The following is a 57,671-nucleotide window of genomic DNA, read 5'->3' on the forward strand; positions in this document are numbered from 1 at the left end:
GCAAAATCATTACCCACTTGTTTTCTGATTTCTTTAACCACTTCAATAGCAAAACGATTACGTTCCGGAAGTGTTTTCCCACCATAAATATCAGTACGTAAATTAGTTTCAGCTCTAAAAAACTGATCAATTAAATATCCGTGAGCACCGTGAATTTCGATAGTATCAAAACCTAATCTTTTAGCATCGGCAGCAGCCTTTCCAAAAGCAATAATGGTATCTTCAATATCTTTTTCAGACATTGTATTTCCGTTACTAAAATCAGGTCGGTTTAATCCGGACGGACCTTCAAAAGGTACTGGCGGAACCCATCCTGAATGATGATTGTCCATGATTCCCATATGCCAGATTTGTGGTCCCATTGAACCTCCTGCAGCATGAACTTCATCTATTACTTTTTTCCATCCGTTCAAAGCTGCTTCACCGTGAAAATGCGGCACATTAGCATCGTTTGATGATGAAAGTCTGTCAATAACAGTTCCTTCAGATAATATTAAACCAACTTCTCCTTCAGCTCTTTTTTGGTAGTAAGAAGCTACTTCATCAGTTGGAACTCCGTTTGGAGAAAATGAGCGCGTCATTGGCGCCATTACGATTCTATTTTTAAGATTTAACGTTTTTAAGTTAAATGGCGAAAACAGGTTGTTTGTACTCATAGTAATTTACAAATTAGATTGAATTAAGTTACTGAGTGCTTCAAAGGCACCTTCGTTACGTTTATAGTAAGTCCATTGTCCCACGCGTTTTGATTCTATAAATCCTGCACGTTGTAAAATAGACAAGTATTCAGAGACAGTTGATTGTGTCAAGCCGGCTTTGGCTTGTATTTGTCCAACACAAACCCCGTGTTCAAATCCTGCATGCTGGAGCTGATCCGGAAAATTTATTTCAGGTTCTTTTAACCATTCCAGCATTTGTAATCTGGATTTGTTGGAGAGTGCCTTAAAGATTTCTATTGGTTCCATGCCGCAAATATATCGACTTTTCCCGATATACCAATCTAAAGAAAAATATTTAGGAAAATTTTAAGATGGAGAAGTACAATTGGAAGATTTTAATAAAGAAAATTTATATTTGCTTTGAAAAATTAATCGCGCAAAGTCGCAGAGTCGCAAAGTTTAATTTTAAGTTTTAATTTTTAAAAACTTTGCGTCTTTGCGACTTTGCGCGATTTGAAAATAAACTTAATCAATTATGAAAAAAACTTTACTTATTTTAGGATTTTTATGTTGTGTAATAACAAACTCAAAAGCTCAGGTTGTAGGAACTGATATTGGAGATATTGCTCCCGAAATCGATCTTCCGGATCCAAAAGGAAATAACGTTGTACTTTCTTCCTTAAGAGGAGAATTAGTATTAATCGATTTTTGGGCTTCATGGTGCGGACCAAGTATTAAGGAACAACCACAATTGATAAAACTATACAATACTTATCCTGATAAATTTACTATTTACAGCGTTTCAATGGATACTAAAAAACCGCTTTGGCTTGCTGCAATTGCAAAGCAAAAATTACCGTGGACACAAGTAAGTGATTTAAAATATTGGCAATCTCCTGTTATTGGGGATTATATGCTGCAATCCGTTCCATTGAATTTTCTAATCGATAAAAACGGAATTATCTTGGCTAAAAACATTCACGGAAACGCCTTGAACGAAATGGTAAAAAGTTTATTGACAGCACAGTAAAATTGAACTAATAAAAACTTTGAGTATATTGCTGTTTCAAACAGACAAACAATAATAAAATTTCAAAGTAAATTATGATCAAAACTTCTGTACTATTATTTTTTATGGTATTTGCATTCAATTGTAATGCACAAAACATAGAAACAGTTAATAAAGTAAAATCTTCCTATCAAAAATGCTTAAATAGCGGAAGCGGTATGAAAAATTGTTCGATTGAATATTATAATCAATCGGATAGTTTATTGAATGTTGCTTACAAGAATTTAAAACTGAAACTGAGTTCAAAAGAACAATCTAAATTGAAAAAAGAACAATTAGACTGGCTGAAAAAGCGTGATTTATATTTTGAAAAAATATATGCTGATACTAAAAAAGAAGGTCATTTTATAGAAGGAAGCAGTGATTTTGACATGGTTATTTTTGATGAAAAAGCAAATTATGTTTTTTCAAGAGTTAAAGAAATTATTAAAAGAATTTAAAATTTCTTTAAAACAAATTGATAAATGCAATCAAAACTCAATATAACTGAATTCAGAGAAAAATTAGGGAATAGTACAGAATTTGGTTCACTAAAAGTAAATTGGAGTCCTTTTCGATTATTTCCTTCGTTTGGCGGAAAAAAGCCTTTTTACGGATTTTTTGATGATGAAAGTTTTCATTTAACCATAAATTCAGTAAAATCACCAACATATTTTATAATAAAAGGAAAATATAAAAGCGTTAACAATATACTTAAAATCGATTGTATTGTTGAAGCAAATAGTAAAATCCAGTTGTTTTGGGTAAAATTTTCTCCAGTAATTTGTTTAGTTGCAATTAATTTGTTTTTTCTTTTTTTTGCTAAAGGATTAAGAAAAGGATCTACAATTGTTAATTTATTTTTACTTGTTATAATTTTCTATTCAAGATGGAAAGAGGATCGAAAAAGGAGAAAATTAGAACAGAAGTTTATTGAAATTTTTGAGATTAAACTGGCTTCAAAAAAATAAAAAGTAATTCTAAATTAAAACCATTTCATTAATTATAGATTGTAAGAAGGTGCCGCAATCTAAGATTGACCTATTGAAATTAATACAATAGTAAATATTGGAAAATTAATTCAACCTGTCAGCATGATTTCTAACACCGCCAAAACTCGTCTTCAACATTTCCCTAATTTGAAATTGAGTTTTATTTCGGGTAATATTTTTCCATTCACTAAAATCAAAAATGTGGATTTCCTGCGCATTAGAGTTTGTAACGAAAGAAAGTCTTGCAATCGAATATTTGTAATACTTTAATTCGTGAGAGATATGACGATCCGGAACCACAATAAGAATGGTCTCCCATTCCAGAAAGTTTTTAGGAACATCTTCTCTTTCAGTTAAACCAAGAGCTTCAAAAAAGGCAATAATCTTTTGATCATTAAGTTTGTCAATTTTTTGATCGACGCGTTTAATGGTACTCATAAGTTTACTTTCGTCTTTAATAACACTCATAATAATAGTTGATTTTTGTTTTTTAAGTTAATTTCAATATAAAATTACATCAAAACATAACAATTTGATAAAAGAGAGGCAATAGAATGATTCTAAATTTTACTATTGGACTTTAAGTGCTTGTATCGCTAATATTAAATAAAGCAAAACAGAGAGAAAAACTTTCGATAAAACACTTGAAACAGTACTGTTCATGATTGCAATTTGATAAAATACTATTGATTTATTCCGTTTTAAAATCATATTTTTATCGCTCTTTGTTAACCAACCTATTTATGAAACCTATTTCTCACAAAGAAATTTTACTTTATTTTATATTTTTAATTTCCATTACTTCATTTTCTCAAAATAAATCAGATCGGGAATTGATATTAATCGACAAAGACTGGCGTTTTTCGTTAGGTCATTTGTACGATACACAAAAAGATTTCGGTCATGCCGAAGGTTATTTTTCTTATTTGGCAAAAACCGGTTTTGGAGATGGTCCCGCAGCGCCGGGATTTGATGATCGTGCCTGGAGAAAATTAGATCTTCCCCATGATTGGGTTGTTGAACAATCTTTTAGTGAAAAAGCAAGTTATAGCCACGGTTTTAAAGTTGCCGGAAAAGGCTTTCCTGAAAAAAGCGTTGGTTGGTACCGAAAAAAAATCACCATTCCGCAAAGCGATCAGGGAAAAATTATTTCGCTGAAATTCGACGGCGTATTTAGAAATTCAAAAGTCTTTTTCAACGGTCATTTCCTGGGAACAGAAGAAAGCGGATACAACGGTTTTCATTATGATGTAACGGCTTATATCAATTATGGCGGAGAAAATACAATTGTAGTTCGTGCAGATGCGTCGATGGAAGAAGGTTGGTTTTATGAAGGCGCGGGAATTTATAGACATGTTTATCTACAAAAGACAAATCCGTTACATGTGATCCAAAACGGAACTTACATAACATCAGAAATTCAGAATAATAATGCTGAAGTTACTGCCGAAGTTACAATTGAAAATAAAGGAAACTATAAAGGTCAAATCGAAATTTCCCAGATTATTATTGATGCTTTGGGAAAAGAAGTTGCTACTATTTCTGAAAATGCTTCGGCACCGGAATTTTATAAAACTGCAAAATTTACTTCAAAAATAAAAGTCACTAATGCGTTATTATGGGATATTGATGCGCCGAATTTGTATCGATTGCTAACGCAGATTAAAAAAGAAGGCAAAATTGTAGATAATTACGAAACAAATTTCGGGATAAGAACTATTCATTTTGATGCCGAAAAAGGTTTTTTCCTTAACGGAAAACCGGTAAAATTAAAAGGAACAAACAACCATCAGGATCATGCAGGAATTGGAACTGCTTTGCCTGACGAATTGCAATATTACCGAATCAAAAAGCTGAAAGAAATGGGTTCGAACGCTTATCGCTGTTCGCATAATCCGCCAACTCCGGAATTGCTTGATGCCTGCGATAAACTGGGAATGTTGGTGATTGACGAAACCCGTTTAATGGGAATTAATGAATATCATTTGAACGATTTAAAACGAATGATTGAACGCGACCGTAATCATCCAAGTATAATTTGCTGGTCTGTAGGTAATGAAGAGTGGAATATTGAAGGCGGAATTACAGGCGAACGCATTACAAATGTGATGCAGGGATTTAGTAAAAGTATCGATCCTACAAGACCTGTAACGGTGGGAATTAGCAGTGGTTTTAAAAGCGGAATATCATCCGTAGTCGAAATTATGGGCTACAATTATATGGGAAATGGCGATATCGATGCACATAGAGATGAATTCAAAAACCAACCCGGAATGGGAACGGAGGAAGGTTCGACTTTTGCAACGCGAGGGATTTATTTTACAGATGATGCGAAACATTATCAAAGTGCTTACGACAAAAAACCTCGCCCAACTTTTTATAGTATCGAAGAAGGCTGGAAATTTTATGCCACACGTCAATATCTGGCAGGAATGTTTATCTGGACCGGTTTTGATTATCGCGGAGAACCAACGCCTTATGGATGGCCGTCTGTGACATCGTATTTTGGAATGATGGATGTTTGCGGTTTCCCGAAAGACAATGTATTTTATCTCAAATCATGGTGGGGAAATGCACCAGTTTTACACATCATGCCACATTGGAACTGGAACGGAATGGAAGGCAAAGAAATAGATGTTTGGGTACATTCTAATTGTGATGAAGTCGAACTTTTTCTCAACAAAAAGAGCCTCGGAAAAAAGACAATGGAACAATATGGACATTTAGAATGGAAAGTGAAATATGCGCCCGGAACTCTGGAAGCCATTGGATATAAAAATGGAAAAAAAATCCTTACCGAAATTCAAAAAACAACTGAAAATCCTGAAAGCGTAAAACTTTCTGTAGATAAGGAAAATCCTTCTAATGGAAATGTTTCGGTTATCACGGTAGAAGTTACGGATAAAAAGGGTTTACATGTTCCAACGGCAAATAACGAAATTACATTCTCTATTAAAGGCGGGAAAATCTTGGGCGTAGGAAACGGCGATCCAACATCGTTAGAAAAAGATCAGTTTATTGACGCTATAAATCTTATTCCCATTACAAATTTTGAAGAAAAGCATTTTTCAGGTGATGTTGTAAGTCAATCTGCTTTAAATGATAATAATGAATGGAAAGAAGCTTTTAAAGACAGAGATTATAAAAATCAGGCTTCGGCATATATTTATCGAGGAAAATTTGAATTGAAAAATAATTTACAATCGAATATTGTAGATTTCTTTTATAAAAAAATTGGCGTAAATGAGTCGGTTTTTGTCAACGGAACTTTAGTGAATGCAAGTGCAGATGATCCACAAAAATATCATCTGGATAAAGCTGTTTTGAAAGAAGGAACCAACTTTATAATTATAAGAGCATCGCCTTTGCAAAAAGTAAAAGATTGGGACGTGATGAATACAGATCCCGGAATTATCAAAATAGTAACGCCATCAGAACCTTGGAAACGAAAATTGTTTAGTGGTTACGCACAAATTATTATTCAGAAAGATGAAAATGCAAATGAGGTAATTTTGTCGGCTTCTGCCAAAGGATTAAAATCTGCAGTTTTGAATATTAATTTAAAGAAATAGGTTTTACAATTTATGTCGCTCCGCTGGAGCTTTGCTGTGAATTGCATATATGTTTCTACAAATATAACGCTCCTCTGGAGCTTTTAATAATCCACTAGAACCCGAATCCCAGCATATAGTGCTATATAATCTATAACAGCAAGCGCAGATAAGGGTTGTGACTAAATTTTAACACAGAGAACACAAAGTTTTTTCGCAAAGATTCGCAAAGTTTTAGAAAGATAATTTTATAAAAGTTCACAAAGCTTTCTGATGAAGCTTTGTGAACTTTGTGTTTATAAGCGCAAACCATTATAAAAAAAGTTTGCGTTCTCTGTGTTAAAATTCCCCCCACTATAAAGCTTTGTGAACTTTGTGTTTATAAGCGCAAACCATTATAAAAAAAAACTTTGTGTTCTCTGTGTTAAAATTCCCCCCACTATAAAGCTTTGTGAACTCTGTGTTTATAAGCGCAAACCATTAAAAAAAAACTTTGTGTGCTTTGCGGTAAAACTCCACCTATTTCCACCTTCAACAAAAAAACTTCAAACCTGAAACTATTTTTTATTTGATTTTCATAACTTTGCCTCATGAAAGATCAATTAGAATTTCAGAATTCAGAAAATGGTTTAAACGATTTAAAACTTAAAGGTTTTAAAGTATACGAGGTAAATGGAGACGTGAGTAAAATTCCGACGTATAATCGTAGGGATTTTTACAAGATTTGTATCAATACAAGCAAAAGTTTGATTCATTATGCAGATCGTGGAATTGAAACGGATGGAACAATATTATTCTTCGGAAATCCTCATATTCCATATTCATGGGAAATGATTTCACCTGATTATGAAGGTTATGCCTGTGTTTTTACCGAAGAGTTTTTAAAAGCAAACGATCGTTCCGGAAGTCTTCCTGAATCGCCTTTGTTTAAAATTGGCGGAACTCCTATTTTTACCTTATCGCCTGAACAAAAAGTGTTTATAGATTCATTGTTTCAAAAAATGATCGAAGAACAGGAAACCGATTATGTTTTTAAAGATGATTTAATGCGCAATTATATCAATCTGATTTTGCATGAATCGATGAAAATGCAGCCTACAGAAAACTTCTTTAAACATAAAAACGCATCTTCGAGAATTACCTCTTTATTTTTAGAATTATTAGAAAGACAATTTCCAATAGAAACAAAAAATGAACCATTGGCATTAAAAACGCCTCAGGATTATGCTAAAAGCCTTGCGGTACATGTTAATCACCTAAATCGTTCTGTAAAAGAAATTACAGGAAAATCAACAACATCCCATATTACCGAAAGAATTATTAGCGAAGCAAAAGCATTATTGCAACACACAGACTGGAGTATTTCAGACATTGGCTATTCTCTTGGATTTGAATATCCTAGTTATTTTAATAATTACTTTAAAAGACTTACCGGAACAATTCCCAAATCGTTGCGCGTATAAATTGTTTGAAATTCATACTTTTTTGTTTGAATATTGTTATTTCTGCTTGTTGTTGCTAAAGTACTTTTGCAGGGAAATAATTAGTATTAACCCCTTATCGGTTTTCTCGCTGACTTAATACAACTTCTGTAAAGCGCATTCCAGCTTTCATATTTAGTTTCCAGCACTGATATTAAAAAACAAATAATTATGAAAACATCAGAAAATCAAAAAGAAACCATTTTTCCTAAAGGAGATCTTGCATCTCCAGATTACTTCACAGGAAAAGCTTGGGTAAAAATGCTGGTTCCTAATGATCCAATTTTAAATACTGCCGTGGGTAATGTAGTTTTTGAAGCCGGAGCAAGAAACAATTGGCACACACATCCAGGCGGACAAATCCTGATTGTTACACAAGGAACGGGGTATTATCAGGAAGAAGGAAAAGCTATTCAGTTACTTCAGGAAGGTGATGTAGTTAATATTCAGCCCGAAGTGAAACATTGGCACGGAGCTTCTCCGAAAAGTGATTTCACGCATATTGCCATCAGCACGAATACTGAAAAAGGTATCGTAGACTGGCTTGAACCAGTTACCGATGAACAATACAATAACTTTAAATAATTAAGGTAAAAGTGTTGTTGTCAATCTAACAATCTAAAAGTGAATGTTTTGTTAGATCATTTTAAATAAAAAATCAATCTCAAAAAATAAATTTTTATGTCAACACTTTATACTTCTGTTATTGAAGAGGGAAAAATCCCCAATACATATATGACTGGCGATGTTTCGTATAAAAAACAAACCAGCAGCATTCATCCGGAAAATACTGTAATTAAAGAAGTAGCTTTTGAGCCCGGTTCAAGAAGTGTCTGGCACATTAATTTTAGCCTGCAATTGCTTATTGCAACAGACGGAATAGGATATTTTCAGGAAAAAGGCAGCGCAATTCGATTACTTCATAAAGATGAGGTTGTTACTATTTTACCTGGAATTGAACATTGGTACGGCGCAACACCTTTTAGTAAATTTTCGCATATTTCGATCATTACAGAAATTGATAAAGGAGCAGGGATGTGGCTGGAAAGTGTTACGGATGATGAGTATTTTAGCTTTGGAAAGTAGATTTTTTTAGTTTCTGAGTTGCTAAGGGGCTAAGTTACTAAGTAAAAAAACTCAAAAACTTAAAAGCGTATTACAAAAAGAAAACTTTGCGATTCTGCGACTTTGTGCGAAATATTTTTTTTCATGCAGATTTAAAAAAATTTGAGCTGATCTTATTTTAAACCAATTCAATCTGGGTGAAATTACCTCAAAGAAAGTAAAAAAACTTCGTGTCTTCGTGGCATTTTCAAACCTGGAACAAAGAAAACATGAAACTTAAAACAAAAAATAAATGGAAACAAAAAACATAAAAGCCTTTGGTACAGAAGCTGCCGAAGCACCATTACAAACATTAGACATACAACGCAGGGCAGTATTAGCGCATGATGTAGAAATCGAGATTTTATATTGCGGAATCTGCCATTCAGATTTGCATTCTGCCAGAAACGAATGGCACGGAACAATTTACCCAATAGTTCCGGGACACGAAATTGTGGGAAGAGTAACAAAAGTTGGCGATCATGTAAAGCATTTCAAAGTAGGTGATTTGGCTGGAGTAGGTTGTATGGTCGATTCTTGCAGAGAATGCGAGCATTGCAAAGACGGTTTAGAGCAATTTTGCGATCCTGGAAATACCTTAACTTTCAATTCTCCTGATGTTCATTTGGGCGGACAAACTTTTGGAGGTTATTCTCAAAGTATAGTAGTCGATGAAAATTATGTATTACACGTTTCAGATAAATTGGATCTTGCCGGAGTTGCACCTTTACTTTGTGCCGGAATTACAACTTATTCACCGCTAAAACACTGGAAAGTAGGACCTGGACAAAAAGTAGGAATCGTTGGTATTGGCGGTTTAGGCCATATGGGAATCAAATTAGCAAAAGCTATGGGCGCTCATGTAGTGGTTTTTACAACTTCATTGTCTAAGACTGAAGATGCAAAACGTTTGGGTGCTGATGAAGTAGTTTTATCTACAGATCCTGAACAAATGGCTAAATACACTAAAACTTTAAACTTTATTTTAGACTGTGTATCTGCTCAACATAATATTGATGCTTATTTGAATTTACTTAAAGTAGATGGAACGCTGACTTTGGTTGGCGCACCTATGGAGCCACTTCCGGTAACATCATTTAGTCTTTTATTAGGAAGAAGAAGTTTTGCAGGATCAAACATTGGCGGAATTGCCGAAACACAGGAAATGCTGGACTTTTGTGCAGAACATAATATTACGGCTGATATTGAATTAATTGGCGTAAATGAAGTAAATGACGCTTACGAAAGATTACTAAAAGGTGATATTAAATACCGTTTTGTAATTGATATGGCTTCTTTGAAGTAACAGAGGTGCAAAGAGGCAAAGGTTCGGAGTTTAAACTTTGCGCCTTCGCGTCTTTGCGCGAGGTTAAAAAAATAGTACAGAAATAAAATACTTAAAAGGTCTGACTTTATTGTCAGACCTTTTTTGGGTTAAAGAAAAAATTGTGTGATTTAAGCTTTATAACATTAAATTCTATAATTTTGAAAGTGTACAATCAACGAACTTTCTTTTGAATACAAATGCTATTCCTGTTTTAACTGTTGGCAATATACTTGGAGAAGAAACTTTGGGTATTACTTTATTTCGCCATAGCGTAAAAGGACGAAACGAATTTGAACAACCACACAAACACGATTTTTATCTGGTGTTTTTTGTAGAAAAAGGATCAGGAATTCATAATGTCGATTTTACACAATATAAGGTAAAAGATAATCAGGTTTATTTTATTCGTCCGGGTCAGGTTCATAATTGGTCGCTGGATGTTGATACAACCGGATTTCAGTTGATGCTTTCGCCAGATGTAATTAGTATATTTTCTAATTTATCATCATTTCCATTTTTTGAGCAAAATGTTCCGTCTTGTCTTTCTTTAACTGAAAAAGAATTTCAGCATTTTCAAAATCATTTGCATGAAATAGAATTAATACTTGCTGATAATGATTTACTTACCAAAGAAATAGTTTTGCTGCGTTTGCACTTATTATTAAAATTATTACAGGAGGGTTATTTAAAGCAATTTCCGGAACACGATTCTTCGACCAAACCGGAGAAAATAATCAAAAAATTTATGGCTTTACTAGATGATAATTTCAATCAGGAATCATCAGTAAATTTTTATGCCGATAAATTAAATATTACTCCCAATTACCTCAATATTCTTTCTCAGAAATATTTAAAAATGCCCGCTGGAGATGTTATAAAACAAAGAACAATTCTGGAAGCCAAACGTTTACTCACCAGCACAGATTTATCCATAAAAGAAATTGCGTACCAACTCGGTTTCAATGACAACGGTTATTTTAGTAAAGTATTTAAAAAATATGTCAGAAAAACTCCTGGCGATTTTAAAGAAAGTTATAATTTTTACCATCCTTCTCCGTAATATTCCTACTATCGGTTTTAGTTTATAAACGATTTTTGCAAAGTAATATATTCTAATTTTTATTAGAATGTTATTACTAAATCATATAACAAACTGAATTTTAGTAAAATATAATTTATGGAAGAGCATAAAATAAGCCGTAAAAAATTTCTGGGATTAGGCGCAGCAGCAACAGGAGCAGCATTATTTTCAGGAATAGGAGCGAACGCAGTCGCACAAGTTTTACCGGAAATCAAAGGCGGAGAATTAAAGGAATATCTTTTAATAAATGTAAGATTAGAAGATGGTTTTGAATACAATGAAAAAAACGAAGTTGTTGCAACTAAAACAGCTTTATACAATATTCATATTGCCAATGGTAAAATCAAAAGCATCACCACAGGAAAGTCGGTTTTGAAACTGAAAACTGTTGATGCCAAAGGACTTTTAATGCTTCCCGGGTTACGTGATATGCACATTCACATTGATAAAACATATTATGGCGCAACGTGGAATGCAGCGCCCAGAAAAGGATATACGGTAAAAGATATGATTGCGCTGGAGCAAAAGTTAATTCCGCAATTATTGCCGGATTCACAACGTAAAGCCGAAGAAGCCATTAAATTAATGCAAAGTCAGGGCAGTTATTTTGCACGTTGCCAATGTAATATCGATCCCGTGAGCGGATTAAAAAGTCTGGAACATTTACTTGCCGCATTAGATAAAAATAAAGATAGTTTTGGTTGGGAAATTGTAGCTTTTCCGCAACACGGGATTTTATATTCAAAATCAGAACCTTTGTTGAGAGAAGTGGCGACTATGGGAATTGATTTTATTGGCGGACTTGACCCAACAAATGTCGACGGAAATATGGAGAAATCACTGGATGCCATGTTTCAAATTGCGATTGATACTAATAAAGGAATCGATATCCATTTGCACGAATCGCCTCCATCAGGAAAATCGGCAATTGAATATATTATTAAAAAAACCGAAGAAAATAAACAACTACAAGGAAAGACATATATAAGTCACGGTTTTGCTCTTGCAAAAATGGATCAAAAAGATCTGGAAAAAATAGCTGAACAAATGGCAAATTTAGGAATAGGAGTAGTGTCTACAATACCAATTGGGAAAACGATAATGCCAATTCCTACCTTGAAAAAATATGGCGTAAAACTCATGACCGGAACAGATAGTATTGTCGATCACTGGCAGCCTTTCGGAACTTGTGATATGCTCGAAAAAGCTAAATTATGTGCCCAACTTTACGGCTGGACAGACGAATATAATTTAAGCCGAGCCTTACATATTGCAACAAAAGACGAAATAGTACCACTAAATGATGCAGGAACAAGAGTTTGGCCCGCAGTAGACAACGATGCTGATTTTATTTTGGTAAAAGCCACATGTTCCGCTGAAGCCGTAGCACGTTTGCCTAAAAGAGAAGGCGTTTTTTATAAAGGGAAAATGATTGCGGGAGAATTAGGTTCTTAAAGACGAGGTTCAAAGGTACAAAGGTACAAAGGTACAAAGGTACAAAGGATCAAAGCGACAAAGGTTTATGGTAGAGACGCACAGCAGTGCTTCTTTGTTGTTAAATCATAGATTGGTGTAATAATTTCTCTGTAATTTCATGTTCCGGATGAACAATATATATTATAGGATGGATTTTAATCCATTCAAGATAATAATGCATTATTTATCCAGTGAAACGTATAGGTTTGCGTTCTACGGTTAAGAGGAAACATGTTCCTTACCAGAAGATGCACTGCTGTGCGCCTCTACAGGAAAACCTTTGTCCCTTTGCAACTCTGAACCTTTGAACCTGTGAGCGTAAAAAGAAAAAACCCCTTAAGCAATTCAACTCTTAAGGGGTTTAGTAAATAAAATAATAACCAATTAAATTATTTTTTATCTAATTCTTGTTTCAACATTTTTGCATGCTCTAAATGAGCAGTTAATCCTGCAATGTTGTTTGATGCCCAAAGCTTAACATCTTGATCAGTTGCTTTGTCAGCAGCTTTTTTCAATTTGTCAATTGCTTTTTCGTGTCCGTCGATCATCATATCAGCGAACTTTTTATCAAAGTCAAGACCAGATTTTTCGTTTAGTTTGTTGTATTCCTCTTTTCCATCTTCGGTAATCGAAGTAGGTAAAGTGAAGTTTTTAGCTTTTGCTAAAGCACTTACTTCAGAAGCCGATTTTGTATGCTCATCAACAAGCATTTTTCCAAATTTCTTAACCTCAGGATTGGTACTTTTTGTTTGAGCCAGTTTTCCAATTTCAATTTCAGCAAGGTTTATTTCTGCCTGATCTACTAAAAATTCCGAATCATCTTCTTTATTATTAATAGTGTCAAATTTTTCTTCGTTTGCATCTTCTGCTACTTCTTTTGGATCTTCTTGTTTTGTTTCGTTTTTACAAGAATTAAGAGAAAGCATAATTAATCCAGCTGCTAAAAATGTTTTTCCAACTAAAAGTATTTTTTTCATGATTTAAAGTTTTAATGTTATAATGTAAAATTACCCATACTGTGTGAAGAATGCCTTACAGGATTTTTAGAGATTGTTATATGATTTGGATATTGGAGTTTCATTGTGTGTTATTTTTAATGGAATTAAGTTTTATATTCGCTACAGAAAAAAGAAATGGTATGAGTAACAATTATTTTAAACAACTGCTAGCGCGAGCTGAATGTTATTAAGTTAAGCTTTTTTTGATAATTATGAGTAATGCAAAACAAAAGTTGAAGTGTGCCGTTAGGCACTAAATATTGTTAGTTAATATAGATTAGAAATACGTTGGCGTGCCGTAGGTACGCAATAGTTATCATTTTGTTGCGTACCTACGGCACGCTATATTATTTATCCCAATTCATATTAACTACCAATATTTAGTGCCTAACGGCACAAATAGTAAGCTTTCAAATTTTGATTGTCATGAAATAATATGATTTTCGATTTTATGCTGTTTCACACATCTAAAATCAAAAATATTATTTATCTGTTTTTTTTTCTTAACTTAATGACATTGCGCTCGTTCGCGCATGATAATATAAAAAATCAAAAGACTTGAAAATAATTTAAAATCATAAAATGAAACAAGTAGTATATTTAATTGTATTTGCACTTTTAATAATGTCTTGTACGTCTAAATCAAAATTGAAAACAATAGATTTTGAAAGTTTTGAAATTACAGTTCCTGAAAATTGGAGTAAATTTGAAATCAAAGGAACCGATAGTTATGTGGGAGGAATAATTACAGATCAAAAAGACACTTTGATTTTTGATATTGGACGATATTCAGGAGACGCAACTAAACACGATGTTCCGCTGGTTTTTGATAAAAAAATGTATGCAGAATTAAGTCAGAGGCAAAAAGAACTTTTAAAGAAAGCGAAACATTTAATTGTAGATACAATTTCAGGTAGCATTGATTTCAAAAAATATCTAACACAAAAATTCATCATACAAAAAATTGACTGTTTCTCGGCTAAATTAATTATACCTATAAATAAAGAATTCGGTACAACGGGAATTTATATAGATAGTTTAGAAGGAAAAGATTTCAATAAAACTAAAATGTCTTTTTACGGTGAAAATCTCAAAGCTAAAACAGAGAAAGATTTTATAACTGCGTTAAAAACTATAAAACTAATAGAATATTGTCATTACTAAATATGCACTATCGCGAGAGTCCCTCTCGTGAACATAATAAAATGGATTAATGTTAGAAAAATAGTCATTTATAAATATAAAAAACAATAATGAAAAGGTATAAAATATTTTATTTCTTGATATTAGTAGCGATGCTTTTCTTTTATCTAAACTATTTTTCATCTTATGTTATGCCTTGGCAAAAAGAAGAAGCAATTAGGGCGGCTTTACTTTGGGGCGGTTTAAAAGAAATTCCGAAAAATGCTAAAATTATTAATCTTGAAAAGCACGGAAGTTCTTTTACAAAACAATATATAATTGAATTTGTAAGTTCAAAGCATGAAATAGAAAAATGGATACGTGAAAGTAAACGTCTGAAAAATAATATTCCAGAGGTTCGTTTAAAAATCAAAACTTATTACATTAATCCCGGAGAAATGCATTCTTACGGAGGAAGGGTTAAAATAAAACAAGATACGGTTTCAATTAATATGAGTTGGAGTTAAAAGCCTTTTCTAACTCTGCCGAATTTCACTATTTTAGACTTAATCCTAAAAATAGATTTACGTTTTACATTCTTACCAAACTTTGCGTTCACAAGCGGGACGCTTGCTCCCAATGTCATTAAGTTAAGCTTTTTAAGAGAATTATGATAATTTTCAGGCAAAGAGTCAGCAAGTTTTTAAGCATTTATTAATTGACTAGCCTCCAGCTGTAGCTGGAGGTATTTAATGCGGACAATAAGATGGCTTTAGCCAAATTATGTATTTTTTGGCTAAAGCCACTCAGATTGAATTTATATAAACTCCAGCTAAAGCTGGAGGCAATTCAAAACTACTTTGAGAGAGAAACTATAGTTCGTAAAAGCTTAACTTAATGATATTGCGCTCGCGCCAGCATGAGAATTTTTAAGATTAATATTATTCCAAAACAAGCTATCAAATTATTTAATAATAATTAAAGTAAGAAAAAGTGTATATTTGATCCCAACAAAAAACAAATAAAATAGTATAGTGCAAAATCAATCTTGTTTTTTACCGATCAGTATTTTTTAAAATAATTTTAAATATCTTTGAATTATGAGCACAGCAACAAAACCAAAACATATTGGCAGAAATATAAGCCGAATCAGAGAGCTTCGCGGAATGAAACAAGAAGCACTTGCAGAAGCTATTGGATTAAGCCAGCAAACGGTTTCCAGTATTGAAACCAGCGAAACTGTCGATTTCGAAAAACTTGTACAAATTGCAAAAGTACTTGGGGTTACTATAGAAGCTATTGAAAATTTTACAGAAGAATCTGTTTTTAATTTCTTTAATAACTTTTACGATAATAGCGCTAATAATGGTCAAGGAAACGGGAATACCAATCATAATGTCTGTACTTTCAATCCTCTGGATAAAGTTGTAGAACTTTATGAACGTTTGGTTCAGTCTGAAAAAGAAAAGGTTGAATATTTAGAAAATATCATCAAAGGGAAATAATATTCTTGATAAGAGGATTTATTATATATAAAATGCGCAATGAGAATTGCGCATTTTTTTGTTTCTATTACGAAATAATTTTCTGATGAAACCTAATGTCCTAGCCCTGATGGGAGGGAAAATCCTTTTTCTTGCTTCTTTAGCAAGGAAAAGATTGGAAGGAACAGCAGGAATAGCTCCTAAAAACCCTAATAATAATTTAAACTCGGAAGATCTAACCAAGAGTTAATTATGAAAATTTATGCAGGAATTATATAACGTATAATTCTTGCTTTTTGAGGAATTTTGGTATAAACATTATTCTATTATTAACCCCAAAATTTTTCAATCATGCCAGATCCTAGAATTAATAATGAAACACAATATCAAGCACTTTTAGAAATAGGATATAGTAAGGAAAAAGCTGCTAGAATTGCTAATTCGCCTGATGCGGGCGAAAAAGGAGGAAATGCAAAACCATATAACGAATGGACAAAAGAGGAATTGTACCAGGAGGCAAGAAGAGTAGGGATTCAGGGACGTTCGTATATGAGTAAAAAAAATCTTATTGAGTCATTGCGTAAAAACTAAAATTTAATTTAAAAAAATAGTTGAGCCACACAGGGAAAGAGGAATAGAATATATCGGAAAAAAATCAAATTCTTCAATCTCTAATCCCGATAACAATCGGGAGTGGCACAATAAATAAATCAAAAACATCATGAATGCAGCAGCAAAAGCCGAAAAACTAATGAATCAATTGATCAAAACTCCGCATTTGGTCATTGAAAAACTGGATTTAGTTTACATAAGCAATCAAACGCTGCCTATTGAAAGATGCAAATGCGATGAGGGTTTTATTTATAAAAAAAACGGTCGCTGTATTAAACAAAAAAGTGAATTAAAACGCATAAATAGTTTGGTTCTTCCGCCGGCTTGGCAAAATGTTCAGATTTCGGATTTACCAAACGGACATTTACAAGCGGTTGGTTTAGATGATAAAAACAGAAAACAATATAGATATCATCCAAGATGGAATTTAATACGCAACCAGACTAAGTTTTATAAAATAGCCGAATTTGGAAGTAAATTGCCTTTAATCAGAAAAAAAGTCGACGAGGATCTGGAAGCAAAAGAATGGTCGAAGGAAAAAGTCGTGGCTCTTGTTATTCGATTAATGGAGGAAACGCATATCAGGATTGGAAATGAAAAATATGCGAAAGACAATAAATCATACGGACTTTCGACTTTGAGAAAACGCCATATAGACATTAATAACAATTCGCTTAAGTTTGAATTTACCGGAAAAAAAGGCGTAAAACACACCATTACAACCCGAAACAAAAAACTGGTAAAATTAGTAAGCAGATGTGAAGAAATTCCGGGTTGGGAAGTTTTTAAATATTATGATAAGAACGGCGAAAGAAAAGTCTTGGACAGTCATATGGTGAACCAGTATTTACATGAAATTTCAGGAGAATATTTTAGCGCCAAAGATTTTAGAACCTGGGCGGCTTCGATTATATTTTTTGAAACTTTAATGGAAATTGGAACCACACCGGACGAAAAAGAAATTAAAAAGAACATTTTAACCGCCTTTGATGCAACTGCCGAAGCGCTGGGAAATACCAGAAATGTTTGCAGGAATTATTATGTTCATCCACTATTGGTTTCAACTTATGAAGATGGTTCAATTGAGCAGTATTTTGATCGTGCAAAAAAATGCCGAAGTAACAGAGAACATTTTTCGCATAGCGAAATTGCATTTTCTGAATTAATACAGAACTATCAGATCAATTTATTATAACTAGCGTTTTATCGCGCTAACAATATATCGCTTAGAGTTAATACATCTCTTTTAAAAGTATGAAATTTGAGTAACAAACAAAATCATTATTAACTAAAATCACAAGCTTATGTTACGTTATACAGTCATTTTTATTATTCTTGCTATCATTGCCGGAATATTTGGTTTTGGTGGAATTGCCGCTGGAGCCGCAAGTATCGCTAAAGTTTTATTCTTTATATTTTTAGTCTTATTTATTATTTCATTAATAAGCGGAAGAAAAAGCATTTAAAGCTCAGTAAATAAAAAATAAAAAACTCAAAACGACACATCTATTCAGGTATTTGTGTCGTTTGTCATTTCAAAAAAAAATCAAAAAATCAAAAAAAAATAATTATGGGAACTAAGAGCGGCGCTTACCAGGATGTTTATGTCAAAAGAGATGATGTGATGGTAAGTTTAAAAAACGATGTGACGGATTTTTGTGAAAAGTATATAAAACCTGTTCATCCTGAAAATTGGGATTGGTCGACGCGTGATTTCGAAAATCCTGATAATGATCCAACCGTTGCCGAAGCAAGAGCAATAGGAAACGTGGTTTTTAACGATTTAAGCGAAAATAAAGAAACTGATGTCGATTTGTCTACAATGAACAATGTTGAATCGATTAAGGCTTACTTAAATCCTGAAAGTAAATACGAAGCTTTTAATATGGAAGAATTTGCTTTTGCATTAAAAGTAGAACTCGAACACGGGAAAATTAAAGACGTAAACGTAACTAATAATCATCCGTTTCTAACAGCAATGATTGCATTAGCGCACATGACCGAAAGCCTAACTTATTACAAACGCTTAAAAATCATGGAAGCCGAGGGCGAGATTTATGAAATAAAGCGTAAAATGGAAAAAGTTCCATCAGAAAAAGAAGAACTTCTCGAAGAACTTACAAAAGCCGAAGACGAATTAAAAGAAGCAAAAGCAGGATTAGCTGAACGTCTGGAGAAAATGGATGATATTCCGGTTTTGGAAATTATTGGGGATTAGGTTTATTTTGAGGTTCAAAGGTTTTTTTGAGGAAAGGTTCAAAGGGACAAAGGCTTTTTGAGGAAGGTTCAAAGGAAGAGGTTCAAAGGGACAAAGGTTCAAAGGGACAAAGGCTTTTTAGTTGCTTTGTCATCCTGACGGAGGAAGGATCACACTAGAAATTCTAAAAAGTAATTCCCTATTCTTTGGCGAGTTATTTATGATCTTTCTTCATCCATATGACAAAGATTGAAAACATAAAAAAGCCGTTAATAAACTTAACGGCTTTTCTATAAAATAAACTTTGAACCTTTACGCTTTCTAAAGAAACCTTTGTTCCTTTGAACCTTTGCATCTTTGAACCTCTTCCTTTAAAACTTCCTCGGATCATTATCCGGATATTCTACATCTTCTTCTTCCTGAACATCATCTTCGATATAATCGCTTTCTTCTTCCTCATCGTCTATGTCTTCCAGAACATCTTCGGTTTCGTTGAAATCTTCCTCTTCTCTTTCTAAAGAAGCGTCGGACGGATTATCCAGTTCGTCGATTGCGTCGACATTATTGCCGTTGTTGTCCAGTTTTTCTTCGTATAAATCCTCGGTATTTGAGTTGAGGTCGCTTTCGCTATGAAAATCATCGGTGAGATCATCCTCGTCATCCGTAAGTTCATCCGGATTTGGCGTGTCAGGATTATGTCCGTTTCTAACCGTATAACCACGTTCTGCGATTTCGCTATTGTCGTTATCAGTTTCTTTCATGTCGTCGATATCGTATAATTCTTCGTTCATCAAATTATTTCTATCAGTTGTATTTGGATTCTGATTTCTAGGATCTTTATTTCCTTTAATCATGCTGTTATTTTGATCTGTAGTATTCATGATTTCTAGTTTTTAATATTTCTATATTACAAATCTAGGACGAAACAAATAGTTTTTATTATAGAATTGTATTGTGTAATTGTATAATTAACAGATGGTTATAAAATGAACAAAAAAAAGACTGTTACCGCAAAATAACAGTCTTTCTAATTTTTTCAAGTTAACAAGAAATCTAATTATCGTTTCTTTCTAAATCGTCATCCTCAAAATGATCTTCGTCTTCAATGTGTTCCACTTCATCTTCAAAATCTTCAGGCTGATTTAATTCGTCCTCTTCAGTCTCGGTATTTGTGATATGATCGTCTTCATTTATAACTTGCTCCTCATTTGGAATATTTTCATTTCTGGTGATATTGTCTTTTTTTAAAAGAGAATCAATTGCTCTGTCAATTAAAATTGCGGTATCAATATCTAAATGTCCTCTTTGATATTTTTGTTGAAAGTAAAGTTCAGCTTCCTGATACGTATGATCGTTATATGTTTCCATGATATATGTTTTTATGATAAAATTTTCTATTACAAATTTATCTCCCATTAAAAAAAAATGTCTTACAGAATTCTAAAATCTACTTGTATAATATACAGGTGTTTAGAATACAACTTTAATAAATAAATATATAACCTCTCTGATAATCAACATAGTAATTTTATCAAATATTAATAACAAAAATTATTACCATGAAAACTACAGATAGTAAAAAAGAGACTGCTTCGAAACCAGAAGTAAAAAAAGGAGTAACAAAACCAAAATCAAATGCAGCATCAGGATTGACGGAATTGTTTGAAGATGGACTAAAGGATATTTATTGGGCAGAGAAGGCTTTGACAAAAGCATTGCCTTTAATGGCTAAAAATGCAACATCGCCTGAATTAATCGATGCAATAAACAATCACCTTATCGAAACAGAGGAGCAAATCGTGCGTTTAGAGCAAGTGTTTGATATTATTGCTAAGAAAGCCTCAGCAAAAAAATGCGACGCCATGGAAGGCTTAATTGAAGAGGGAAAAGGAATTCTTGAAGAAACCGAAATAGGAGTGGTGCGTGATGCAGGAATTATTGCGGCAAGCCAAAAAATCGAACATTATGAAATTGCAACTTACGGAACTTTGAGACAGTTTGCAGAAACGCTTGGTTTACCAGATGCTGCTGCTTTATTAGAGCTGACTCTTGACGAAGAAAAAGGCGCAGATAAAAAACTAACAGAAGTTGCTGTAAATGCCGTAAATCTTGAAGCGGCCGAAGCTGATTAATATAAAACAAAACAGGATATAAAGTGCAGCCTGAAAAACTGCACTTTTTTAGTTTATAATCTAAAAAGTAATATTATGCCCGAAGGTCCATCCATATTAATCCTAAAAGAAGATGTGCAGCAATTTACCGGTCAGAAAATTTTAACTGTTTCCGGAAATAGCGCAATAGATATTCAACGCCTGAACAACAAAACAATACTTGCCTTTAAAACCTGGGGGAAAAACTTTTTAATTTGTTTTGACGATTTTTCCGTTAAAATTCATTTGCTCATGTTTGGGACTTATCGAGTCAATGAACGGAAAGAAACTGAGCCAAGATTAAGTTTGGGTTTTGATGACGGAGAAATTAATTTCTATACCTGTTCCGTTAAAATTTTAGAAGGCGATGTCAATCAATATTACGATTGGAGTGTTGACGTGATGAATGAAAATTGGGATCCCAAAAAAGCAAAGCGAAATCTCAATTTAATTCCAACCCAAATGATTTGCGATGCAGTTCTCGATCAGGATATTTTTTCGGGAGTAGGGAACATTATTAAAAATGAAGTTTTATATCGATGCCGAATTCATCCCGAATCTTTAGTTGGAAAAATCCCATCAGAAAAACTCGATGAGCTTATCGCCGAATGTTCAATTTATAGTTTCGAATTCCTGTATTGGAAAAAGAAATTTGAATTAAAAAAACATTGGCTCGCTCATACTAAAAAAACGTGCCTGAGATGTAATCTTCCTTTTGTGAAAAAACAGACAGGTAAAAAAAAGAGGAGAAGTTTTTTTTGTACTAACTGCCAACAATTACACATATGAAAAATGAAGTTCAAATAGGCTGTTCAAGTTTCAATAATCGGTTTTGGAAGGGGATTTTCTACCCTGACAACCTGTCATCTTCTAAGATGTTCGAGTTTTATTGCCAGCATTTTAGCACGTATGAGTTCAACGGAAGCTTTTACAAGTTTCCAACAGTCAGAGTGTTTCAGAATTGGTACAATAAAACGCCGGAAAATTTTATTTTTTCGGTAAAAGCACCCAAAGAAATTACACATTTTAACAAGTTTGAAGATTGCCAGGATCGAATTAATGAGTTCTATAATGTCTGCGAAACAGGTTTAAAAGAGAAATTAGGCTGTGTTTTGTTTCAATTTCCACCGAGTTATCATTTTAGCATCGAAAAACTGCATAGAATCATCGATAATTTGGATTTAAAGTTCAAAAATGTAATTGAATTTCGTCATATAAGTTGGTGGAATCAGGAAGTCTGGGACACCTTTCGTGAAAACAATATTACGTTCTGCAGCGTTAGTCATCCGCAATTACCAGACACGATTTTTACAGATTTCCCTCTGATTTTTATCAGACTTCACGGAAAATCTAAGATGTTTTACTCAAGTTATTCACCTGAAGAATTACTTTATATAAAAGATGCAATACATTTAAAATCAGCGTTTGTTTACTTTAATAATACCGCAAGTGAAGCAGGGATTTTGAATGCTTTACAGTTAAAACATATGTTGGAATAATGTTTTTCGCATTTTTGCAATTTAACTTTCGTTAAGACGAAAATAGGATGAGATAAAGTAGTGAGTAGTTTTGAATTATGTGCCCGCTTTGTCGTTCTGAGGAACGAAGAATCTTCGTTAGTAACTCCGTTGCAATTGTTACGAATGTAGAGTTTCTTGCTGAGATTCTTCGTTTTTCAGAATGACAATATTGGGCTATTGTGGGTTTGTGGAAGCTTGTAAATAACATTAAAAATGACAATAAAAAAACGCAAAGCTCTCTAAGAAATTAATCTTAGCTAGCTTTGCGTTTTTTACTTTTCGGTTAAAATATGCTGCCAATAAATTACAGTTTCAAATTACCTTCAATACCGTCATCCATTGTTTTTCCGGTTACAAATGCAGTCGCCATTTTTGCGATAGCAACCATTTTCCCGTTTTTATTGTTCCAGTAATAACCATCTTCAGGAACTACTTTTATGACACTTAAATTGGGATCATCTTCGCCTCCTGGCATCCAGACTTTCACAATTGGGTCGTATAATTCTTTAATCGTTTCTCTGTCATATTCAATACTTGCAGTTCCGTGAATAGTAAGAAATTTATCGTGTGGTTCAGCGAAGAATAATTCCACTTGAGGATTTAAAGTAATCTCAGCATTGTGCGTGCTGTTTCTGTCAGACAAAAACCAAAGCTGACCTAAATCATCAATTTTCTGAACAGACATTGGGCGCGATTGCAATCTATATTCGTCGTATGTACAAAACATACATGTTTTAATATTTTCTGCAAGATCTTTGATTTTATCTACTGCAAATTCGTCTGTAAGGTCTTTATGATCTCCCATAATATTTTATTTTTTAATTTTTAATTATTTAAATAAACCCTTTAAAAGTCTCATTATATGAGTTGTATAATAAGAGGTTTTACTTGAAATTTTCTATTAGTAAAATTGCTGTTTTTATATCTTTTTCGTTTACACAATTAGATTTAAAAATTATGAGATTTCAATTATTAATTTTTTTTATGATAAAGTAAAATAAATTGATTAATTTATATTTTTGGTTATCTTTGTTAAAGAAAAATACCCAATTACAAAACGCCCCATGACTGATTTTACTATATTTTATACTGATGATGATGAAGATGATTTGAGCATTTTTACAGATGCAGTAGAATCTTTACCAAAGAAAGTACAGCTTAAGACCTATTCAGGAGGTGAAAAGTTATTAAATGCAATTTACAATCCTCCGCCAACTCCACATGTTGTTTTTTTAGATCTGAACATGCCGGGAAAAAACGGTTTTGATGTTTTGACAGAACTTAGGAATTCAGACCCGAAAAGTGATATTCCGGTAATTATATTCTCAACTTCAAACGAGCCAAGTATTATCGAAAGATGTCGCAATTTAGGTGCTAATTACTTCATTACAAAGCCGGTTTTAATGAAAGATATCATAAGATCAATAGAACACGCACTAGAAATTGATTGGAAAAAATTCAATCCAACAGATAAAAACTTTGTTTATAAAACATAAGTGAATTACTGTAATTCAGGAATATATATATCAAAAGTGGCGCCTTTATCTTTTTCGCCACTTGCCGTTATAAGTCCTTTATGGTTTTCTACAATCTTTTTTACAATAGCCAGGCCAATTCCTGTTCCTGCAAATTCACTTTCAGTATTTAAACGCTGAAAAACTTCAAATATGCGTTCTTTATATTCGGCATTAAAACCAATTCCATTATCCGAAATCTGAAGATGGTAGTAGGTTTTATCAGGATAATTTATATCTTTTTTAATATCTTTTCCTTTGATGCTTTTTGCCTTAATTTCAATAAAAGGCGGAATATTTTTTTTGGAAAATTTTAGCGCATTTCCAACTAAGTTATGAAGCAATTGCCTAAACTGGAACGGAATTATAGTTGCTTCGCCTAAAGGCTGAAAATTAACAACTGCATTTTTTTCCTCAATACGATCAGAGAAATCACTTAAAATCTCCTCGGCAATGTCGTCTAAATTTGTTTTTACAAACACTCTTTCTGCTGAGTTTGTTCTCGAATATTCTAAAAGATCCTGTATTAAAGTCTGCATTCTTTTGGCTGCAAACTCAATTCGGTTTAAGTAAGTTTTGGCTTTCGCCGAAATATTTTGCTCATCTAAATCAGACAATCTACTGGCAAAAGTCTGGATTTTACGCAGTGGTTCCTGCAAATCATGACTTGAAATATAAGCGAAAGACTGAAGCTCAATATTCATGTTGATAAGGTCTTTGTTTTTGAGTTCTAATTGTGCGGTACGCTCCTGAACTTCTTTTTCCAGCTGATTTGAAAAATTCTTTTGATCTTGAATATCAGTACTTGTTCCAACCCACATTTGAATATTGCCGTTAGTATCTTTTTGAGCGATTGCACGGCTTAATTGCCATCTGTATTCCCCATCATAGCGACGAAAACGATGTTCCAGTAAAAAGTCATTTCCAGTTTTTATAGCTTCTGTCCATGCAGTAACATTTGCTTCGCGATCATCGGGATGTACAATTTGAAGCCATCCTTTTTTCACAATTTCGTCTACAGGCATTCCGGAATATGTAAAAACAGATTCATTAAAATAATTCAAATTACCAAGTGCATCACTCGTCCAGATATGCTGCGGCATAGAGTTGGCGAGAAGCCTGAACTTAGCTTCACTTTCCATCAAAACCTGCTGATTATTTTTTTCATCAGTAATATCCATGACAGTACCCAGCATTTTTACAGGATTTTTATCTTCATCATAAAATATTTTTCCGTGCGCCCTGATCCATGAAACAGAATCATCGGGTTTTATGATACGCAATTCATATTTGTATATACTTGTTTTAAGAGCCGTTTGAAACGCTTCTTTTAAAATAATTTTATCGTCAGGATGAAATTGACGGTGAATTTCAGACCGCGTTATTTTTAATGCCTTATCATGTCCAAAAATAGTGGGCAAATTCTCTGAATAGATTAATTCCTGCGTGGGCACATTTAGATCCCAAGTAGCAATTTGAGCAATTTCGGCGGCTAGTCGTGCCCTTTGTTCTGCGGTTTCAACCTTTTTACGGGCTTCTACTTTTGCTGTTACATCATTTACGTTAACCATAACACCGGATGCGTTTCCTTCTTTTTCAAGTAACGGAGTGTATTGATAATCAAAGTAAAACTTTTTAAGATCCCCTTTAATATTTACATAAGCAAGTGATTCATTTTCTGTAATAATTTTTTTGTCAAGCACTACTTGATCTAATAGTTCAGAATATTTTTGTTCTAATAATTCAGGAAATATTTCAAGAATAGGTTTTCCAATAGTTTCATCTTCATTTCTTTGCCAGATCGTTTTCATCATGGCATTATTTGCCATTTCAATAATATGATCTTTTCCTCTAAAAATTGCCATCGCAATAGGAGAATCCATTACCAGATTACGAAAAGCCTGTTCACTTTCAGTCAAAAGATAACGTGCTTTTACGGCTTCTGTAACTTCATAAGTCACAATTATCACGCCTTCGATGGTATCATTTTCATCTTTTAAAGGATGAAAAACCAAATTAAAATAACAAATTTCCTGTTTACCATGACGATTTAAAGTTACCTCTAATTCATCAGTATAATACGGAATTCCGTTTTTATATACTTTTGAAAGTAAAGGAAAAACGGCATCTTTGGCTTTAGGAACAGGTTTGAATACAGGCTTATTTAAAACTTCATCTTCCGTTTTATCTATGATTTGAAGATAAGTAGGATTTGCCATTTCAACAATTAAATCAGCACCTTTGAGAATCGCAATCCCAAGCGGAAGCTGCTTTACAGTATCTCTAAAACGCTTTTCGCTTTCTTCCACAACAGTTCTGGCAATAACTTGCATTGTTACATCATTTGCAATAGCCACAATCCCGGAAATTGTTCCGTCAGGTTCTTTTAATGCTTCATAAACAACATTAATAAATGTGTTTTCTACCTTGCCTTTGCGCGTTAGTTTTACGGGAAGTTCATAAGCTGTAAAACGTTCTCCGGTAGTGTAAACATTTAGTAAAACATCTTCTAAGCCTTGTCCGGTAACTTCTGGTAATGCTTCAAAAACGGGTCTGTTGATAACATCTTCTATTTTTCGTTCCCAGATTTCCAGCATTAATTCGTTCGCAATCTCAATAATATAATCCTTTCCTCTAAATATGCACATGGCATTTGGAGTCTGTAAAATATTGTCTTTGTAACGCGTATTACTGGTTTCTAAATTCTGAACTAACTTTACTTTTTCGGTAGTTTCGTCACAAATTACAAGAACTCCGGCTATTTTACCGTCATCATTATTTACGGGACTATAACTAAAAGTCCAGTAAACATCTTCTATTTTTCCGTTACGATATATGGGTAGTAATTGATTTTCATGCCAGGTTGCTTCGCCCTCAGTAAGAACCTGATCAATTAAAGGTTTTATAAAATCCCAGATTTCCGGCCAATATTCAGCGCCTTTTTGTCCTAATATTGCAGGATGTTTTCCGTCATTGCCAAGGCTTGGGCGATATGCGTCATTGTAGAAACAAATATGGTCAGGTCCCCAAAACAGAAACATTGGGAATTTTGAATTTAACAAAATACCTAAAGTAGTACGTAAACTTTGAGGCCATAATTCAACAGGACCAATAGATGTTTTACTCCAGTCTTTATCGCGGGTTAAAGATCCCATTTCGCCTCCTTTGGCTAGGAAATCGTGATTTACAGTATTCATTAAAAGTTATTTTTGTTTTGTTTAAAACAATAAAAGAGATTCTTTAAATATAATAATTAGTTGTATTTAATTGATTCAATGCATAAAAGCACAGATTTTTTTATTTTTAAAAGGCACTTCATTTTTTAAATATATCGCTAATTATTTGAAAGAAATATATTGGTATTATAATGTTTTTTTTGCCCTATAATCTAGGTTTTTACGTGTTTATTATGTCTATTATTTTATAGTATTTTCCATATTGAATTTGACAGTCTTTAAAATTAGTAAAATAAATAAACATCTCATTTAGTTTTTTTGAATGAGGTAATTTTAAAATCTATTGAGTTAATTATATCTGTTATGATTGATGAAATTTGAATTATCAACTGATTTGAGAAAATCATTAATTCAGGCAATCATGAAAAAAGAACAAAAACACGAAACCGACTATATAAAAAAGTACCAAAACGAAGGATATAATACAAATTATTTATTTCAAGATGGATGTTTAATTGATTCAGAATCTAAATATGCATATAAACCAGATGAAATATTTATTGTAGCACATCATAGATACGAAGGAATGAGTGATCCGGATGATATGTCAATCTTGTATATAATTGAAACAAAAGACAAAAGAAAAGGAACCCATTTAATAGGATATGGCCCTACGGCAGATCTTGAAGAAGCTGAATTTTTCAAGGATATTCCAGAAGAAAATTATTCGACAAATGCCGATATAAGTGAACTTACATAAGGAAAAATAGATTAGTATTTTTTTTATTTTGCTGGGGAGCAGTTGTTTCAGATTTATCTGGAGCAGCTGCTTTTTTTTTTTTTGAAGGTACTGAGTTGCTGAGTTACTAAGGTTCTCAGTTTTTTAGAAAAGGTTCAGAGGTTCATAGGTTTTAAGTTTAAAAGTTTAAAAGTTTAAAAGTTTTAACCCGTGAAGACCAGTTATATCCGTACAATCCGTGGGCTATCCTAATCCATAAAATCCCTGTCCTTTTAATTATGAAATATCTTACTGAAATTGTATAAAGGTTTGATTAGTAATATGTATGAAATTTGAATTATCAAAATAAGATAAAAAACCAATTTATATTTTGTACAGAAAAAGTATAAAATAAGTGTATTAAAAACCAGCCATTATGAAAAAACTATACTTAAACACAGGCGGATTCAACGCTATTTTTAACGATCTTCAAGAGAGTTTTAATGGTGAATTAACCACAATCAATAATGAATACAATTTGACAATTAAATCAAAATGGGCAAAAGGAACTATTACAGGAATTTGTCTTGATAATAATATGTCTCATATTCATTTTGATCTTATGTTGACTCAGGATGTATCTATAAGTATGGAATCTTTTCAGGCTGCTCCAATACTTTTTGCTTATTGCGAAAGCGGGAAATTAGCCCATAGTTTTGGTGCAAATGGTGAGAAAAAAATCATTAAAGAGAATCAAACAGGTGTGCTTAGTAATACATCAGTTATTAATAGTGTTCTTTATTTTGAAAGTCATAAACACATTGAATTTTCATTAATAGGAATGCCAACAATGGCATTTACTGAAGATGAAAATCCAGAAATCATTTCTCAATTGAAGAAAAGATTTATAAACGAATCCGGAAACTATATTTATGTAGGGTCTGAAAACACAAAAATTATAAGTAAATGGCAGGAACTTAAAAAGGTTCCTCAGCAAGGAATTGTTAGAAACTTGCTTAGAAAAGTGATTTTAAAAGAAATTATTGAAATGGAGATAGCGCAGCATAGTTATAATTATATCAAAACATTTGATCCAATTGTAAATATGGCAACCAGGCAAATTAATGAGATCAAAAGAATTTCACACATGAATATCTCTGAAGTAATTAGTGCTGCGGGATTAGCGAGCCGCAATTATCTGCCACGTATTTTTAAAGAAAAACACCTTTTATCATATAAGCCGTACAATCAAAAACTAGCTAGCTAATAAGCAACACATACACTTTTATCAGACGAAAAAACAGCTTTTGACGAGCTGTTTTTTTATTTTATTTATATAGATGAAGGAATTGCGGGCAGGGAATGAGAATGGCACACGGATGACACGGATTCGCTAAAGCGAAAACGCAGATTTAAAACAGATTTTTTAATCTCTTTTTGTCATCCTGAGCGAAGTGGAAGGACACGTAAGTAACTCGACAAAGATTGGCGGTTTCAACAAAAAAACTCAGAACCTTAGTAACTGAGTAAATCAGCACCTTAGCACCTCATTCCTTCTCATAATAAATAATAAAATAAACCATAATTAAATTTAGACAAAACGAGACGCAGTTGGTAATTATTATAGGTAAATCATTTTTGATAATACCGTAAATAATCCAAATCAATAATCCAAAAGTCAGAATCCCAAAGGTTTTAAGCGAGATTTGCTTCACCTTTTTTGTCTTCCAAACTTTAATAATCTGCGGAACAACCGAAATAGTCACACAAATTCCGGCAAAAAGTCCAATAATGTCCGTATAGTTCATTTTTTTATTTTTTAAAGGTTCTGAGATACTGTGTTGCTAAGGTTCTAAGTTTTTAATTTTGTAAAGTTTACTCTTTCTTCTCACATCTTTCTTCTTTCTTCTTTCTTCTTTCTTCTTGCATCTATTATCTTTCTTCTCACATCTTTCTTCTCACATCTATTATCTTTCTTCTTCAAAACATTATCCACCAACCAATTCACCACCATTAATATGAATAAATTGTCCTGTCATATAACTGCTGTCTTCACACGCCAGAAATACATAAGCTGGTCCAACTTCTGAGGGTTGACCGGCTCTTTTCATCGGATTATCTTTACCGAAATCAGATACTTTGTCAAAACTTGCCACAATTAGTGGCGTCCAGATTGGTCCTGGTGCAACGCCATTTACCCGAATTTTCTTTTTGGCCAGCATGGTTGATAGTGATCTGGTAAAACTAACAATCGCACCTTTTGTGCTCGAATAATCCGCCAGATGTTCACTTCCGCGATAAGCAGTTACAGAGCTTGTGTTGATAATAGCATCACCTTCCTGCAAAAACGGAAGTGCCGCTTTTGCAATATAAAAATAAGGATATATATTAGTCTCAAAAGTTTTATGAAGTTGCGCTGATGTAATATCTTCAAGATCAGTTTGAGGAAATTGAACCGCAGCATTATTCACCACGATATTTAGTTTTTTAAAATGAGTATGGCATTTTTTTACTGCGCTTTTGCAGAATTTTTCTTCCTTCAAATCGCCACTGATAATCAAGCATTGTCGGCCTTCTTTCTCAATAAGTTCCTGAGTTATTAATGCATCTTTATCTTCTTTTAAATATACAATCGCAATATCAGCACCTTCTCTGGCAAAATGTACGGCAACACTTCGTCCAATTCCGCTGTCACCACCAGTTATAAAAGCTACTTTTCCCAGCAGTTTGCCACTTCCGGCGTAGTTTTCTCTTATAATTTCCGGTTCAGGATTCATTTGATATTCGTTCCCCGGAAGATTCTGTTTTTGTTCAGGAAATGTTTTAGGTTTTTTCATAACACTATATTTTAATCAATTAACATAACTCTAAAAATAATTAATCTTTAAAAAACATATTAACCGTAAGAAATTTAAGATTATCTCAAAAAGTAGGGTTACACAGTACCAAGGCTAAACATGGGAATTATGTAACGAATTTTTTTTTCTGTAAAAGACGTTTGTCAATTTTTTTTATAAATTTGAAGGTTTGACTGACGTTATTTAAATATAGAATCAGCTGTTTTAAATGACATTTTTCGAACATTTTTGAAACTAAAAACATATAATAATTCATAAAACTTTACTCCCCAAACCAGTATGGTATTAATCGTTGACGATATAAAGGCAAATATTATTGCCTTGAAGAAAACATTAGAGCTGCATGATATTGATGTGGATACTGCCGAATCTGGTGAAGAAGCCCTTAAAAAAATTTTAAAAACAGACTATTGCCTGATCATTATGGATGTTCAGATGCCGGGACTCGACGGTTTTGAGGTAGTAAAAATTCTTTCGGGTAATAAGCGTACAAAAGACATTCCGGTTATATTTTTATCAGCTCTTAATATCGAGAAAAAATATATTTTTAAAGGATATGAAACTGGTGCAGTTGAATATATTACAAAACCTGTAGACAGCGATTTGTTGATTTTAAAAGTAAAAACTTTCCTTAAGATTTACGATCAGCAAAGAGAATTAAAAGGTATAAAAGAATTACTCTCAAAAGAAATTATTATACGAAAAGAAGCTCAGGATAATCTCGAAATTAAAATCGCCGAAAGAACAAAAGAACTTGTTTTGAAAAACGAGGAATTAGAGATGAAAAATCATGAACTTCAGCAATTTTCATGGGTAGTTTCACACGATTTAAATGAACCAATCCGGAAAATTCAGATCTTTATAAAAATAATTAAAGAACTTTATCTTGCTGATGATGCTAAGGCAGTTGATTATGTTGACCGTACAATTAAATCAGCAGAAAGAATGCAGACTTTAATCACTGATTTATTAGCATATTCAAGATTGTCATCGCAGGTAAAACCAGAAGTAACAGACTTAAATGAGGTTTTGCAGGAAGTACTTTCAGATTTTGATTATCTGATCGAAAGAAAAAAGGCTACCATAAAAACCAGTGAACTTCCCACAATAGATAGTATTCCAAGCCAGTTGAGACAGGTTTTCCAGAACTTAATCGGTAACGCATTAAAGTTCTCCGGAACTTCTCAAAATCCATTAATCGAAATTACATCTGAATTAATTGCTGATAAATCTTTTGAAAGCCCGGTTTCCTCCGAAGGGAAATTTTGTCGAATTACAGTAAAAGATAACGGAATTGGTTTTGATGAAATTTACCTTGACAGGATATTTATTATTTTCCAAAGTTTAAATGATAGACAATCTTATGAAGGAACAGGAATAGGATTGGCAATTGCCAAAAAAATCATCGAAAAACACAACGGATTAATCACGGCAAAAAGTAAGTTAGGCGAGGGCGCAAGCTTTATTATCATACTTCCTTTAAAATACGTATAAATCATATTTGCTCAGAGATTTAAAAATCATTTAAAATCTTTAATCTCGCGCAAAAAAATATAAAAACACCCCAAAGCAACCTATAATTAAATTCACAATTGGCAAATGAAGAATAATAATTTTAAAAGAAATTTATTAATAAGTTCGATGGTTTCGTTACTGGTTTTAATGATCAGTTCTACCGCTTCGTTTCTTAGTATTAAAAGCTTATTAAATAGTAATTTCTGGGTAAATCACACTCAGGAAGTAATTTATAACCTGAACGAAGGTTCGGCTATAATTATTGAAGCGCAAACCAGTATGCGCGGTTACCTCATTACTGGCGAAGAACAATTTGTAGACAGATATAATGATGCAGAAATAAGATCTAATGCTTATTTTGAAAAAGTGAGTGAACTTACTGTTGATAATCCTTCGCAACAGGCTCAGTTAAAAGAATTAAAAACGCAGCGCAGCAATTTTTTTAAATACCTGAACAATCAAATCGTAAAAAAGAGACTAGGTAAAAATTCAGTCACATTTGACCTTAACGAAGGTAGAAATATGATGAGTGATTTGCGTGCACAAATAAAAACAGTTGAAAGCACAGAGCAAGGTCTTTTAAAGGAGCGTAACGAAAACTCAGAGCGTTACGGGACTTACAGTATCATTTTGATTGTTGTAGCTTTTATTATTGCCTTTGTTATTTCGATTGTATTCCTGATCAGAATCCTAAAAGATTACAACGAGCGTAGTTTACTTCAAAGCGAGTTAATCAAAAAAGATAAAGAAACCGCAGAGCGAATTCTTGCCATAAGCTCAATTGCCAGTAACATTTCAAGCGGAAATTATGATATTCGGGTAGATGATAATCAGGCAGATGCGCTTGGTAGTGTAGGGGAATCATTGAATAATATGGGAGTTTCCTTAAAATCATCTTTTGATTTATTGTCTCAAAAAGAGTGGCTTCAAACAGGTATCGCCAATCTTAATAATGTAATGTTAGGCGATAAAACACTGCAAAAACTATCAAAAGATGTTATTGAATTTGTATGCCAATATACCAATAGCAGTGCAGGAGTTTTATATGTTTTAGAAGAAGGTGAACTTTTTGTTGCAGGAGGATACAGTTATATACCAAGCAAAAACCGTGAACGAATTCAAAAAGGTGACGGATTAATAGGGCAAGTTATAATTTCAGGAAAAATACTGGAATTAAAGACTTTATCTCCGGATAATATTCATATTAATTATGCTTTGGGCGAAATAAAACCTACTCATATTGTGGCAGTTCCGCTATTGGATACCAGAGTTGAAGGCGCTATAGAACTGGCAAGTATTTACGGATTTTCAGACTTGCATTTAGAGTTTTTAAAAGCTGTTGCAAACAACATTGGAATCGCAATTAAATCAACTCAAAACAGAAAAAGAGTGATGGAGCTGCTGGAGGAAACCAAATCTCAATCTGAAGAACTTCAGGTGCAACACAGTGAATTAGAAGCGATTAATGCAGAGTTAGAAGCGCAAACAGAAAAACTTCAGGCATCAGAAGAAGAACTTCGTGTACAACAGGAAGAGCTGGAACAAACCAATGAAGAATTGTCTGAAAGAAGTGTTTTACTGGAAGAAAAAAATACTGAAATCCAGAAAAAATCAGAAGCTCTAGAACTTACAACTCGTTACAAATCAGAATTCCTGGCGAATATGTCGCACGAATTAAGAACACCTTTAAATTCTATTTTACTTTTAAGCCGTTTGTTATCCGAAAATAATAACAAAAGCATGGTGGAAGAAGAAATTGAATTTGCAAAAGTAATCCAGAGTTCAGGAAATAGCCTATTAGGACTTATCGATGAAATTCTTGATTTATCTAAAATTGAAGCCGGTAAAATGGAACTTGAATTTTTAGATGTTTCTACAAAAGAAATCACGGATACCTTATGGAATCTGTTCAATCAGGTTGCAAAAGAAAAAGGAATTAAGTTTGAAATTCTTTCGAAAGATGCGCCAATTGTCATTAAAACCGACAAAATGCGTTTGGAGCAAATTTTGAAAAACCTAATCTCAAATGCCATTAAATTTACCGAAAAAGGAACAGTAAGTTTAGAAATTAAAATAAACACAGATGACGATAAAATCATTTGTTTCATTGTAAAAGACACCGGAATTGGGATTCCGTTAAACAAACAACCTTTAATTTTCGAAGCTTTTCAACAAGCCGATGGTTCAACAAAACGTAAATACGGAGGGACAGGTTTAGGATTATCAATAAGCCGTGAATTAGCAAAATTACTTCGAGGTGAAATTATCTTGCATAGTACAGAAAATGTAGGAAGTACGTTTACCTTATGTTTACCGGTTTTTGGATCTGCAACTCATAAAATTAATGTAGAAAAAATTCCTCCAACAGAGTTTACCGAGGTTCAGGAAGAAAAAATAGAACCGGTAAAAAACAGATATTTAAGTGCTACTATTCCGGATGAAATCGAAGATGACAGGGATTCGATTACGGCAAATGACAAAGTAATTTTAATTGTTGAGGATGATATTAATTTCGCAAAATCACTTTTAGCTTTTACCCGTCAAAAAGGATATAAAGGAATCGTTTCTGTTCGAGGAGATTATGCCTTAAACTTCACATTGCTTTATAAACCGGTGGGTATTTTATTAGATATTGAATTGCCAATAAAAAGCGGTTGGGAAGTATTGGAAGAATTAAAAAATCATTCACAAACCAAACATATTCCCGTTCATATTATGTCATCGCACAAATTAAAACAGGAAAGTTTATTAAAAGGAGCAGTAGATTTCTTAGATAAACCAGTTGCATTTGATAAGATTCCGGATGTGTTTTTACGAATAGAACACATCATTAATAAGGAAGCACAAAAGGTGTTAATTATTGAGGATAATCCACAACACGCAAAAGCATTGTCTTATTTCTTAGAAACTTATAATATTAATTCGGAAATAAAAAGCGAAGTTTCACAAGGATTAGAAGCTTTAAATAAATCAGAAATAGATTGTGTAATCCTGGATATGGGAATTCCTGACAAACAAGCTTATGAAATTTTAGACGGAGTTAAAAAAAGACCTGGGCTGGAAAATATTCCGGTAATTGTTTTTACAGGAAAAAGTTTGTCAATGAAAGAAGAGGTGAAAATTAAAAAATACGCCGATTCAATTATTGTAAAAACGGCACATTCATACCAAAGAATGCTTGATGAAGTTTCGCTTTTCCTTCATTTAGTTGAAGATAAAAAAGAGGGAAAAGACAAAAAAGAAAGCCATAAAAAGCTAAATTTACTAAATAATATTCTGCATGAAAAAAAGGTATTAATTGTAGATGACGACGTTCGTAATATTTATTCATTAACAAAAGCTTTAGAAGTTTTTAAAATGAATGTAATTACAGCATTTGATGGTAAGGAAGCCATCAAAATTTTAGAGGAACATCCAGATACTGACATCGTATTATTAGACATGATGATGCCAAATATGGATGGTTACGAAACCGCCGAAAAAATACGTTCAATCTCTAAATTCATTAATTTACCGTTGATTGCCGTAACAGCAAAAGCAATGACCGGCGACAGAGAAAAATGCATCAAAGCCGGAGCATCAGATTATATCACAAAACCGGTAGATATCGATCAATTGCTTTCGTTATTGCGAGTGTGGTTGTATGATAAAATGTAAGCTAGTTATTAATTGTAAATTATAAATTATAAATTGAAAAGTTAGCCACGAATTACCCGAATTTTCACGAATCAATTTTAAAAATTTGGGCTAATTTGTGAAATTTGCGGTAAAAAAAAAGTTTATACTTGGCAAAAGAAAAGAAAAAGTTAGCCACGAATTACACCAATTTTCACGAATTAATTTTTAAAAATTTGTGGCAAAAAAAATAAAAACAAACAAAACTTAATTTTAAAAAGTGGACGAAATGAATAAAAAAAGACTCTTAATTATCGATGATGATTCTAGAAATATTTTTGCTTTAGAACACACTTTACGTGCCAAATCATTTGATTGCTTGTCTTGTTTAAGTGCTGAAGAAGCTTTGAGAATATTAAGTACAGATCAAAACATCGATGCCATTTTAATTGATATGATGATGCCGGAAATGGACGGTTATGACGCGATTCCGTTAATAAAAGCACTTCCTGACAGAAGATCGACTTTTGTTATCGCCGTAACAGCGCAAGCGATGATTGGAGATAAAGAAAAATGTCTAGATGCAGGAGCAGATGATTATATCTCAAAACCTGTTGATGTAGATAAATTACTGCTTATATTAAGCAAAATTTGAACGAAGTATGATTGAGGATATCGAATTAGAAACACTCATAAATGATGTTTATGAATATTATGGTTTCGACTTTAGCTGCTATTCCAGAGCTTCCTTAAAAAGGCGTGTAAACAGACTATTTCATTTAGATGGATTTACCCATTTTCATGAATTTCTGTCTAAAGTAAGGTATGACTCTGAATATTATAAAAGAATGGTCGACGAAATCACGGTAAATGTTACCGAGATGTTTCGCGACCCGGCTTTTTATTCCGTAGTCAGAAACGAAATTTTACCGTTATTAGGAACAAAACCTTTTATCAGGTTATGGCACGCAGGCTGCTCTACAGGCGAAGAAGTATATTCGATGGCTATAATGCTAAAGGAAGCAGGTTTGCTGCATAAATCCTTAATTTATGCTACAGATATTAATGCAACCGTTCTGGAAACAGCCAAAAAAGGAATTTTCCCTTTACGAATGATGAAAGAATACTCAGAAAATTATCGTACATCTGGAGGTCAGGAAGATTTTTCGAGCTATTATATTGCCAATTACGGAATCGCCAAGTTCAATGAAGAACTTGCAGAGAAAATGGTTTTCTCCCAGCATAATTTAGTTTCAGATACTTCATTCAATGAATTTGATTTAATACTATGCCGTAACGTTTTAATTTATTTTGATAATGATCTTCAAAAAAGAGTCATTAATTTATTTGATGAAAGTTTAGCTGTTTTAGGTTTCTTAGCTTTAGGAACAAAAGAAACAATTAAATATTCTATTCCTATGAGCAAATACAAACAGTTGGATAAGGAAAAAATATGGAGGAAAATAAAATAATATCAGGCATTAAAGTCGTAATTATAGGAGGATCTGCCGGCAGCTTAAATGCCTTAATGCAAATCCTGCCTGAGTTGCCGGACTTAAATGGTTTTGCAATAGTACTTGTTGTGCACCGCAAAAGTACAGATGATCAGACTTTAGAAGATCTTATCTCTTTAAAGTCAAGTATTCCGTTTAAATTAACCGAAGACAAAGTGCCGCTTTTACCAGGATATGTGTATGTTGCGCCATCAAATTATCACTTGCTTTTTGAGAAAAACGAAACAATGTCGTTAGATATCTCAGAGAAAATTAATTATAGCCGTCCCAGTATTGATGTTTCATTTGAATCAGCAGCAGAAATCTTTGGAAGTTCGTTAGTCGGAATATTATTGTCCGGTTCGAATTCTGACGGAACTCAGGGTTTAAAAATGATCAAAGACGCAGGAGGAACAATTGCAGTTCAAAATCCGCTTTCGGCAGATATGCCTTTTATGCCCAATAATGCGATTTTGTATAACGACCCAGAATACATTTTAAACATCAACGAAATCCTTCGATTTATTATTTCGATCAACAGTTAAAAATTAATTGGTCTTTTTCGGTTCTTCATCTTCCGGAAGGATAACCTTGTTCAATTCCTTTTCTTTTTCAGCTCTTCTTTGCGCCGCTTTTCCTTTTCCAATGGGGATTCCCGCCGTAAGGTATAAAGATCTGTTATACACATCAGGTCCGTCGCCCTTCATCACAGGAACCAATCCGTAATAATATTGAAGCGTTATGTTTAAACCGTTCCCCACATTCATATGATAACCCGCGCCAAGAGCAACTCCGGCATCAATAACCCGAATTTGATCCCGGATATTCTTTTTATAAACCACATCATCTTTGTTAACTTCCTTAGTAAATTCATCAAAAGCTTTCGCCAATAATCCAAATTGAGGACCAGTTTTAAGGTATATATTATTCTTGAACTGATATTTAATTAAAATAGGAACATTAAAATACCTGATTTCGCGATTTACACTTCCGCCCGCAAAAGCATTGTCCAACGTTTCATCGTTCAAAGAATAAACCGGAATCCCGTGTGCACCCATTGGCGATTTTACGATTACTCCCGTATTAATCATCCATGACGGATTTTTTTTAGATCGAATATCAAAATAAAAACCAAGATTAAAACCCAAATTAGTTCCTGAGCTATCCAGATCAGAAATGGTAGATAAATTCACTCCGCCGTCTAAGCCAAATTCCAGAAAAGGCGAATTCAATTTATCTCCAAAAATTAAGGAAATTAAAACTTGAGAGCGTGCCGGAGCCATACAAAACAATGCGATAAGTAATAATAAACCTTTTTTCATATAGTTGGGTTTAAAGTCCAAAACGATATTGAAGACCTGCTAAAAATTGCGTACGGGTTCCTAAAAATCCCGCTTCAACCCTAAACATATAATGTTTACTGTATTGAAACTGAGATCCCACAATAAAATTCCACATGTCTTTAGGCGCTTTTTGCAATGAATATTGTACCGTTGATGATCCTGCAGTACTCAAAGCCCCATCCAGAGTTGCTAAAAAATTACCGGCAGATGTTAATGCTCTGTTGGCAGTATTGTGTTTGGCAATATTTGCCGGATTATTTTGCTGTACAGGCGTTAATCCATCCCACCAGCTATCGACTTTTGTCTGGTTTTCGGCTACTTTATTCAAACCCGTATCTACTTTTTCCTGCGCATTATCTAAATTTAATACATCAGATAAAGCGATATTTCCCTTTGTATTTCCTTCAATATGAACCCTGAAACCGCCCACCCAAACCGCAATATTCCTGTCTGGTTTAGGCAGTTTAAACGTTTTACCTAATCTTGGACCAAAAATATAGGAGAAAGCAGGTTTGTCCAGCGCATCAACATCACTCCAAGACATATTCATATCAAGTGCCAGCCATCCGCCGCCAATACCAATTGTAGGTGTTAATCCTAACCCGAAAGTAGTAGCATCAAAATTTTCTTTAGTACTAAAACTTGCAATTTGTGACCAGTTATTATCACCGTCAGGAATCCAGATTCCCGCGTTTATCTTAGTTGTGGGTTTTGATTTTCCAAAAATTCCGTAAACATTCAAAAAAGGAAGAAGCCAAATGTCAGGTCGGATAGTAATAGCACCAACCTCTACAGATGATTTATCAAAACGAACAATTTCATCCAGATTATATAAAGGACCATTATTAAAGCCAACTTGTAAATTAGTAATGTTAATTTCAGAATCCTGCCAGAAATAATTTACCGAAAGTCCTGCTGAATACGGTAATTTATATCCTTTTTGGGCTACTTTTTCTCCCCAAATAGGCAAAGCATAAGGATATTTTTCGACCTTAAGACTGTCTTTTAGTTCCTGATTTTTTGCTCCTACAATTTTTTCGGTGTAAACCTGACCAAAAATTTGTATGCTAAAAAATAATAAAAAGGCGGATATTAGTGTATTACATTTCATTGATTTTCGTGTTTATAATTGTTAAAAAATAGAACTGCGTAAAATATATATGTACTAATGTATTCTAAGGAAGAATCTGCGTATCTTTTTGTTTTATAGTCTAATAGAACTTTTGGCTTAAAATGTAGAAACAGTTTTTATATGTTAATTATTGTTAAAGTTAAATAAATTTTTTTACCAGTAATAAATTTTTTGTAGGAAATTGATATTTTCGATAAAAAATATTTTCGTTTGATTTTTAATAGAGAATCTGATCGATGTAATTCTTCGGTGAGCTTCAGAGAAGCGTAATATTTATAGCTCAATTGTTGTATTGCGGAATCAAAGCTCCAGAGGAGCAATATATCATTGATATAGTAAATTTAATATCACATTCCGCGCAAAATCTCAAAGGTTTGTCATTTCGCTTTTAGCAGAAATCACACTAGAAACTTGACAAAGATTAGCGAATTTAGGTACGCAATAGTTATCATTTTGTTGCGTACCTACGGCACGCCAATGTATTTCTAATCTACATTACCTACCAAAATTTAGTGCCTAACGGTACATTTCGACTCTTGGTTCGTATTCTTTAATTATCAAAAACAATTAACTTAATGACATTGCCCGCTGCGATTTTCAATAAATTCAATTGGTTATTCCTTATTAATATGTTTCACAAATATCATTTTCAATTATTTACATTTTATAAAAGAAATATATACTACTTTTGTAAGGTGAAATGGATAACAATTATATTATCAATTTATTTAATGGCGCTTTCCAATATGCCCTGTGCAGATATGGAGATTAATAGTGCCGTTCACAAAACTGCCCAATTTTCATCAGAAGCAAATCACACACATGACAAGGACAATGATTTATGTTCTCCGTTTTGTGCGTGTAATTGTTGTGGAGCGCAGGTTTTAAGTTATCAAAATTCTTTAAGTTTTGATTTTCCTGTGGCTTACTCAATAATTTCAATCCCATTACCCAATTATAATTCCGTTTTTGCTTCCAATTTCTACGGAAGTATCTGGCAGCCGCCACAAATAGCATAATGATACCCTTTCCTGAGTCGTTTTTTCTTTTACCGCAAAGTTCACAATGTAAAAGAAGATATCGTTGCGAGATAATTTAAAGCAATAAGTCCGCAAAGATTGTAGGGATATGGGTAGAGATTTGTGGATTTTCCACAAAAGTAATAGACAAACTTTGTCTCATTTCTCACATCATTATACCATTAAAATGTTAGATAAAATCATACAGTTCAGTATAAAGAATAAGTTCGTTATACTACTATTTACCCTTGTTTTAATAGCTTGGGGAAGCTACTCACTTAATCAATTACCGCTTGATGCCTTGCCGGATATTACCAATAATCAGGTTCAAATTATCACATCAGCGCCTACACTGGCAAGTCAGGAAGTCGAGCAATTAATTACATATCCGCTGGAACAAGCCGTAAAAACAGTTCCTGATATTATAGAACTTCGCAGTATTTCCCGTTTCGGATTATCTGTTGTTACCGTAGTTTTTGAGGACGATGTTGATATTTACTGGGCGAGAGAACAAATATTTCAACGCTTAAAAAAAGCCGAAGAAAACATTCCAGCTTATGCCGGTTCGCCAGAATTAGCGCCAATTACCACAGGTTTGGGAGAAATTTACCAATATGATGTTTATGCCAAAAAAGGCTATGAAAACAAATACGATGCGGTAAAATTAAGAACCATTCAGGATTGGATTATAATTCCGCAATTGCAAGGCGTTAAAGGCGTTGCAGATGTAAGTACCTGGGGCGGAAAACTAAAACAATACGAAATCGCCGTTAACCCAAATACATTAAATAGCCTTGGCGTTACGATTACCGAGATTTTTGAAGCCTTAGAAAAAAACAACCAGAATACAGGCGGCGCTTACATTGAAAAAGACCAATTAGCCTATTTTATTCGTGGCGTTGGAATGGCAAAAGACACCAAAGATTTGGGAAATGTCGTAGTCAAAAACCGAAACGGATCGCCAGTTTTAGTTCGTGATGTTGCCGAAGTCCGCGAAGGAGTTGCCTTGCGTTACGGCGCATCAACCAAAGACGGAAAAGGAGAAATTGTTTCCGGAATGGTTTTGATGTTAAAAGGCGAAAACTCAAGCGCAGTCGTTCACAGCGTTAAAGAAAGAATGATTCAGATCAATAAAAGTTTACCCAAAGGCGTCGTTGCCGAAGCTTTTATTGACAGAGGAAAATTAGTCGATAACGCGATTGGAACCGTTACAAAAAACTTACTCGAAGGCGCGCTGATCGTGATTTTTGTTCTGATTTTGTTTCTTGGAAATCTTCGCGCGGGTTTAATCGTCGCTTCTGTGATTCCGTTAGCGATGCTTTTTGCCATTATTTTGATGAATGCCTTTGGCGTAAGCGGAAATTTAATGAGTTTAGGCGCAATCGATTTTGGAATTATCGTCGACGGAGCCGTAATTATTGTCGAAGCCACAATGCACCATTTGCAAAAACTCAAACGCAATAAAGAACTAACACAAAGCGAAATGGATGCTGAAGTCTATAATTCGGCTTCAAAAATCAGGAATAGTGCTGCCTTTGGCGAAATCATCATTTTAATTGTCTATTTACCAATTCTTGCCTTAGTAGGAACCGAAGGAAAAATGTTCAAACCTATGGCGATGACCGTTGGTTTTGCAGTTGCCGGAGCATTTATACTTTCGCTGACTTATGTACCAATGATGAGCGCTTTGTTTTTATCTAAAAATACCGAACACAAGGAAAATTTCAGCGATAGAATGATGGCTTGGCTAGAAGCTGTTTATACGCCGTTTCTGCAGAAAACATTGCAATTTAAAAAACTCGTTTTAGCAATATCATTGGGTTTATTCGCCCTCGGAATAATAGTTTTTAATAGTATGGGAGGAGAATTTATCCCAACAATCGAAGAAGGTGATTTGTCTATAAATGCGACAATCATGACAGGAAGTTCGCTTACGCAGATGGTTGAAACCACCACAAAATACGAGCAGATTTTAAAAGCCAAATTCCCTGAAATTAAAACCATAGTAACCAAAATAGGAAGCGGTGAAATCCCAACAGATCCCATGCCAATTGAAAGCGGCGATTTGATTATTGTTTTGAAAGACAAAAAAGAATGGGGACGAAAATACCATAACTGGGAAGAATTGGCAAACGCCATGAAAGAAGAAATGGAAATAATTCCAGGTGCCAATATTGAAATTTCGCAACCAATTCAAATGCGTTTTAACGAATTAATGACCGGAAGCCGAAGCGATATTGCCATCAAAATTTTTGGTGATGATTTAGAAGTTCTCGATGCAAAAGCCACAGAATTAATTTCGAAAATAAAAAGTATCGAAGGAATTGGCGATTTAAAAGCCGATAAAGTGACAGGATTACCACAAATCACAATCAAATACGATTATAATAAAATTGCTCTATACGGTTTGAATATTTCAGATATTAATCAAATTATCCGATCTTCATTTGCCGGAGAAAGTGCCGGAAAAATCTACGACGAAAGCAAAAGATTTGATGTTGTTGTGAGAATGAATCAGGACAATCGCGGAGATATTACAGATGTAAGCAATTTGTTTATTCCGTTACCAAACGGTCAGCAAGTACCTCTTTCCCAAGTTGCAACAGTGGATTATGAGCAGGGTCCGGTACAAGTAACACGTGAAGATGGAAAACGTAGAATCACAATTGGGTTAAATGTTCGTGGTCGCGATATTAAAAGTGTAGTAGAGGAAATTCAGCAAAAATTAGATGAAAATTTAAAACTTCCCGCAGGATATTATGTGACTTATGGCGGGCAATTTGAGAATTTAATCGAAGCCACAAAACGACTTTCAATTGCATTACCGGTCGCTTTAGGATTAATATTAGTCTTGCTTTATTTCACTTTTAAAAGTTTCAAACAAGCAGCTTTGATTTTTACGGCGATTCCACTTTCAGCAATTGGAGGCGTTTTTGCGCTCTGGATGCGCGGAATGCCGTTTAGTATTTCGGCAGGAATTGGATTTATAGCTTTATTCGGAATCGCGGTTTTAAACGGAATTGTATTGATATCGTATTTCAACCAATTGAAAACCGAAGGAATATTAGATCCGCTGCAAAGAGTGTTAATAGGAACAAAAACAAGATTACGTCCCGTTTTAATGACCGCAGCCGTAGCTTCGTTGGGATTTTTGCCAATGGCATTATCAACCAGCGGAGGAGCAGAGGTTCAAAAACCTTTAGCAACCGTAGTTATTGGCGGTTTATTTTCAGCCACATTATTAACGTTGATCGTTTTGCCAATTTTATATTTGTTGTTGGAACGTGGAGTTAACCGCAGAGAATAATTAGATAATTAGAAAATGAGATAATTAGAAAATTTGTCACTATGTGTAAAATAATTTCTCTCGCAGATTCTGCAGATCTGGCAGATTAGTTCAAAAGAATCGAAAAAAAATCTGCTCAATCTGCATGATCTGCGAGAGACAAAAAAGATAAAAATGAAAAATTCAATATATAAAAATAGCAGAAAAACCTTTGCGAATCCTTTGCGCTCTTTGCGGTTAAGTGCGTTCCTATTGGCAAATAAAACTTTGTGGTTAATTGCATTTCTATTGATAAGTACAATAACATCGGCACAAGAAAAAATCACTCTTGAAAAAGCAATAGAACTTGCCAAATCAAACAACATCGATTTAAAAATCGCCGATAAAGAAATAGAAAAACAAACCGTTCTAAAAAAGACCGCATTTCAGGCAGAGCCGCTTCAGGTGCAATATCAGGGCGGACAATTTAATAGCGTGGATTTTGACCATAATGTTTCGGTGCAGCAATTTTTCCCAATCGGAAACATTACAAAAGCCAACCGACAATTGCAGGAAGAACTTGTAAAACTTGCCGAGAAACGAAAAGCTTTATCTTCTTACGAAATAGAAAAAGCGGTTACGTTGGCTTATTATCAATATTTATACGGAGTTTCGATTCAAAAACTGAACTCGGAATTAAATGATATTTATACCAAATTCCTAAAAAATGCCGAGTTGCGTTTTCAAACAGGAGAAAGCGGAAATATTGAAGTTATTAGCGCTAAAGCGAAAGTAAAAGAGATTGAAACGCAAAAAGCACAATTAGAATATGATTTGGCGATTTATCAAAAGCAGTTGCAATTTTTTATTCAAACCGATGAAAATATTGTTCCTGATGAAAACACATCGCTGCAATATTCTATTTTAAAAGAAGAAGGAAATTCAAATGCAGAAGGTTTACTAACTGATTATTATGAACAGCAAATTTCGGTTTATCAAAAAGAAGCTAATACGTATAAAGCCATGAGAACACCAAAATTAGGTTTGGGTTATTTTGCGCAAACCATTAATACCGAATCTTTGTTTCAGGGTTTTACCGCCGGATTACAGATTCCGTTGTTTGGAGGCGTGAATACTGCAAAAGCTCAGGCTTCGGCAATAAGTATTTCGCAATCTCAATTGGCTTTGGATAAAAATAAACTAACGCTCAATCTGCAAAAACAGGAATTGCAAAACAACTTTGCAAAACAGCAAAAAGCATTAGAATATTATCAGAAAGAAGGTTTGCAATACGCAGATCAGATCATCAACACAGCGCAAAAAAGTTATGCAAATGGCGATATGAGTTATTGGTTGTACATCAGTTTTTTAAATCAGGCAATTGATATTAAAAAGCAATATGCAGAAGCAACACATAACTTCAATCAAAGCGCCATCGAACTTCAATTTCCAACCATCAAAAACAATTAGAATGAAAAATATAGTTAAAAGCTTAATAACAAAGTTCTCAATCCCGATGGCTACCGGGACGCAAAGAAAGGCAGCTTATAGCTTACTGCTTATTGCATATAGCGTTATTTTAACTTCTTGTAACGAGAAAAAAACCGAAGAAACCCACGAAGAAGAAAAATCAGAAACAGAAGTTGCATTAAACGAATCCCAATATAAAACAGTAGGAATTGAAACAGGATTAGTTGAAAACAGAAACCTGAACAAAGTCATAAAAGCCAACGGATATACGACAGTTCCGCCACAAAACTCCGCCGAAGTTTCGACTTTGATAGGAGGAACGGTGAAGGATATTTTTGTTCTGGAAGGGACTTTTGTAAACAAAGGAAAAGTGCTGGCAACGATTCAGAATCTGGAAGTAATTGAAATGCAGGAAGATTATCATTCGGCTACAGCCAATATCGAATATTTGCAATTAGAGTATAACCGCCAGAAAACCTTAAGCGATGAAAATGTAAACCCAAGAAAAGTTTTTCAGGAAGTAAAAGCAAAATTAGCGGCAGAAAGAGCCAGAGCGCAAGCAGCAAAAAACAAATTAGAAGCTTTGCATGTAAGTTCAAAAGGCAGTACATCATTAGTGCCAATTGTTGCGCCAATTAGTGGCTACGTTGGGAAAATAAGCATTGCAAAAGGCGCTTATGCACAAACCGGAGTTTCACTGTTTGAGGTAGTTGACAATAGCCAGATGCATTTGGATTTAAATGTGTACGAGAAAGATTTAGGTTCGATTTCAGTTGGGCAGGTAATTGATTTTGTTTTAACAAATCAGTCGAATAAATCAATTAAAGGAAAGATCTTCGGAATCAATAAGTCATTTTCGAATGAAAGTAAAACTGTTGCCGTTCACGCCAAAATCGAATCGGCAGATGCAAAAGGACTGATTCCCGGAATGTACGTTTCGGCAAATATTAACATCACAAATGCGACTGTTCCTGCATTACCAAAAGATGCCGTTGTTCGAAATGCTGATAAATACTTTGTTTTTATTGAAGAAGAAGAAAACGCAGGACATGAAGAAAAGAAAACAGGAACTGAGGCAGCCCACGAAAAAGAAATCCATTTTAAAGCTATTGAAGTCATTCCCGGAACCACAGATTTAGGTTTTACCGAAGTGAAGTTTGTAAATGAAATTACAGCCGATGCAAAAATTGTTACAAAAGGTGCCTTTTATTTGCTTTCGGCATTGAAAGGCGGGGGAGAACATGATCATTAAAGAATTTTGTTTCAGGTTTTATTTGTTTCAGGTTGGTTAGCTGCAATTCTATAACCTCAAACAGAAAACTAAAACTTTGCGACTTTGCGTCTTTGTGCGCATATTTATAATCTCCAGCTAAAGATGGAGGCAATTCAACAATAACACCAAGCTAAAAAAAGCATTATGAAAGAAAAACTTTGCGACTTCGCGTCTTTGCGAGATTAAATTTTTCAAGCTGATACGAGATTAAAATAACTTTCAATAGAAACAATTACAACAAAATCCGTAAATTTAGAAAGTGTTTTAGAATTGCTATTAACATACGGATGCCGTAGATCTTGAACAGATTTATTATTCACAATCTTGTCATCCTGACGAAGGAAGGATCACACAAGAAACTCCGCAAAGAAAAGAGTCAATCGTTGCCAATTATGTAATGTGATTTCTCCTTCGTCGAAATGACAAAACTTTGTGTAAAATTAGCATAACGTCAAAGTGTAAACCTTGAAACAAGCAAAACCTGAAACAAATAAAACTTAAAATACCATAATTTGAAATTTTTCTATGGAACATATACATAAAGAACAAAAAATCACAAAAAAGAAAATCAATCAATCCGGATGTTGTTCTGCGCATGAAGAACACGCACATTCAGATGATGACGGACACGATCACGATCATGAACATAATGGTGAAGGCGGTATTTTTAAAATGTTTTTACCAGCCATAATATCCTTTATTTTATTGCTTATAGGCATTGGTTTTGATCATTATTTTCCGCAAAACTGGTTTACGGGTTATGTTAGAATTGGTTGGTATGTGGTGGCGTATTTACCGGTTGGGCTTCCGGTTTTGAAAGAAGCTTATGAAAGTATTATGAAAGGCAATGTTTTTTCAGAATTCTTCCTGATGTGTATTGCCACAATTGGTGCTTTTGCAATAGGCGAATATCCTGAAGGTGTTGCCGTAATGTTATTTTATACCATTGGCGAAAACTTTCAGGGATTGGCGGTTAGTCGGGCAAAATCGAATATCAAAAGTTTATTGGATCAACGTCCTGATGAAGTCAATGTTTTAGAAAATAATGTTGCCACTAAAGTCAAAGCGGCAGATGTTTCCATTGGATCGATTATTCAGCTTAAAGCGGGAGAAAAACTAGGATTAGACGGCGAATTACTATCTGATAATGCTTCGTTTAATACCGCGGCATTAACCGGCGAAAGTAAACCTGATACTAAGGTAAAAGGAGAAGCTGTTCTTGCCGGAATGATTAATGGCAACACAATTGCATTAGTAAAAGTAACAAAAGCATATAACGATAGTAAATTGTCTAAAATTTTGGAAATGGTACAAAATGCCACGACCAAAAAAGCGCCAGCCGAATTATTCATTAGAAAATTTGCTAAAATTTATACGCCAATTGTCGTTTATCTGGCGATTGCAATTTGTTTTGTTCCAATGCTTTTTGTTGACAATTACGTTTTTAATCAATGGTTGTACAGAGCTTTGGTCTTCCTTGTAATTTCTTGTCCGTGTGCTTTGGTGATTAGTATTCCGCTAGGATATTTTGGCGGAATTGGCGCTGCAAGTAAAAATGGAATTCTGTTTAAAGGAAGTAATTTTCTGGATAGTATTTCAACGATTCAGAATGTGGTAATGGATAAAACCGGAACCATGACCGAAGGCGTTTTTAAAGTTCAGGAAGTTATTATTTCGGAAGATTTTAATAAAGAAGAAATCCTGAAATTCGTCAATGTCCTGGAAAGTCAAAGTACACATCCCGTGGCGACTGCGATTCATAATCACGTGGGTGAAATCGATGCTTCAATTGAATTGAAAAACGTTGAGGAAATTTCCGGACATGGTTTAAAAGCGGAGATTAACGGAAAAGAGTTGCATGTTGGGAATTTTAAATTGATGGATAAATTCAATATTAATTATGACATAGATCCCAATGAGGTTGTTTACACGACAATTGCGATTGCGTACGATAAAAAGTTTGCAGGATATTTAACGATTGCCGATGAAATTAAAGCAGATGCACAAGAAGCCGTAAACAAACTAAAAGCATTGGGCGTTAAAGTTACCATGTTAAGCGGTGACAAAACAAATGTTGTTCAATTTGTTGCCAATAAACTAGGAATTACCAACGCTTTTGGAGATTTATTACCGGAAGATAAAGTCAATAAACTAAACGAAATAAAAGCCAAAAACGAAACCGTAGCATTTGTTGGCGATGGCGTAAATGATGCTCCGGTGATTGCTTTAAGTACTGTAGGGATTGCGATGGGAGGTTTAGGAAGTGATGCCACAATTGAAACCGCCGATATTGTGATTCAGGACGATAAGCCAAGTAAAATTGCGATGGCAATCAACATAGGAAAACAAACTAAAAAAATTGTGTGGCAAAATATTACTTTGGCTTTTGTGGTCAAAGCATTTGTACTGATTCTTGGCGCTGGGGGATTAGCCACAATGTGGGAAGCCGTTTTTGCCGATGTTGGCGTAGCCTTATTAGCCATATTGAATGCCGTAAGGATTCAGAAGATGAAGTTTTAATTAATCGCCGCAATTTGCGGCGATTATTGTTTTTTTTATTCCTTTTGAAAAGATCAGCTATAAATGAATAAACCCTTTGGCTGCAATTATTTTTACACATAGAAACGTAATTTTTTCAGCTAAAAAGGTGTTTCATTTATTAAAATACACAAAGCTGGCTCTGTGAAAGAAATAGATTTCTTTTTGCGTTCTTTTTACATCTAAAAATCTATGTTTCTATGTGTTTAATTGAAATTTATAATTGCATCCAACAGGTTTAATTAGGGAATCTTACCTCAAACGTGGTTTCATTTTATAATATGGAACGCAACATTAATTAAATTAAATAATTGTTTTTGAGTGAAGTAGTAGTTTTGTTTCAGATCAAAAACAAAACCATGAAAAAAGTACTTTTAGTATTCATAATCCTGATATTGCCCTATTATAAAGCGTGGACACAAACAAAGATATCTGATAGTATTTCAACAGCTAAAGCAAAAACGAAACGTGTTGATTTTAACGTAATGCCGTATATCAATTATAACAGAACGCTGGATTTTATGTTTGGCGCGATCCCAATGATGATGTACAAACTGGATAAAACAGATACGATTTCGCCTAAATCATTATCGGGGATTTCAGCAGTTTACACTATCAATAAATCTTATTTTATAGCCTCATTCAACAAATGGTATTTTAAAGAAGACAATTGGCGAGCCCAACTTTTTCTGGCAACGGGAAATCAGAATGCGCAATTTTTTGTAGATGATATTGATGTTCCGGATTTCTATGATTACGGAACCAAAGCCAATATGATTAATTTTAGTCTGCAACGCAAAGTAATCAAAGCTTTATATGTGGGAATTGGTTATGCTTATGCACATTACGATACAAAATACGAAGATGATATCGAGCCAGGTTCTGTATCCCACACAAATGGATTACAGCTTAATGTAATGTATGATTCGCGCGATGAAGTATATTATCCGACGAAAGGCGATAAAATAAAATTGCGATGGCTCAATTATCCTACTTGGTTTGGAAACGATATTAGTGCAAATAAGATTATCTCAGAATATGATAAATATTTTCCCATGCGAAACGGAATCGATGTGTTTGCAGCGCGTTTTTCAGGGAAATTCGGTTTAGGAAATATTGCCTTTGAACAGCAAACCACAATTGGCGGAAATGATATCAGAGGATATTCTGAAGGTAAATATCGCGGAGACGGATTGATTGATTTACAGGCGGAATATCGTTATAATTTTGGTAAAAAAATGGGGCTTGTTGGTTTTGCAGGTTTGGCTACTATTTATGGATCTGATACCGAAAGTTTCAACTGGAAATTATATCCCGGAGCCGGAGCCGGTTTTCGATATCGGGCATTTAAAACCGAAAAATTTAATGTTGGTTTAGACGCTGCTGTTGGAAAAGGAGATTGGGGTCTGTATTTTAGAATTGGCGAAGCTTTTTAAATTATTATTTCTTGAGATGTTTGGGTTCCTGAATTTCTCCATTTCCGAAAGACCAATTTTCTAAACCATTATTTTCCAGTAAAACAATAATCACGTTATTGATCAGAATTTCTGTAGAAGCAGCGATTCTGACAGCAATTTGATGGTACAAGTTTTTCTTTTGTTCCAAAGTTCTTCCTTGTCCGGCGGTAATCTGGACATAAATTATATCTTCAGAATGTGAAATGCCAAGGTAACTTTCAGGATACTTTATCTGATGAGGTTCTAGTTCTTCAATTACATGAAAATAATCAGCTGCAGGAATATGAAATTCGGCTATTAAAGCATGATGAATGGATTCTGAAATATTGTTTTTTGTTGCTAATGAAAGCTTTTTTGGAAGACTGATTCTAACGAATGGCATTTTGTATTGTTATTTAAAAGTGATGTAATAGCAAAGATAATTGCTCAATTGAAAAGTGAAGATAAATTTTTTTAAAAAAACAGCACAATAATGCCGGATATAAACACCACAGGTTTTTAAAAACCTATTGTGTTTGAATATTCAGCATCATAGCAATCAAATTATTATTATTGTAAAATTAAGAAAAAGATAATGCTATAGAATTGTTATTATTTTCTATTCTAACGTCAGTTTTATTGCTTTTAGAAGGAGTTTGAGTTGGGTACCAATTGCGATAAGGTTTGACAATAATAAGTAAGCCTTCGTCATCTCCAATTGCTGCAAAATTTTCACTATTATAGTTTTTACTAAAAAAAGCAAGGTTATAATCTTCTATCAATTGCTCTCCTAATTCCATTGGATTTTCATCAACAATACCAATTTCGCTAATGTTTAATATTGATTTCGAACTAAATTCTTTTATTTGCAAATTGTCAAGATCATGTCTGGCAATAAACTCTAATAAATTGCCATTGTTATCATAAAAATAAACAGCATTGGCATTCCAGGTCTCAAAATTCGCAATTATACGTTTATCCTCAATAATTAGTAAATCTATTTTGCTATTACACCATTTAATTGCTTCGTCAAGTTTATTCTCAGGAATATTAAAGGCAAAGTGGTAAATGGAATTAAAATCAGGATTTTCAATGAATTTTAAAACCGAATCCCCAGCCTTAATAGTAACCGAATTTGAATCTTTTTCTATAATAGGCAATTCTAATATATCCTGATAAAAGCTAATAGTATTTTGAATATTGTTTGTCTGAATTTGGATGTGTTCTAATTTCATAATGGTATTTTTAAAAAGAAAAAAATTTTCCTTCGTTTCAAACAAATTTAAAAAATGATGCTTCTATTTTTGGTTATAAGCCATTTTATACTTCAATGAAGCAATAGTAAATTGTGATGAGAATCTCTATCATATTGTGGAAATATATTTAGCAGATAGTCCCGATAGCTATTGGGACATATATTTTTAAAGTATTAATTTAAAGGTTTTTAGAAAGTCATGCTTTTTGACATAGGTATTATGAGATTTATTTGAAGTGAAACGTTTTTTATAGATTTTTCGATATATGTGCCGATAGCTATCGGGACTATTTGTTAAAAAGATATAATCTAAAAAGTAGAGATATGATAAATAGAAAAGCCCACTTCAATGAAGAAACAGGCTTTGTAGATTTGAAAATTTTTGGGGCAATTAACAAATCATTTATTTTGGCATTGTTGGAGTAATAATTCTGCGTGTTGGCGTGCTCAACGTTTCTATAAAAGCAAGAAGATCACTTATTTCTTCTTTACTTAAATCCAGTTTTTTAAGCATCGGATCTATTTTTGGAATCAAAGAATCTCTTGCAGTTCCCAGATATTTTTTCTGAATAGGAGAGGGATTTCCCAGATTATACAATTCAACCACATCTAATAAAGACGGAAAATGTCCGTGATGCATCCATGGCTTTGTATTTACGACTTCACGAAGCGTTGGCGTTCTGAATTTACCAATATCTGCTTTGTCTTTAGTAACATTATAACGTCCGAAATCTTCATTTTTTGTTCCAAATAAAGTTTGTCCGTCATTATGAAACTGATTATCGCTAAAATAAGGCGTATTGTGGCAATTGATGCATTGCGCTTTGGTTCTGAACAAATGCAAACCTTTCACTTGTTGATCTGTAAAAGCTTCTGATTTTCCGCTCACAAACTGATCAAATTTACTTTTAGGGCTGTTAATTGATCTTTCAAAAGTGGCAATCGCATATTGAATTCTTTCTAATGAAACTTTTTTATCTCCAAAAGCAGCTTTAAAAAGCTCGTTATATCCTTTAATTTCGGCAATTTTATCAACCGCAATCGTCAGTTTCTCGTTCATTTCAAGCGGATCACCAATCGGGAATTGCGCCTGATCTTCCAGACTTGAAGCGCGACCGTCCCAAAATAAAGTTTTGGCATACGCCGAGTTTAAAATCGTCATTGAATTACGTTTTCCGGTTTGGCGATCATGACCAAAAGAACGCGTTAAATTATCTGTCCAGCCCAATTCAGGATTATGGCACGAAGCACACGCAATTTGTCCGCTTATAGATAACCTCGGATCAAAAAACAAGATTTTCCCCAGACTTTCTTTTTCCTTTGAATACGGATTATACGATGGATATGGAACAGCAGAAAGTACTCCAATATCCTGAAATGCTTTTTTGTCGATACTTTTATCTAATTGTGGCGCTGGCCAGGAAGTTGGATCTCCGCTGGAATACAGTTTTCGCAATTCCTGAACATCGATATATTCTGGTTCTTCAATGCTTTTATAAGCGGTGAGGCTTATTAAGAGTAGAAAGGGGATTATTAACTTTTTCAAATTTATGTTTTTTTAGTTTCAGGTTTTAGATTCAGTCGCAGTGTTCAGTATTCAGTATTCAGTTTTCAGTTTTCAGTCTCAGTTTTCAGTTTTCAGTCTCAGTTTTGCGATGAGAACTTTGTCAAAGTTTAAAACTTTGACAAAGTTAGCGACTGCGACTGCGACTGCGACTGCGACTGCGACTGCGACTGCGACTGCGACTGCGACTGCGACTGCGACTGCGACTGCGACTGCGACTGCGACTGTAAACTGAAAACTGAATACTGCTATTAAAGAGTAACTTCCTTAGGGCAATCTGCGTTTATCGCGTTAATTTTCGGATATGTTTTATTGTTGTATATTTTGTATAGTCCCGAAACAGTTCCTCCAAAAAGGGTATCATTTGTCAGTTTTAATTCAAAAGAAATTTCAAATAAACCTGCGCTGATTTCTTTATAAGTTCCTTCACCTGAAATCGCGATAATATGACTGTTTTTATTAGTTCCTGCAATGGTAATATCCTGCGGAATCACTAAAACTTTACCACTCGTTTTACTATTTCCTTTGTCAGGGAAAAATTCTAAAGCCGATGTAATATTGAATCCTGGAGAGCTTGCGCCTGCGGTTGCCTCATTAGTGAACCATCTTTTTAGGTTGAAAGAATTGGTTGTTGATGTTCCTGTGGCAACGTTAAAACCAATTTTGAATGCATCGTGATAAACATCATCATTTGGGTTTGCCGTTCCTTTGTCGCTGTATAAAATGGCATTTTCATTGTCTTTTGTTACAACAACCGGAAAAGTAAATGCATTAAACGCCTGCCATGCACAAGTTCCGCTTTTGTCAAACCAGTTTTCACCATAGGTTAAATAAAACTGATTTGATAAATCGTAGAATTTAGAAGCCGGATTTGCCTGAACATCTCTTGGTGACTTTATTGGCTTTGCAATCGTTAAGTTAATATTTCCGGTTGCAATATAGTTGGCAGTTGTAGCAAGGGAAATTTTAGTTTCATAACGAACATCATCAATTTGAATATCTTCAAGAAGTTTAAGATGATAGGTTATAGAACTTCTGTTATCGCCGTAATCGTCGTGAGTTAAGGAATATTCAAAACCATTCACGAACTTAAATATAGAGTTTTCATCAATTTCTGAAGGAACAAAACCGTTAGGGAAATTAACCTTAAAATCAGTTGTTTCGCCAATTTGTCCTTTTATAATAAAATCTTTTACAGGAAAAGTGTATGGCGTAACGACTTCGCCCAGATTTATCGTAAAAGTATCATTTAGAGCAGTTGCATTTAGATTTCCTATGTGAATATCAGCATCAGATGTATTGTCTAATTTTAAAGTAATGGTTTGTTTGTCTTTCCATCTTTTATCAAAAGACAAATAAATAGTATCCGTTAATTTATTGCCCTGAAATAGTAATTGTGTTGCAGGTTCTACAGTAAAAGTATCCGGATCGCCGGAAGTTGTGGTGATAAAATTTGCCTTAACAGCACTTTTTAATGTTGCTGAACTTAATGTAACAGGAACTTTAAGTGTTTTAACTGATTTGTTTTCATAAGTTGTCAATGGCAAAAAAGTAGTATTCACTGCTGGATATTCAAGCGGAACACCGGCATCAGTTGCAAGGAAATTAAAGCGGATAAAAGGAGTAATGTTTTGAGAATCCAGCCTGTAATCGTCTTTAGAACAAGATGAATATAAGAGTACAACTATACTCAATACGGATATAATTTTAGTAAGATTCATTTTGTTTTAAGTTTGAGTTAAGGTTTAAATTGCGAAGTGGTATTGGCAATATGAATTTAGGGGAGGGATATGCTAAACTGCAAAGCAAAGAGATACAGCCATCATTGCGGGAAACATCTTTTTTGTTGCGGGCAATGTCAAAAAACAAATGTCCTTCAAAACAAAGCTCTTTTCTGCGTTCTAAAAATAATGCATCTGCAATATTGCTATTATTTGTTAGTAACGAAGCTTTTGCCCGGGCTCTGATAGTATTAATATCTGTTCTGGCTTGTTCCGGATTATCTAATCCCAGAGCGGCTTCGGCACGAATTAAATATTGTTCACTTAATCTAAAAGCGACATAACCAGGATTATTCTGGAATTTTTTCGTGAAATTATATTTTAGATCAACAGGCTGTAAATTCACAATTGTTGGTATCGATTTTTCTAAAAATAATTGCTTTCTGATATCTGTACTTTCATATAGATTTACCAAGTCAAGAGATGCGGCATAACCACCATAACTTGCATCAGAAATATATCCATAAAATGTAGACATTGAACCGCTTGTAGTTCCTTCATCGCTTTTAGGAATAGAAAATTCTAATAAAATTTCGGAAACCGGAAGATCAGGCTGTTCCCATTGCGCGATATAATTGTCTGAACTTACTAGACTAATACCTGAGTTTACTATAATATCGTTTGCCGTGTCATATGCATTTTTATAATCTTTTTTGGCTAAATAAACTCTTGATAATAAGGCTTTGGCACTTGTTTTATTGAAATAAGAATATAAAGGTCCGTCAAGTAAAGCTTTATCAGAATAGAGATTTATAGCCGTTGTAATATCCTCGACAATAAAAGTATACGTATTTGCAACAGTTTCTCTGGTAGGATAAGTAAGTTTTTCATTTATTGAAGCCTTATTATAAACAATCCCAAGATGAGAAGCATCAGCAGAAAAATCATAATTCTGACTGAATAATTCGATTAGTAAAAAGTGTGTATAAGCTCTAATGGTCAAAGCTTCGGCTTTTATTTGATTTTTCTCAGCAGCTGTTGCATCAGGTAAAGCATCTGTAAATTCTAAAAGCAAATTAGTCTGATTAATTACATCATAACAATTTCCATAAAATGAAACCAGATCAGAATCATCAGATCGATCGTCAAAGGCATAAATTCCGGTAATATTAGCCGGAATGGTAATTCGGCTTTTAGAAGAACCAGTACTTAAAGAAGGTGTAAATTTTAAATTTCCTCCCTGTAAATCTGCATAAACAGCAAACGGTTCAGTTCTAACAACAGCTTCAAGTTCGCCATAAAGACCTTTCATTGCCTGTAAAATTCCTTGTTTGTTCTTTAATTGTTCTGTTATCGAAGTTTGTGTTCCGGGTTCCTGTTCTAAAAAGTCACTACAACTTTGGAACAAAAAAAGAAATCCCAGAACCAAAGTAAATTTGAAACTTATGATACGTTTAAAATTTTTCATTTTTAAAAATTTGTATTAATTCCGCATGAAATTGTTCTGGCTTGCGGATAGTTAAAGCTTAATTCTCTAATTCCGTTCATTCCTGACGGACTCTTTTCTTTATACCAGTAAAAGACATTCGAAACATCGGCAAAAATGACTAAACGATTCAGGAAAGTATTTTTAATTGGGACATTATAACTCAAATTGATATTGCTAATTTTAAGATAGGTTGCATCATAAACATATTTACTTAAATTAGGTAAAAGCGTATTTCTGCTCGGAGCCGGCTGTGAAACAATATCGCCTTGATTTCTCCAATAATCATAAGCATTTACAGACATGTTTCTGTTTGAAAGATTACTGTATTTTGAAATAATCTCATCTGATATTAATTTATCACCGCCCAATTGAAAGGCGCCATTAACGGATAAAGTGATACTTTTATATGAAAAACTGTTGCTGAAACCTCCAAAAGCCTTAGGTTGTAAATCCCCGATAGGTTCCCAGTCCGTTT

General features: G+C 33.8%; 52 protein-coding genes (2 of these 52 cut by a window edge). 34 read left to right on the forward strand and 18 right to left on the reverse strand.

Annotation, left to right across the window (positions count from 1 at the left end; translation table 11 throughout):
- Together KHA90_RS13700 and KHA90_RS13705 are read right to left on the reverse strand one after the other, a co-directional pair.
- Positions 1-656: the 5' portion of an NADH:flavin oxidoreductase gene (locus tag KHA90_RS13700; protein ID WP_213301116.1), read on the reverse strand. The gene continues 451 nt to the left of window position 1, outside the view; 656 of the gene's 1,107 nt are visible here — the first part of the coding sequence; its start codon is at positions 654-656; the stop codon falls past the left edge of the window.
- Positions 657-662: 6 nt separating this feature from the next.
- Positions 663-965: an ArsR/SmtB family transcription factor gene (locus KHA90_RS13705; protein ID WP_055097872.1), complete on the reverse strand. Its 303-nt coding sequence runs from the start codon at positions 963-965 to the stop codon at positions 663-665.
- A 229-nt stretch (positions 966-1,194) separates the two neighbouring features.
- Between KHA90_RS13705 and KHA90_RS13710 the strand changes: the two genes are divergently transcribed.
- The 3 genes from KHA90_RS13710 to KHA90_RS13720 all read left to right on the forward strand — a co-directional run bounded on the left by KHA90_RS13710 (position 1,195) and on the right by KHA90_RS13720 (position 2,678).
- Entirely contained in the window at positions 1,195-1,689 is a 495-nt protein-coding gene (locus KHA90_RS13710) for a TlpA family protein disulfide reductase (RefSeq protein WP_213301130.1), read from the forward strand.
- A 74-nt stretch (positions 1,690-1,763) separates the two neighbouring features.
- Positions 1,764-2,168, forward strand: coding sequence for a lysozyme inhibitor LprI family protein (locus tag KHA90_RS13715; RefSeq protein ID WP_213301134.1), 405 nt, complete (start codon positions 1,764-1,766; stop codon positions 2,166-2,168).
- Positions 2,169-2,192: 24 nt separating this feature from the next.
- The gene (locus KHA90_RS13720) at positions 2,193-2,678 is read left to right on the forward strand and encodes a hypothetical protein (protein ID WP_213301137.1); all 486 of its coding nucleotides are present in this window, start codon (positions 2,193-2,195) and stop codon (positions 2,676-2,678) included.
- 105 nt (positions 2,679-2,783) lie between these two features.
- Here KHA90_RS13720 and KHA90_RS13725 read toward each other — a convergent pair whose 3' ends face one another.
- Positions 2,784-3,167: a hypothetical protein gene (locus tag KHA90_RS13725; protein WP_213301140.1), complete on the reverse strand. Its 384-nt coding sequence runs from the start codon at positions 3,165-3,167 to the stop codon at positions 2,784-2,786.
- Between the two features lie 275 nt (positions 3,168-3,442).
- Between KHA90_RS13725 and galA the strand changes: the two genes are divergently transcribed.
- From galA to KHA90_RS13760, 7 genes are all read left to right on the forward strand, one after another.
- Positions 3,443-6,271 (forward strand): beta-galactosidase GalA, encoded by a 2,829-nt coding sequence (gene galA / locus KHA90_RS13730; protein WP_213301144.1) that lies wholly within the window; start codon positions 3,443-3,445, stop codon positions 6,269-6,271.
- A gap of 569 nt (positions 6,272-6,840) precedes the next feature.
- The gene (locus KHA90_RS13735) at positions 6,841-7,713 is read left to right on the forward strand and encodes a helix-turn-helix domain-containing protein (RefSeq protein ID WP_213301146.1); all 873 of its coding nucleotides are present in this window, start codon (positions 6,841-6,843) and stop codon (positions 7,711-7,713) included.
- 189 nt (positions 7,714-7,902) lie between these two features.
- On the forward strand, positions 7,903-8,316 hold the full coding sequence (locus KHA90_RS13740) for a (R)-mandelonitrile lyase (protein WP_213301149.1): 414 nt from the start codon (positions 7,903-7,905) through the stop codon (positions 8,314-8,316).
- A gap of 96 nt (positions 8,317-8,412) precedes the next feature.
- The gene (locus KHA90_RS13745; protein WP_213301152.1) at positions 8,413-8,817 is read left to right on the forward strand and encodes a cupin domain-containing protein; all 405 of its coding nucleotides are present in this window, start codon (positions 8,413-8,415) and stop codon (positions 8,815-8,817) included.
- A gap of 271 nt (positions 8,818-9,088) precedes the next feature.
- Positions 9,089-10,141: an NAD(P)-dependent alcohol dehydrogenase gene (locus KHA90_RS13750; RefSeq protein WP_213301155.1), complete on the forward strand. Its 1,053-nt coding sequence runs from the start codon at positions 9,089-9,091 to the stop codon at positions 10,139-10,141.
- Positions 10,142-10,349: 208 nt separating this feature from the next.
- Complete coding sequence (locus tag KHA90_RS13755) at positions 10,350-11,222, forward strand: helix-turn-helix domain-containing protein (protein ID WP_213301159.1); 873 nt, start codon at positions 10,350-10,352, stop codon at positions 11,220-11,222.
- Positions 11,223-11,339: 117 nt separating this feature from the next.
- Entirely contained in the window at positions 11,340-12,698 is a 1,359-nt protein-coding gene (locus KHA90_RS13760) for an amidohydrolase (RefSeq protein ID WP_213301162.1), read from the forward strand.
- A gap of 410 nt (positions 12,699-13,108) precedes the next feature.
- On the opposite strand, the gene KHA90_RS13765 is transcribed toward KHA90_RS13760, so the two are convergent.
- The gene (locus KHA90_RS13765; RefSeq protein ID WP_213301165.1) at positions 13,109-13,696 is read right to left on the reverse strand and encodes a DUF4142 domain-containing protein; all 588 of its coding nucleotides are present in this window, start codon (positions 13,694-13,696) and stop codon (positions 13,109-13,111) included.
- A 603-nt stretch (positions 13,697-14,299) separates the two neighbouring features.
- Here KHA90_RS13765 and KHA90_RS13770 point away from each other — a divergent pair.
- The 7 genes from KHA90_RS13770 to KHA90_RS13800 all read left to right on the forward strand — a co-directional run bounded on the left by KHA90_RS13770 (position 14,300) and on the right by KHA90_RS13800 (position 19,153).
- Positions 14,300-14,881, forward strand: a complete 582-nt coding sequence (locus KHA90_RS13770; RefSeq protein ID WP_213301168.1) for a hypothetical protein — start codon at positions 14,300-14,302, stop codon at positions 14,879-14,881.
- An 89-nt stretch (positions 14,882-14,970) separates the two neighbouring features.
- Entirely contained in the window at positions 14,971-15,366 is a 396-nt protein-coding gene (locus tag KHA90_RS13775; protein ID WP_213301170.1) for a hypothetical protein, read from the forward strand.
- A 573-nt stretch (positions 15,367-15,939) separates the two neighbouring features.
- Entirely contained in the window at positions 15,940-16,344 is a 405-nt protein-coding gene (locus KHA90_RS13780; RefSeq protein WP_213301173.1) for a helix-turn-helix domain-containing protein, read from the forward strand.
- 330 nt (positions 16,345-16,674) lie between these two features.
- The gene (locus KHA90_RS13785) at positions 16,675-16,914 is read left to right on the forward strand and encodes a DUF7218 family protein (protein ID WP_213301176.1); all 240 of its coding nucleotides are present in this window, start codon (positions 16,675-16,677) and stop codon (positions 16,912-16,914) included.
- Between the two features lie 130 nt (positions 16,915-17,044).
- Positions 17,045-18,130 carry a DNA topoisomerase IB gene (locus tag KHA90_RS13790; RefSeq protein ID WP_213301179.1) on the forward strand — a complete coding sequence of 362 codons (1,086 nt, stop codon included), beginning with the start codon at positions 17,045-17,047 and terminating at the stop codon, positions 18,128-18,130.
- Between the two features lie 109 nt (positions 18,131-18,239).
- The gene (locus tag KHA90_RS13795) at positions 18,240-18,401 is read left to right on the forward strand and encodes a DUF1328 family protein (protein ID WP_082421327.1); all 162 of its coding nucleotides are present in this window, start codon (positions 18,240-18,242) and stop codon (positions 18,399-18,401) included.
- A 104-nt stretch (positions 18,402-18,505) separates the two neighbouring features.
- Positions 18,506-19,153, forward strand: coding sequence for a DUF5661 family protein (locus KHA90_RS13800; RefSeq protein ID WP_213301182.1), 648 nt, complete (start codon positions 18,506-18,508; stop codon positions 19,151-19,153).
- Between the two features lie 350 nt (positions 19,154-19,503).
- Here KHA90_RS13800 and KHA90_RS13805 read toward each other — a convergent pair whose 3' ends face one another.
- A complete protein-coding gene (locus KHA90_RS13805; RefSeq protein WP_213301185.1) occupies positions 19,504-20,013 on the reverse strand; it encodes a hypothetical protein in 510 nt (169 codons plus the stop codon).
- A gap of 172 nt (positions 20,014-20,185) precedes the next feature.
- Entirely contained in the window at positions 20,186-20,500 is a 315-nt protein-coding gene (locus tag KHA90_RS13810) for a hypothetical protein (protein ID WP_213301188.1), read from the reverse strand.
- A gap of 191 nt (positions 20,501-20,691) precedes the next feature.
- Here KHA90_RS13810 and KHA90_RS13815 point away from each other — a divergent pair, with 191 nt between their 5' ends.
- From KHA90_RS13815 to KHA90_RS13825, 3 genes are all read left to right on the forward strand, one after another.
- Positions 20,692-21,264, forward strand: coding sequence for a YciE/YciF ferroxidase family protein (locus KHA90_RS13815; protein WP_213301191.1), 573 nt, complete (start codon positions 20,692-20,694; stop codon positions 21,262-21,264).
- Between the two features lie 75 nt (positions 21,265-21,339).
- A complete protein-coding gene (locus KHA90_RS13820) occupies positions 21,340-22,071 on the forward strand; it encodes a DNA-formamidopyrimidine glycosylase family protein (protein WP_213301194.1) in 732 nt (243 codons plus the stop codon).
- Entirely contained in the window at positions 22,068-22,781 is a 714-nt protein-coding gene (locus tag KHA90_RS13825; RefSeq protein ID WP_213301197.1) for a DUF72 domain-containing protein, read from the forward strand. Before KHA90_RS13820 ends, KHA90_RS13825 begins: the two co-directional genes overlap by 4 nt.
- Positions 22,782-23,106: 325 nt before the next feature.
- Here the strand turns inward: KHA90_RS13825 and KHA90_RS13830 are convergent, their stop codons facing one another.
- Entirely contained in the window at positions 23,107-23,607 is a 501-nt protein-coding gene (locus KHA90_RS13830) for a pyridoxamine 5'-phosphate oxidase family protein (protein ID WP_213301200.1), read from the reverse strand.
- Positions 23,608-23,866: 259 nt separating this feature from the next.
- Here KHA90_RS13830 and KHA90_RS13835 point away from each other — a divergent pair, with 259 nt between their 5' ends.
- Positions 23,867-24,298 (forward strand): response regulator, encoded by a 432-nt coding sequence (locus KHA90_RS13835; protein ID WP_213301203.1) that lies wholly within the window; start codon positions 23,867-23,869, stop codon positions 24,296-24,298.
- A 5-nt stretch (positions 24,299-24,303) separates the two neighbouring features.
- On the opposite strand, the gene KHA90_RS13840 is transcribed toward KHA90_RS13835, so the two are convergent.
- A complete protein-coding gene (locus KHA90_RS13840; RefSeq protein ID WP_213301206.1) occupies positions 24,304-27,513 on the reverse strand; it encodes a PAS domain S-box protein in 3,210 nt (1,069 codons plus the stop codon).
- A gap of 349 nt (positions 27,514-27,862) precedes the next feature.
- On the opposite strand from KHA90_RS13840, the gene KHA90_RS13845 reads away from it, so the two are divergent.
- Both KHA90_RS13845 and KHA90_RS13850 read left to right on the forward strand, forming a co-directional pair.
- Positions 27,863-28,252, forward strand: coding sequence for a hypothetical protein (locus KHA90_RS13845; protein WP_244860337.1), 390 nt, complete (start codon positions 27,863-27,865; stop codon positions 28,250-28,252).
- 394 nt (positions 28,253-28,646) lie between these two features.
- Positions 28,647-29,477 carry a hypothetical protein gene (locus KHA90_RS13850; protein ID WP_213301209.1) on the forward strand — a complete coding sequence of 277 codons (831 nt, stop codon included), beginning with the start codon at positions 28,647-28,649 and terminating at the stop codon, positions 29,475-29,477.
- Positions 29,478-29,757: 280 nt separating this feature from the next.
- On the opposite strand, the gene KHA90_RS13855 is transcribed toward KHA90_RS13850, so the two are convergent.
- Together KHA90_RS13855 and KHA90_RS13860 are read right to left on the reverse strand one after the other, a co-directional pair.
- A complete protein-coding gene (locus tag KHA90_RS13855; RefSeq protein WP_213301212.1) occupies positions 29,758-30,018 on the reverse strand; it encodes a SemiSWEET family sugar transporter in 261 nt (86 codons plus the stop codon).
- 180 nt (positions 30,019-30,198) lie between these two features.
- On the reverse strand, positions 30,199-31,047 hold the full coding sequence (locus KHA90_RS13860; protein ID WP_213301215.1) for an SDR family oxidoreductase: 849 nt from the start codon (positions 31,045-31,047) through the stop codon (positions 30,199-30,201).
- 300 nt (positions 31,048-31,347) lie between these two features.
- On the opposite strand from KHA90_RS13860, the gene KHA90_RS13865 reads away from it, so the two are divergent.
- The 5 genes from KHA90_RS13865 (at position 31,348) to KHA90_RS13885 (ending at position 38,236) form a co-directional block, all read left to right on the forward strand.
- Positions 31,348-32,562, forward strand: coding sequence for a hybrid sensor histidine kinase/response regulator (locus tag KHA90_RS13865; protein WP_213301218.1), 1,215 nt, complete (start codon positions 31,348-31,350; stop codon positions 32,560-32,562).
- Positions 32,563-32,667: 105 nt separating this feature from the next.
- The gene (locus tag KHA90_RS13870) at positions 32,668-36,240 is read left to right on the forward strand and encodes a response regulator (protein ID WP_213301221.1); all 3,573 of its coding nucleotides are present in this window, start codon (positions 32,668-32,670) and stop codon (positions 36,238-36,240) included.
- Between the two features lie 247 nt (positions 36,241-36,487).
- Positions 36,488-36,853 (forward strand): response regulator, encoded by a 366-nt coding sequence (locus tag KHA90_RS13875; RefSeq protein WP_213301224.1) that lies wholly within the window; start codon positions 36,488-36,490, stop codon positions 36,851-36,853.
- A 7-nt stretch (positions 36,854-36,860) separates the two neighbouring features.
- Positions 36,861-37,670, forward strand: coding sequence for a CheR family methyltransferase (locus KHA90_RS13880; protein WP_213301226.1), 810 nt, complete (start codon positions 36,861-36,863; stop codon positions 37,668-37,670).
- Positions 37,652-38,236, forward strand: a complete 585-nt coding sequence (locus tag KHA90_RS13885; RefSeq protein WP_213301229.1) for a chemotaxis protein CheB — start codon at positions 37,652-37,654, stop codon at positions 38,234-38,236. Before KHA90_RS13880 ends, KHA90_RS13885 begins: the two co-directional genes overlap by 19 nt.
- A 3-nt stretch (positions 38,237-38,239) precedes the next feature.
- On the opposite strand, the gene KHA90_RS13890 is transcribed toward KHA90_RS13885, so the two are convergent.
- Together KHA90_RS13890 and KHA90_RS13895 are read right to left on the reverse strand one after the other, a co-directional pair.
- Positions 38,240-39,013: a porin family protein gene (locus KHA90_RS13890; RefSeq protein WP_213301232.1), complete on the reverse strand. Its 774-nt coding sequence runs from the start codon at positions 39,011-39,013 to the stop codon at positions 38,240-38,242.
- 10 nt (positions 39,014-39,023) lie between these two features.
- Positions 39,024-40,145, reverse strand: coding sequence for a hypothetical protein (locus tag KHA90_RS13895; RefSeq protein WP_213301235.1), 1,122 nt, complete (start codon positions 40,143-40,145; stop codon positions 39,024-39,026).
- A 650-nt stretch (positions 40,146-40,795) separates the two neighbouring features.
- Here KHA90_RS13895 and KHA90_RS13900 point away from each other — a divergent pair.
- The 6 genes from KHA90_RS13900 to KHA90_RS13925 all read left to right on the forward strand — a co-directional run bounded on the left by KHA90_RS13900 (position 40,796) and on the right by KHA90_RS13925 (position 51,167).
- Positions 40,796-41,185 (forward strand): DUF6660 family protein, encoded by a 390-nt coding sequence (locus KHA90_RS13900; RefSeq protein ID WP_317197395.1) that lies wholly within the window; start codon positions 40,796-40,798, stop codon positions 41,183-41,185.
- A gap of 187 nt (positions 41,186-41,372) precedes the next feature.
- Complete coding sequence (locus KHA90_RS13905; RefSeq protein WP_213301450.1) at positions 41,373-44,492, forward strand: efflux RND transporter permease subunit; 3,120 nt, start codon at positions 41,373-41,375, stop codon at positions 44,490-44,492.
- Between the two features lie 153 nt (positions 44,493-44,645).
- Positions 44,646-45,920 (forward strand): TolC family protein, encoded by a 1,275-nt coding sequence (locus KHA90_RS13910; protein ID WP_213301238.1) that lies wholly within the window; start codon positions 44,646-44,648, stop codon positions 45,918-45,920.
- A 1-nt stretch (position 45,921) separates the two neighbouring features.
- Positions 45,922-47,172, forward strand: coding sequence for an efflux RND transporter periplasmic adaptor subunit (locus tag KHA90_RS13915; protein ID WP_213301241.1), 1,251 nt, complete (start codon positions 45,922-45,924; stop codon positions 47,170-47,172).
- A 546-nt stretch (positions 47,173-47,718) separates the two neighbouring features.
- On the forward strand, positions 47,719-49,713 hold the full coding sequence (locus KHA90_RS13920; RefSeq protein ID WP_213301244.1) for a heavy metal translocating P-type ATPase: 1,995 nt from the start codon (positions 47,719-47,721) through the stop codon (positions 49,711-49,713).
- A 377-nt stretch (positions 49,714-50,090) separates the two neighbouring features.
- Complete coding sequence (locus tag KHA90_RS13925; protein ID WP_213301259.1) at positions 50,091-51,167, forward strand: BamA/TamA family outer membrane protein; 1,077 nt, start codon at positions 50,091-50,093, stop codon at positions 51,165-51,167.
- Positions 51,168-51,171: 4 nt separating this feature from the next.
- Here the strand turns inward: KHA90_RS13925 and KHA90_RS13930 are convergent, their stop codons facing one another.
- The 6 genes from KHA90_RS13930 to KHA90_RS13955 form a co-directional block, all read right to left on the reverse strand.
- Positions 51,172-51,570 carry a tautomerase family protein gene (locus tag KHA90_RS13930; protein ID WP_213301261.1) on the reverse strand — a complete coding sequence of 133 codons (399 nt, stop codon included), beginning with the start codon at positions 51,568-51,570 and terminating at the stop codon, positions 51,172-51,174.
- A 178-nt stretch (positions 51,571-51,748) separates the two neighbouring features.
- A complete protein-coding gene (locus tag KHA90_RS13935; RefSeq protein WP_213301263.1) occupies positions 51,749-52,402 on the reverse strand; it encodes a VOC family protein in 654 nt (217 codons plus the stop codon).
- A 423-nt stretch (positions 52,403-52,825) separates the two neighbouring features.
- Entirely contained in the window at positions 52,826-53,968 is a 1,143-nt protein-coding gene (locus KHA90_RS13940; RefSeq protein WP_244860344.1) for a cytochrome-c peroxidase, read from the reverse strand.
- 269 nt (positions 53,969-54,237) lie between these two features.
- Positions 54,238-55,707: a hypothetical protein gene (locus KHA90_RS13945; protein WP_213301265.1), complete on the reverse strand. Its 1,470-nt coding sequence runs from the start codon at positions 55,705-55,707 to the stop codon at positions 54,238-54,240.
- Complete coding sequence (locus KHA90_RS13950; protein ID WP_213301267.1) at positions 55,694-57,175, reverse strand: RagB/SusD family nutrient uptake outer membrane protein; 1,482 nt, start codon at positions 57,173-57,175, stop codon at positions 55,694-55,696. The genes KHA90_RS13945 and KHA90_RS13950 overlap by 14 nt, the downstream gene beginning before the upstream one ends.
- A 2-nt stretch (positions 57,176-57,177) precedes the next feature.
- A protein-coding gene (locus KHA90_RS13955) for a SusC/RagA family TonB-linked outer membrane protein (RefSeq protein WP_244860345.1) crosses the window boundary here: on the reverse strand, positions 57,178-57,671 show its end. Its footprint extends 2,737 nt past the window's final position; only the last 494 of its 3,231 coding nucleotides appear in the window; its start codon lies off the right edge, out of view; the stop codon is at positions 57,178-57,180.

This window comes from Flavobacterium psychroterrae, from assembly GCF_018380615.1.
GTDB lineage: Bacteria > Bacteroidota > Bacteroidia > Flavobacteriales > Flavobacteriaceae > Flavobacterium > Flavobacterium psychroterrae.

Coding starts and splice junctions, on each gene's coding strand:
- KHA90_RS13705 (WP_055097872.1), bottom strand. CDS start 965: ATGGAACCAATAGAAATCTTTAAGGCACTCTCCAACAAATCCAGATTA.
- KHA90_RS13710 (WP_213301130.1), top strand. CDS start 1,195: ATGAAAAAAACTTTACTTATTTTAGGATTTTTATGTTGTGTAATAACA.
- KHA90_RS13715 (WP_213301134.1), top strand. CDS start 1,764: ATGATCAAAACTTCTGTACTATTATTTTTTATGGTATTTGCATTCAAT.
- KHA90_RS13720 (WP_213301137.1), top strand. CDS start 2,193: ATGCAATCAAAACTCAATATAACTGAATTCAGAGAAAAATTAGGGAAT.
- KHA90_RS13725 (WP_213301140.1), bottom strand. CDS start 3,167: ATGAGTGTTATTAAAGACGAAAGTAAACTTATGAGTACCATTAAACGC.
- galA (WP_213301144.1), top strand. CDS start 3,443: ATGAAACCTATTTCTCACAAAGAAATTTTACTTTATTTTATATTTTTA.
- KHA90_RS13735 (WP_213301146.1), top strand. CDS start 6,841: ATGAAAGATCAATTAGAATTTCAGAATTCAGAAAATGGTTTAAACGAT.
- KHA90_RS13740 (WP_213301149.1), top strand. CDS start 7,903: ATGAAAACATCAGAAAATCAAAAAGAAACCATTTTTCCTAAAGGAGAT.
- KHA90_RS13745 (WP_213301152.1), top strand. CDS start 8,413: ATGTCAACACTTTATACTTCTGTTATTGAAGAGGGAAAAATCCCCAAT.
- KHA90_RS13750 (WP_213301155.1), top strand. CDS start 9,089: ATGGAAACAAAAAACATAAAAGCCTTTGGTACAGAAGCTGCCGAAGCA.
- KHA90_RS13760 (WP_213301162.1), top strand. CDS start 11,340: ATGGAAGAGCATAAAATAAGCCGTAAAAAATTTCTGGGATTAGGCGCA.
- KHA90_RS13765 (WP_213301165.1), bottom strand. CDS start 13,696: ATGAAAAAAATACTTTTAGTTGGAAAAACATTTTTAGCAGCTGGATTA.
- KHA90_RS13770 (WP_213301168.1), top strand. CDS start 14,300: ATGAAACAAGTAGTATATTTAATTGTATTTGCACTTTTAATAATGTCT.
- KHA90_RS13775 (WP_213301170.1), top strand. CDS start 14,971: ATGAAAAGGTATAAAATATTTTATTTCTTGATATTAGTAGCGATGCTT.
- KHA90_RS13780 (WP_213301173.1), top strand. CDS start 15,940: ATGAGCACAGCAACAAAACCAAAACATATTGGCAGAAATATAAGCCGA.
- KHA90_RS13785 (WP_213301176.1), top strand. CDS start 16,675: ATGCCAGATCCTAGAATTAATAATGAAACACAATATCAAGCACTTTTA.
- KHA90_RS13790 (WP_213301179.1), top strand. CDS start 17,045: ATGAATGCAGCAGCAAAAGCCGAAAAACTAATGAATCAATTGATCAAA.
- KHA90_RS13795 (WP_082421327.1), top strand. CDS start 18,240: ATGTTACGTTATACAGTCATTTTTATTATTCTTGCTATCATTGCCGGA.
- KHA90_RS13800 (WP_213301182.1), top strand. CDS start 18,506: ATGGGAACTAAGAGCGGCGCTTACCAGGATGTTTATGTCAAAAGAGAT.
- KHA90_RS13805 (WP_213301185.1), bottom strand. CDS start 20,013: ATGAATACTACAGATCAAAATAACAGCATGATTAAAGGAAATAAAGAT.
- KHA90_RS13810 (WP_213301188.1), bottom strand. CDS start 20,500: ATGGAAACATATAACGATCATACGTATCAGGAAGCTGAACTTTACTTT.
- KHA90_RS13815 (WP_213301191.1), top strand. CDS start 20,692: ATGAAAACTACAGATAGTAAAAAAGAGACTGCTTCGAAACCAGAAGTA.
- KHA90_RS13820 (WP_213301194.1), top strand. CDS start 21,340: ATGCCCGAAGGTCCATCCATATTAATCCTAAAAGAAGATGTGCAGCAA.
- KHA90_RS13825 (WP_213301197.1), top strand. CDS start 22,068: ATGAAAAATGAAGTTCAAATAGGCTGTTCAAGTTTCAATAATCGGTTT.
- KHA90_RS13830 (WP_213301200.1), bottom strand. CDS start 23,607: ATGGGAGATCATAAAGACCTTACAGACGAATTTGCAGTAGATAAAATC.
- KHA90_RS13835 (WP_213301203.1), top strand. CDS start 23,867: ATGACTGATTTTACTATATTTTATACTGATGATGATGAAGATGATTTG.
- KHA90_RS13840 (WP_213301206.1), bottom strand. CDS start 27,513: ATGAATACTGTAAATCACGATTTCCTAGCCAAAGGAGGCGAAATGGGA.
- KHA90_RS13845 (WP_244860337.1), top strand. CDS start 27,863: ATGAAATTTGAATTATCAACTGATTTGAGAAAATCATTAATTCAGGCA.
- KHA90_RS13850 (WP_213301209.1), top strand. CDS start 28,647: ATGAAAAAACTATACTTAAACACAGGCGGATTCAACGCTATTTTTAAC.
- KHA90_RS13855 (WP_213301212.1), bottom strand. CDS start 30,018: ATGAACTATACGGACATTATTGGACTTTTTGCCGGAATTTGTGTGACT.
- KHA90_RS13860 (WP_213301215.1), bottom strand. CDS start 31,047: ATGAAAAAACCTAAAACATTTCCTGAACAAAAACAGAATCTTCCGGGG.
- KHA90_RS13865 (WP_213301218.1), top strand. CDS start 31,348: ATGGTATTAATCGTTGACGATATAAAGGCAAATATTATTGCCTTGAAG.
- KHA90_RS13870 (WP_213301221.1), top strand. CDS start 32,668: ATGAAGAATAATAATTTTAAAAGAAATTTATTAATAAGTTCGATGGTT.
- KHA90_RS13875 (WP_213301224.1), top strand. CDS start 36,488: ATGAATAAAAAAAGACTCTTAATTATCGATGATGATTCTAGAAATATT.
- KHA90_RS13880 (WP_213301226.1), top strand. CDS start 36,861: ATGATTGAGGATATCGAATTAGAAACACTCATAAATGATGTTTATGAA.
- KHA90_RS13885 (WP_213301229.1), top strand. CDS start 37,652: ATGGAGGAAAATAAAATAATATCAGGCATTAAAGTCGTAATTATAGGA.
- KHA90_RS13890 (WP_213301232.1), bottom strand. CDS start 39,013: ATGAAAAAAGGTTTATTATTACTTATCGCATTGTTTTGTATGGCTCCG.
- KHA90_RS13895 (WP_213301235.1), bottom strand. CDS start 40,145: ATGAAATGTAATACACTAATATCCGCCTTTTTATTATTTTTTAGCATA.
- KHA90_RS13900 (WP_317197395.1), top strand. CDS start 40,796: ATGTTTCACAAATATCATTTTCAATTATTTACATTTTATAAAAGAAAT.
- KHA90_RS13905 (WP_213301450.1), top strand. CDS start 41,373: ATGTTAGATAAAATCATACAGTTCAGTATAAAGAATAAGTTCGTTATA.
- KHA90_RS13910 (WP_213301238.1), top strand. CDS start 44,646: ATGAAAAATTCAATATATAAAAATAGCAGAAAAACCTTTGCGAATCCT.
- KHA90_RS13915 (WP_213301241.1), top strand. CDS start 45,922: ATGAAAAATATAGTTAAAAGCTTAATAACAAAGTTCTCAATCCCGATG.
- KHA90_RS13920 (WP_213301244.1), top strand. CDS start 47,719: ATGGAACATATACATAAAGAACAAAAAATCACAAAAAAGAAAATCAAT.
- KHA90_RS13925 (WP_213301259.1), top strand. CDS start 50,091: ATGAAAAAAGTACTTTTAGTATTCATAATCCTGATATTGCCCTATTAT.
- KHA90_RS13930 (WP_213301261.1), bottom strand. CDS start 51,570: ATGCCATTCGTTAGAATCAGTCTTCCAAAAAAGCTTTCATTAGCAACA.
- KHA90_RS13935 (WP_213301263.1), bottom strand. CDS start 52,402: ATGAAATTAGAACACATCCAAATTCAGACAAACAATATTCAAAATACT.
- KHA90_RS13945 (WP_213301265.1), bottom strand. CDS start 55,707: ATGAATCTTACTAAAATTATATCCGTATTGAGTATAGTTGTACTCTTA.
- KHA90_RS13950 (WP_213301267.1), bottom strand. CDS start 57,175: ATGAAAAATTTTAAACGTATCATAAGTTTCAAATTTACTTTGGTTCTG.